Origin of the sequence: Enterococcus sp. E5-162 (assembly GCF_035725965.1) — a bacterium.
In the GTDB taxonomy this organism is placed as follows: domain Bacteria; phylum Bacillota; class Bacilli; order Lactobacillales; family Enterococcaceae; genus Enterococcus_B; species Enterococcus_B lactis.
The window spans coordinates 115,203-172,873 of record NZ_JAPRFV010000003.1; the positions used below are offsets into that span (position 1 = coordinate 115,203).

Below are 57,671 nucleotides of genomic sequence, written 5' to 3' on the forward strand. Positions count from 1 at the left end.
TTATCTTGATGGTATATGCTTTGCTCTCTTGGTTTCCAGGCGGTTATCAATCAGGATTAGGACGGTTTTTAGCTAAGATCTGTGAACCGTATATCAGTTTATTCGATCGTCTGCCTTTAAGGATCGGTCCTTTGGATTTCACGATTTTAGGGGCCATTCTAATCTTGAACTTAGCCGTACAAGGATTAGCACAGATCGTTATATGGATAACTATCCATTTAGTTTATTGATTCAAGCAACAAAATCTTTATTCTCAGAATAGATAGGAGGGGAAAATTTTGGATGGAAATGTATACCAGCACTTTCGGGCAGATGAACGTACATTTATCGACTCAGTAGGTGATTGGATTGAACAAGTTCAAGGACAATATGCGCCATATCTGACTGAATTTCTTGACCCCAGACAATCCTATATTTTAGAAACACTGATTCGGCAAAGCAGTGATTTGCGTTTCATGTTTTATGGTGGATATGAACAGGCAGAAAGAAAAAGATGTTTGATTTTCCCCGATTATTACGAACCTGTAGAGGAAGATTTTGAAACAGCATTGTATGAAATCCATTATCCTAGCAAATTTGCCAGTCTAAGTCATGGGAAAATCCTCGGGACTTTAGTGGGAACAGGTATCAAACGTTCTTACTTTGGCGATATCATCTCAGATGGCGATCGCTGGCAAGTATTTATTGCAAATGAGGTGGATCATTTTGTTGCTGCACAAGTAACAAAGATTGGAAAAGTTGCTGTACGCTTGGAACCAATCAAATACACAGAAATGATTTTGCCGAAAGACAGTTGGACACAAGAAAGAGGAACAGTTAGTTCTATGCGACTGGACAGTGTGATCTCTGAGATTTATAATATTTCCAGACAGCGGTCCAAGCAGCTGATTGAAGCTGGTAAAGTAAAAGTGAATTGGACAGAAAATACAAGACCTGATTTTGTACTTGAACTATTAGATATTATTTCAGTCAGGGGTTACGGCAGAGTCCAGATCCAAGAACTTGAGGGAAAGACGAAAAAAGAAAAGTACAGGGTGTTGTTTGGTGTATTACGTAAATAAAATAAAAAGGTGGTTTACTCATGGCTTTAACTCCATTAGATATCCAAAATAAGACATTCCCAACAAAAATGCGGGGATATAATCAAGACGAAGTAGATGATTTCTTAGATTTAGTTGTTCGTGACTACGAAGAATTGACTCAAAGAAATCGTGAATTAGAAAAAGCAGTCAAACATTCAGAAGAAAAACTTGAGTATTTCAATGAATTGAAAGATGCATTGAACCAATCGATCATCGTAGCTCAAGACACAGCGGATAAAGTAAAAACAAGTGCAAGCAAAGAATCTGAAGTGATCGTTACTTCTGCACAAAACAAAGCAGATGAGTTAGTTGCGAATGCTGAAAAACGTGCACACCAATTAACAACTGATGCAGAAGAAAAAGCAAGAAAGATCTTGACAGATGCAACAGAAAAAGCAAGACAGCTTGCGACAGAAACAGAAGATCTTAAGAAAAAGACACGAGTATTCCATCAACGTATCAGCTTGATGCTTGAATCTCAATTGGAACAAGTGAAAAGTCCAGAATGGGACGAAATTTTACAACCATTCTCTAGCTATGTGACTGACAGCCATGAAGTGATCAAAGAAGTTTTAGCAAAACAGCTTGACAACGAAAATGATACTGATGTAAACTCAGACACAGGAGTCATAGAAGCGCCTATGACGGCATTTGATACACAGGCTATCGATATCTCAATCGTACCTGGTGAACATGAAAACGAGTAGAACAGAAAAGCACTTTGTTATTCTTAAAGCGAGCCGATGAGAGTGGAAGATCGGTAAGACACTGCATCGTGAAAGATCCTCTACTTGAGACTGCTTTTCTGAAACTAGAGTAAGAAGCAGCGGCTGACCTCGTTATTGGTCACAGAGAGTTTGCATTAGATAGATAGATGCAACTAAATTTGGGTGGTACCACGGCATGTTCGTCCCTTGCGGCTGAACATGCCTTTTTGTGTCCGGAAAATAAACGAAGGAGTGAATGGTTGAATGAAAATGAAAGAAACCTTGCAATTAGGAAAAACAAAATTCCCTATGCGTGGTAATTTGCCAAACCGAGAAGGCGAATGGCAAAAAGAATGGGAAGAAAATCAAATCTACCAAAAAAGACAAAAATTGAACGAAGGAAAACCTAGCTTTGTTCTTCATGATGGACCTCCTTATGCCAATGGGAATATCCATTTAGGGCACTCATTGAATAAAATCAGTAAAGACATTATCATTCGTTCAAAATCAATGTCTGGCTATCGCGCACCATATGTTCCAGGCTGGGATACACATGGATTGCCAATCGAACAAGTATTGGCTAATAAAGGCGTGAAACGTAAAGAAATGTCCATGGCAGAATATTTGAAAAAATGTCGTGAATATGCACTTTCCCAAGTAGATAAACAACGAGAAGATTTCAAACGCCTAGGGGTTGCAGGAGATTGGGAACATCCCTATGTCACATTAGACCCTTCGTATGAAGCTGCACAAGTACGCGTATTTGGTAAAATGGCTGAAAAAGGCTATATTTACAAAGGATTGAAACCCATTTACTGGTCTCCGTCAAGTGAGTCTTCTTTAGCGGAAGCTGAAATTGAATATAAAGATGTAAAATCTCCATCTATTTTTGTAGCTTTCAATGTCAAAGACGGCAAAGGCATCCTTGATGAAGATACAGCTTTCGTCATTTGGACGACAACACCATGGACATTGCCAGCAAACCAAGGTATTGCTGTAAATCCCAAATTTACGTATGTACTGGTCGAAGCTGATGGCCGTAAGTTTGTTGTAGCAAAAGATTTGCTAGAAACAGTTCAAACAGAAATCGGTTGGGAAAATGTAACGGTTCTAAAAGAATTTGCTGGCCAAGAAATGGAATATATGACTGCAAGTCATCCATTCTATGACCGTGAATCGCTCGTAATTTTAGGTGACCATGTTACTTTAGACGCTGGTACTGGATTAGTCCATACTGCTCCAGGACACGGGGAAGATGACTATATCGCCGGTAGCAAATATAAACTATCTGTAGTGTCACCTGTAGACTCAAAAGGGTTGTTTACAGAAGAAGCTCCTGGATTTGAAGGAATCTTTTATGATAAAGCAAATCCAATGATTACTGATTTATTAAAGGAAAAAGGAGCTTTGCTGAAACTAGATTTCTTTACCCATAGTTATCCTCACGATTGGCGGACGAAAAAACCTGTGATTTATCGTGCAACACCGCAATGGTTTGCATCTATCAATAAATTCCGTCAGAATATTTTGGATGAAGTAGAAAAAGTAGATTGGGTTATCCCATGGGGAAAAACACGTTTATATAATATGATCCGTGATCGCGGCGACTGGGTCATTTCTCGTCAACGTGCATGGGGAGTGCCGCTTCCAATTTTCTATGCTGAAAATGGTGAAGCAATCATCACGCCAGAAACAATCGAACATGTAGCAAAATTATTCGCTGAACATGGATCAATCATCTGGTTTGAAAAAGAAGCAAAAGAACTTCTTCCTGAAGGATTTACTCACCCAGGTTCTCCTAATGGCGAATTTACAAAAGAAAAAGATATCATGGATGTCTGGTTTGATTCTGGTTCTTCTCATGAAGCTGTTTTACGTCAACGACCAGAATTATCATTCCCAGCAGATATGTACTTAGAAGGATCAGACCAATATCGTGGTTGGTTCAACTCAAGTATCACGACAAGTGTGGCTATCAATGGCGTAGCACCATATAAATCAGTTATTTCGCAAGGATTTGCTTTAGATGGTGAAGGCCGTAAGATGAGTAAATCTTTAGGAAATATCATTGCACCAGAAAAAGTGATCAAACAATTTGGTGCAGATATCCTTCGCTTGTGGGTATCTAGTGTCGATTATGAAGCAGATGTTCGTGTATCGATGGATATCTTAAGTCAAGTGGCAGAGGTATATCGTAAGATCAGAAATACGATGCGTTTCTTATTAGCGAATACAGAAGATTTCGATCCTAAAAAAGATACTGTTTCGTACAATGATTTACGCTCTGTAGACAAATACATGACCGTACGATTGAACCAAGTAATCAAAGAAATCAGAGAAGAAGGATATGACAAATATAATTTCATGCATATTTACCGTACAGTTATGAACTTCTTGACTGTTGATCTATCGTCCTTCTACCTGGATTTTGCTAAAGATGTGGTTTATATCGAAGCAGAAGATGATTATCAACGTCGTTGCATGCAAACTGTTTTCTATCAAACAGCTGTAGCTTTGACGAAACTATTGACGCCTATCATTCCACATACGGCGGAAGAAATCTGGTCATTCCTAAAAGAAGAAGAAGCATACGTTCAGTTAAGTGAGTTTCCTGGCTATGAAGAGTTTGCGAACCAAGAGGAATTGATGGACACTTGGGCTGCTTTCATGGATTTCCGTGACAAGGTCTTAAAAGCATTGGAAGAAGCAAGAAATAGCAAATTGATTGGTAAATCATTGGAAGCAAAACTAACTGTTTATCCAAAACAACAAGTTCGTGAAATGTTAAAAGCTTTGGATGCAGATATTGCACAATTGCTGATCGTTTCCCCAGACTACTTTGAAGTAATGGAAGCAGATGTGCAAGTGCCAGATAATGCTGTGGTATTTGATGATGTTGCTATTACAGTGGAAAAAGCAGACGGAGAAACGTGCGATCGCTGTCGTCAAGTTCGTAAAGATGTAGGAGTAGATGAAAAACTTCCTCATCTATGCGGACGTTGTGCAAAAATCGTTGAAGCATTCTATCCTGAAGCTGTAGCTGAAGGATTCGAAGAAAAGTAAAATGGAAAAGGGGTTGTGACATGTTTTTTGTCACAACCCCTTTTGTTATCAATCGATTAATTTCCCACGTTCGCGATACCAGTTATCTGGTTGCCAGATCCATTCGAATCCATCTTTTTCAAGTAGTTCGAAAGCTGCTTTAGGCCCCATTGATCCGGCTTTGTAGTTTGGAAAGTCCGGTTGTGTTTGGTCCCAAGCTTTACGAATGACATCCACGATATGCCAAGATTGAGCGACTTCTTCCCAATGAGAGAAATTCGTTCCATCACCATTCAACGCATCTAGCAGTAATTTTTCGTAAGCTTCTGGGCTATTTTCAACCATTTCTGCACTATTTCGAAATTCTAATTTGATTGGTTCCGTTTCAAACCCTTGACCTACTTCTTTTCCATTCAGGGATAAAGAAAATCCTTCAGTTGGCTGGATATAGATCGTTAGAACATTCGGTGGGAGTGTCGTATCGTCACATGGTTCATCGACAGATGTTTTGAATACATTAACAGGAACCTGTTTGAATACGATATTGATCCGAGTACCTTTTTCAGTCAAACGTTTGCCTGTACGCACATAGAAGGGAACACCAGACCAACGGAAGTTGTCGATAGTGAATTTTCCTGCGACGAAGGTTTCGGTCTCTGATTGAGCATCCACTTTGTCTTCTTCTCGATAACCTTTGAATTGTACGCCATCTAATTCACCTTGAGCATATTGTCCACGAACGAAGTTTTCTAACACTTCTTCTTCGTTGTAGATGCGGATTGCTTTCAATGCTTTAATCTTTTCTGTACGGATTTCTTTTTCGGAAAATGCTACTGGTGGTTCCATTGCAAGTAATGCTACAACTTGCAGAATATGATTTTGCACCATGTCTTTCAGTGCGCCACTGTGATCGTAGTAGCCCCCGCGATCTTCTACGCCAAGGTTTTCACCAAAAGTGATTTGGATATTATCGATATAACGATTATTCCATTGAGCCTCAAAAATATTATTGGCAAAACGGATAGCTGAAATGTTTTGGATCATTTCTTTCCCTAAATAATGATCGATTCTGAAAATATCTTGCTCTGGGAATACTTCTCTGATTTGCTGATTCAATTCGAAAGCAGACTGGTAATCCGATCCAAACGGTTTTTCTATAATCAAACGATTGAAGCCATTTTTTGTCATAATGTTTTGTGATTTTAAATGAGAAACGATCGTTCCGAAAAATTGAGGTGCCATGGCCAAATAATAGACGCGATTGCCGTTTAACTGATAGTGTCCATCTAATCGGTCAGACAATTCTTTTAATGTTTGATAATGTGTTGAATCATTTACATCATGGGATTGGTAGTAAAAATGACTAGCAAAAGTAGTTGCTTCTTCATCAGAAGGATTCAATGCACGAATCGTTTCTTTGACAACTTCACGATAGTGTTCATCGCTCCAAGGACGGCGAGCGGTCCCAATCACGGCAAAATGCTCGCCTAAATTTCCTTTTCTGTAAAGGCGGAACAAAGACGGGTACAATTTACGTTGGGCTAGGTCACCTGTGCCGCCGAATATCGTAAACAATACATTTTTTTCATTAGACATGTAGATACACTCCTTTATATTTTATCGACAAAAATCGTGCTGGCCGCCTTGAAGCTGACGGGTATTTTCTTTCTATCATTTTGGATAGTGATTGGTCCTTCATAAGCTGCGATGTCAACGATCTCGTACTCTTCGTTGATATTCAGGTCAATTGTGACTAAGTAATCCAACAATTCTTTTTCATCAAGCACTCGTGCAATACGCACTTTTGTACCGACAGGATAGGATTCTAGTGTTTGCCGGCGTTCTTCATGGACGACTTCCTCTTTTTTAGGAATCGATCCTCCATGAGGACAATGTTCAGGATGATTCAAATAGTTTTCTAAATGATCTGCAAGATGTTCCGAAGTCACATGTTCCAATACTTCAGCATCATCGTGGACTTCATTCCAGCTATAGTCTAAATGTTCAACTAAAAAAACTTCCCATAAACGATGTTTGCGAATTAAACTGCTAGCTTTTTGCAGCCCGCTTGCAGTCAATTGTACACCTTGATAAGGGGAATGTTCTACAAGCTCTTCTTTCACAAGTTTAGAAATCATTTCACTGACAGATGCAGCCGAGACATCCAGGCTAGATACGATTTGTTTATTGTTGACTTTCGTTGTATCTCCGCCTAGTTCTAAAATGATTTTCAAATAATCTTCTCGATTTGGTGTCATATTCGATCATCCTTTCATGGTAAAAACCATCATTAGTAAGTGTAACAAAAAAAACGTTAATTGACTATTTTTCTAAATAAAAAACAAAGGATTTTTGGACGTTTTTACAACAAAAAACGAAAGATGAGAAAGAAGACTCATACTTTCGTTTAAATAGATATATATTGGGAGGTGTCTATTTTTCAGATGTCAGCTTATACGAGACATCTGCAGATTCATCATAAAGAGTTTGTTCGGGATAAGAAAAGATAAGATAAAAACCATATTGATCACGTACGACTAAACGCTGTTCATCTATTTCTACTACAGATGTGCCAAGTGACTGACCGTTGATCAAAAACGTGTAATCAGATGTAATCTGTAATTGTTGTTTTTGCTGGCTATCACTGAAGAACCATGTACCTTGATACCTCGAGAGTCTCTCAGATTTTTCCGCTTGTTTTTTCTTTTTCAAGTAAATCCAACTTGAGAGAACGGCAACGAGTGAACCAAGAAAATAGATCATTTTTTTTATCACCAAATCACTCCTTTATGAGAAAATCATCGTATAGAAACATTCTTCCTTCTTTATTTCATTGTACCGAATAAAAACTAAAATTTCTCTAAGACTTTCGACTGGTTTTTTTACTGTTTTTCCACAAATTATGATAGGATACATAGTAGGAAGACAGGTGACAGAATTTGAAGTATCAGCAAGTTGAAACAGCTTTTTTTATTGACCGTCCGAATCGGTTTATTGCACATTGTATGAAAAAAGACGGAGAAATAATTATCGCGCATGTCAAAAATACAGGTAGGGGAAAAGAGGTCCTGATACCAGGCGCTGAAGTGGCTATTGTATTTGCTCCTGGACCTAAACGGAAAACCGACTATGATCTGATTGCTGTAAAAAAGAAGGGTGATTGGTTCAATATCGATAGTCAATTGCCTAATCAGTTGGCAACTGACGGTATTTTAGACGGTACGATCCTTTTACCAGGATTAATTGGTCCATTTACAACATACAAGCGTGAAGTAACTTATCTTCACTCCAAATTTGATATTTATTTGGAGACGGCGGCCGGACAAAAAGCATTTGTTGAAGTCAAAGGTATGACGCTTGAAAATAAAGCAATTGGTGCTTTTCCTGATGCGCCTACCCTCAGAGGATTGAAGCATGTTGGAGAATTAGCGTATGCCGCACAAGATGGTTATGCCGCTTATGTCTTGTTTATTGCTCAATTCGAACATCTTCATTTCGCAACGATCCATGAAGAAATGCAACCAGCACTAGCTGATATGGTTCGACATGCGCAGCAAAGTGGTGTTCAAATCCTCGCCTATAATTGTCAAGTAACGGCAGATGAGGTAACTGTCAAGCAGGCTATCCCGTTTGATGTAGCTATCCCGTTTGAAGATCCTATACAATAGAAAGAAGGTAAAAAAATGATCAACTTAGGTATTATTGGAACAAATTGGATCACTCATCAATTTGTCCAAGCAGCTTTGAGCACAAAAAAATATGAATTGACAGCGGTATATTCTAGACATTTGGAAAAAGCACAGGAATTTGGTTCTCATTATGAAGGGGATATCGAATTTGCAACAGATTTGAAGACTTTTTTCAATATTGCTCATATGGACACTGTTTATATAGCTTCTCCAAATAGTCTTCATTTTAGTCAGGCTAAGCAAGCAATTTTGGCAGGTAAAAATGTGATAGTGGAAAAGCCAGCTTTTTCGACGCCAAAAGAAATGGATGAAATCATCCATTTGGCAAATGAACACAATGTGTATTTTTTTGAAGCAGCAAGAAATATCCATGAATCAGGTTTTAAAAAGATTGCCGATTACTTACCATTAAAAGACGAGATAATCGGTGCAAATTTCAGCTATATGAAATATTCTTCGCGTTATGACCAAGTATTAGATGGAGAAGAACCAAATATCTTCTCGACTCATTTCTCAGGTGGTGCATTGATGGATTTAGGTGTTTACCTTGTGTATGCAACTGTCGCTTGGTTTGGAATGCCAAAAGAAGTCCATTATTTCCCAAGAAAGATTTCTACTGGTGTGGATGGTCTTGGATGGGGAATCTTGCGTTATGATACTTTCGATGTATCGATCCAACCAGGTAAAATCGGTGATTCTTATCTGCCATCAGAGATCTATTTTGACTCAGGAACGCTAGTGATGAATGGCGTCAATGCAATCGAACAAGCAGAGTTTCATGATCGGGTACACGAAGAAATCATTGACTTAGCAGTAACAGCTGCAGAAAATCCAATGGCAGATGAAGCAGAGGATTTTGCCAATGTCATAACTCATCCGAAAGATGCAGCTTGGGGATTATTGTATGAAGAGTGGATCGAGCTGGCTAGAAATGTGAACCAAGTGATTTATGATTTAAGAAAAAATGGTGGCATCAAATTCGATGCAGATAATGAGGAAGATTTTTAATGAACGAATTTGTACAAGTATTTCCCGAAAATTGGCAGAAAAATTATGAGAATAAAGGATTTATTACACCTTCTCTTATTCAACAGGCAGTTTTTCAGCCATTAAGCAATAAACAAAGCATAGTAGCCATCTCTCCAACAGGTTCAGGTAAAACACTGGCTTATCTTTGGCCGTTACTACTAAACGTGGAACCAGGTGAAGCAAGTGCGTTGGTTATCTTTGCATCTTCTCAAGAACTAGCTATTCAAGTAGCAGATGTTGCACGTGAATGGGGAAAAGACAAAGAATTGAAAGTCCAATCTTTGGTGGGCGGAGCAAACGTTAAACGACAAATTGAAGGTTTGAAGAAAAAACCAGAAATCTTGATTGGTACACCAGGAAGAATATTGGAATTGATGAAAGCTAAAAAAATAAAAGCACATCAAGTGAAAACAATGGTATTTGATGAAGCAGACCAGCTATTTGATGCGGGGAACAGCCAAATCATTGATCAGATTCTTCATCAAGCTCCGACAGAATATCAGCTAGCCTTTTTTTCAGCAACAGCAGATCGTTCCCTTGAAAGCATTGAAAAAATCACTGGGAAAACGTTTGAGACGATCGACGTGACAGCAGAAGATGATTCTCGAAAAGGCTTGAGACATTACTTTTTACGAGTGCCAATACGAAAGAAAGATGAATATCTAAGACGTCTCACTCACATAGAAGATTTTCAAGGTCTGATTTTCTTTAATCAACTGACTGAATTAGGTGTGATGGAAGAAAAATTGCTGTATAGAGGGGTACCTGTAGGAAGCCTGGCCTCTGATCAAAACAAGCTGCTCCGAAAAGCGGCGTTGGAACAATTCAAAAAGAAAAAGATCAGCGCACTTTTGACCACAGATGTGGCGGCTAGAGGTTTAGATATTACAGGACTTCCTTATGTCGTGAATGCAGAAGTGCCGTTAAGTGAAGAAGCTTACTTGCATCGTTCTGGAAGAACTGGACGAATGGGCAATGAAGGAACAGTGATCACACTCGTACAAGATAACAATTTAAGAGATTTGAAACGACTTTTACGTCCGACAAACATAACACTTGAAGAGATTTTTCTGCACGGAGGAAAGTTACAAACGGATCAACCAATCAAAGAAGATGTAGCTACCGCAGCGAATAACAAGTATAAGAAATCTTTTCCTGGGAAAGAACAAAATCCAGAGCATAACAAAAACAAATCAAGAAAAAAAGTTAAAAATAAATCAAAAAAAGAGAGAAATAAAGGAGCAAGGCGCAAATAAGCGCCTTTTTATGCTATGATTATGAAAACGGGAACAAAATTGGTTGCCAGAGGAGGGATTATGTGAAAGAACGTCAAGAAGAGATTTTGCATCTATTGACAGAAAACCAACAAGGATTGACAGCAAGTGATGTAGCTGAGCGCTTGAATATTGATCGAAGCAATGCAAGCCGATATTTAAGCGAACTGTATAAGGCTCATCATATTGTAAAAACCGCTGGCCGACCAGTCGTTTACTCCTTGCCAACGGAAAAATCAAAATCTGATGAAGTACATGTCGACTCTTCTACGCAAGTGACTTTTGAAACGCTCGTTGGAGAAAATGATTCTTTAAAAGTCAGTATACAGCAGGCAAAAGCAGCGATTCTTTATCCGCCGCGGGGGCTACATACCATTATTTTTGGAGAAACTGGTACAGGGAAGTCAATGTTTGCGGAATGTATGTATCATTTTGCAATCGAATCTGAAATGCTTTCAGCCGATGCGCCATTTGTTTCTTTCAATTGTGCGGATTATGCTCAAAATCCCCAACTGCTCTTTGGACACATCTTTGGGATCAAAAAAGGGGCTTACACAGGAGCAGCGCAAGATAGTCCTGGTCTAATCGCCAAAGCAGACGGCGGTATATTGTTTTTAGATGAGATCCACCGTTTACCACCGGAAGGGCAGGAAATGCTGTTTACTTTCATCGATAAAGGTATCTATCGTCCACTTGGAGAAAGTGCACAAGTACATGAAGCATCAGTTCAGATTATTGGGGCAACGACTGAATCTTCAGAAAGCTTCTTGACTACCTTCAACCGACGGATCCCTATGGCTATCACCTTGCCAAACCTTGCTTCGCGTTCACTGGATGAGCGTTATGAGATCATCTCTCTTTTCATCAAACAAGAAGCGAACCGTTTAAATCAACGTATCGATATCGAAAAAGAAGCGATTCTTGCCTTTATGCTTTATGATGCGGAAGGGAATATCGGTCAAGTGAAACGAGACTTGAAATTAGTCTGTGCAAAATCTTTTTTACATTACCGAACGCATCATGAGAAAAAACTGATCATTCGAAAAGAAGAACTTTCCCTTCAAGTACAAAAAGGACTACTGAAAATCAAAGAAATACCAGAACGCCTCGACCGATTCATGGACAGTAAGAGCCAGTATTTGACATTTGAACCAGGATTTGCTGATGTCGTCTGGTCACAAGATCCAGAAAGAAACATGCAAGTCTACAACGATATTGAGGAAAAAGTTACTTCTCTTTCTGAAACCGGTGTGGAGAACATCGATTTGGAGACGCTCATTTCAAAAGATGTGGATGCTTATTTTCAGACATATGTCAAAGAATTGACTAAAAGTTCAATCCCAAAAGATCTTTTACCAGATGAGATCTGGCGGCTAACCAATCAATTGTATGATGTAGCTGAAAAACGGTTAGACCGTATTTATAATGAAAAAGCTCGTTTTGCTTTTGCTTTGCATTTGCAAAGTACATTGGATCGTGTGAGAGAAGGACATATGATTGTCCATCCAGATTTGAATAACGTACGAAAAAATTTTAAGAAGGAATTCCAGGTAGCAATCGATCTTTCGACAATCATTGAAGAAGAAGAACAAGTCGAGATTCCTTTTGATGAAATTGGCTTTATCAGTATGTTTCTTTCTATCAACTTAGGAGAAAGTGAGCCTGTTAAAGAAAACAAAGTAGATGTTCTCGTACTGATGCACGGCAGACAGACCGCTTCAAGTATGTTGGAGATGGCGCAAGAACTATTAGGAACAAAAGTAGGAAAAGCTTTTAATATGCCATTGGTTATGGAAGTTCAAACAATGTATGAAGAGGTACTACAATATGTCAAAAATTATCAGGGGCATTTGACGAATGGACTGCTTTTGTTAACAGATATGGGATCATTAAACACCTTCAGTGATTTGATTTATGAAGAGACTGGCATTCGGACGAAAGCAATCACAATGACAAGTACGATGATTGTGATAGAAGCGATACGGATGGCAAGTGTTGGAAGAAGCTTAGAAGACATTTATCAAAATATTCAGCTCTCCTTTGAATCAATCGTACGTGATCAGTTCAAAGCGGAAAAAGCTGAAACTTTACAGCGTAAAAAAGCCGTCATCGTGACATGTTTTACTGGTGAGGGAGTAGCTGCCAAATTGTATCAACGGATTATGCCGGTGATTAATCAAAACAAAGTAGAACTGATCCAGATGCAGTTTTTAGAACGCGAATCATTCAAAAAACACATTGATGCCTTATTGGAAGAATATGAAATCAAAGCAATTGCAGGAACGGTTGACGTTGATTATCAAAATATCCCATTTTTTTCTGCCTATGACGTTTTTGATGATGAAAAATTGAATGTTTTGAAGCGTATAGCTGATGATGAGGTCCCAACAGCTAAAATTGTTGATTCGCTTTCAGGATCATTAAGTGATGTCTTTTCTATTGATGAATTGATCCGCTCATTGCAAAAAACAGTTCAGCAGATCCAGACAGATTTGTCGATTATCGTAGAACCAGGAGTAGATACTGGAATTGTCATCCATTTAGCCTTCATGCTAGACGGATTGATCAAAAAAGAATCGCATCGGCAATTTGAGAAACTATCTATTTTCTCAAAAATTTACCGTTTGGAAATGGATATCGTTCGAGCAAATTTGATGGCACTGGAACGAAAATATCAGGTAAAAATTTCAGAAGATGATATCGCGTTTCTTACACAAATGTTTCTTGAAAACAAAATAAAAAAATAAACACACTAATCATACTGTTTACACACTGAATATCAGTGTGCGCACTATATAAAAGAGCTAAAAAGCATGAAAACGCTATTTTAGCTCTTTTTTTCTTGGCATGCTTCTTGCATTATATAAAAGTGTAAAAAAATAAAAGGAGTGTTAAAAATGGCAAAAAAAACAATTATGTTAGTTTGTTCAGCAGGGATGAGTACGAGTTTATTGGTCACAAAAATGCAAAAAGCAGCAGAAGAAAAAGGAATGGAAGCCGATATTTTTGCTGTCTCTGCCTCAGATGCAGATAATAATTTAGAATCTAAGAATGTCGATGTTTTATTATTAGGTCCTCAAGTACGTTTCATGAAAGCTCAATTCGAACAAAAACTTGCGCCTAAAGGTATTCCGTTAGATGTTATCAATATGCAAGACTATGGCATGATGAATGGAGAAAAAGTACTTGCACAGGCAGAAAATCTAATGAAATAAATCAAGTATGTAGTTGGGGGATAACAACGTGGAAGATCAGCAAAATCTAGAAGCCATCATGGGACTAATCATGTTTGGCGGTAATGCAAAGAGCGACGCAATGGAAGCGATTGCGGCTGCTAAAATCGGTGATTTCGAGTTAGCGGATAGAAAAATCGCTGATGCAGAAGAATCACTTATACAAGCACATCATGCACAAACAGATATGTTGACACAAGAAGCACAAGGAAATCATATGCAAGTGACGTTATTGACTGTTCATAGTCAAGATCATTTAATGACGTCTATTGCGTTTACTGATTTAGCAAAAGAAATCATCGAACTTTATCGTCGCGTATACAGCGAATAAATACAACTTCTTTTTTGAACGGAAGAAGAAAAATTTTTGAACGGATTTTTTATTTTGTTATAAAGAGAACTCTCTTTATATAAAAACTTATAGGAGGAAGTAAAAAATGAACGGACTAACAAGTTGGATGGAGAAATACATCCTGCCAGTTGCCGCAAAAATCGGAGCGCAAAAACATTTAGTTGCTTTGCGTGATGCTTTTATCGGCACACTGCCCGCAACAATGGCGGGATCAGTCGCTGTAATGATCAATGCAATTATTCGAGATTTACCGCAACAGTTTAACAGTACCTACGCTGACAGTTTAGCAGCAGACAAAGGAATCTTTGCCGTATTGAATGTCATCATCGGAATCAATGGTTTTGTCTGGAACGGTACACTAGCAATCGCCGGATTGATCTTTGCCTTTTCTTGGGGGTATAATCTTGCCCGAGCTTATGGAGTAAATGATCTAGCTGGGGGAATCGTTGGTCTAGCTACCTTGATTCAAGGTATTTCCTTTGGTCCAGCATTATCAGCAGCATTAGATGTGAATGTCCCTTCAAATGTCGCAGATGCAATCAATAGTTCTGAGATTGGTGCAACGATTGCAGATGGTACACTGTCAGTTGGATTATGGGGTTGGCTAAAACTAGATCATTTGAATGGAAACGCTTATTTTACAGTTATGATCATGGGAGCAATTTCAGTCATTATTTTTTGTAAATTGATGCTTGCTAACATTACGATCAAAATGCCTGATTCAGTACCACCAGCAGTATCTAAAGCATTTGCAGCCATTTTACCAGCTACGATCGCTTTATATGTCATTGCTATTATCAATTATATCGTAGGTCGTGTAGCTGATGGGCAACTAATCATTGATTTGGTGCAAAAATATATTGCAGAACCATTCCTAGGATTATCTCAAGGGTTGGGAGCAGTATTGATCGTCACAGTGTTTGTTCAAGTATTCTGGTTCTTTGGTATTCATGGGCCAAATGTATTGGCACCAGTGCTAGAGGGAATCTGGGGACAAGCACAACTAATCAATATTGATATTTTCCAAAAAGGTTATAACGGAAAAACTGGTACACCAGCCGTGTTAGATGCAATCGAAGATGGAAAAGCTTATATGTGGGTCCGTGGATCGTTCGATGCTTTTGCATGGTTTGGCGGATCAGGTGGAACGATCGTCTTACTGATAGCTATCTTGATTTTTTCTAAACGAGCGGATTATTTAACAGTAGCTAAATTATCCATTGGACCTGGTATTTTCAATATCAACGAGCCAGTGATGTTTGGTCTGCCGATCGTATTGAATGCCATCATGTTCATCCCATTCTTGATTGCTCCAGTAGTTGCGACAGCTATCGGTTGGTTAGCAACTTACTTTGGACTTGTAGCACCAGTATCGCAACAAGTTACATGGGTAGTACCGCCGTTCTTATTGTCATTCTTAGCAACAGGAGCGGATTGGCGAGCACCAATCATAACATTGGTATGTATGGTCGTGACTTTCTTGATTTGGGCACCGTTTGTCATTTCTGCAAACAAAATGGACCCTGCCGCAGGCGAACAACAATAAGATGAATCTGAGGAGCGGGACGCTTTAAGTTTCGTTCCTCATAATGAATTTTCGAGGAGGAACTGAAAAATGATTTCAATTGCCAGTGCAATGCAACAAGATGCAATCAAAGAATTGTTAGAAGGATACAATGAAGAAGGAATGACATTTACGTTTAAAGAAAAACAAGGAATCAAAATGTTCTTTGAGACAAGTGCAGAAGATCCGGAAGCTGCGGCTAAAAAAGCAAAGGAACTAATCAAAGCACAGCCTTGGGGAACAGTCCTTTATTTTCAGTCAACAGCTGTTTAAGAAAATGGTTCAAAAAGATAGGATGGTTGATATGATAAAAAACGGTTTATTTTTATGTAGTATTGGTTCTTTGATCGTGTTGTATAGTTTGAATCCACATTCGCAAAGGTATGATTTGTATAGTATGGTCACGGGTCTTTTCCTAACAGGATTAGGAATCTACTTCTTCATGAAGGGGAAAAAAAGAGAAGAAGCAAAGGAGAAAAATAACTAATGGAAATCACAAAAAAATTAAATATTCCAGCGTCGTTTTTTTACGATAAAGTTATGGATTCTGTTCTTTTCGATGTACGTAAAGCGACCGGCAAATCAGTGACCAGAAAACAGCTGAAAAATTTGGAGTACGTCAAACAATTCTCGCAAAATAACCGGGCTCGTATAAAAATCGAAGAAGTCATTGAAAACCAGTCTTATAAGTTTCGTACATCGACAACGAAGAATGAATTCGTTGTTCATTATCAAATCAAACCAGTAGACGATTCGACCTGTGAGATTCATTACACAGAAAAAATGGAGTCTTACGGCATGCTTCAAAAGTTGAATGATATGCTTTTAGGAACGATCTTGATGTACTTTAAGCGGAGACGTTTCAAAAAAATGCTAGAGATGATCGAAGCAACGTATTAAACCATTGAAAAAATGGTACTATTTAGTTATTGAAAAATGAAGTAAGCTAGAAGAGATTTTTCAGAGGAAGCAAAGTCTTTCCTGAGATTCCTCACTAGCTTTTTTGTAGGAAGGGGCAGCAAAATGACAAAACAAGTAAGAGAGCTAGGGGGATCTTCGATTGAGGAAATGTTTGCTTTAGCCACATATGCATTTAATGGGGCAGATACACCTGAAAGGAGAGAACGTTTTCGTACACTTGCGGAGAATTCCTGGAATTACGGTTTTTTTGATGAGGAGGATCGGCTAACAAGTCAAGTCATGGCGACTCCTTTCCCAGTGAATTTTTACGGACAAGAGTATTTAATGGCCGGTATTGGCTATGTTGCTTCTTATCCTGAAGCAAGGGGACAAGGCGGAATCAATCAGATCATGGAAAAGATTCTTGAAGATTGCCGTTATCGTAAAGTAAGCTTATCTTATCTGGCGCCCTTCTCCTATCCCTTCTATCGGCGCTATGGCTATGAACAATCGTTTGATAAAATCAGTTATCAACTAAACAGTCGTGACGTGCCTTTTACCAAAAAGAAATCTGGCAAGATGAAGCGTATGAATTTCGAAGATGCAAAAGCTGCTATCAAACGAATTTATGAACAGATGCCTGAAAATCAACGAGCTGGTCTGAAGCGCGAAGACTGGTGGTATACGTATAAATTCAAGCAAAAAGGTAATTACCAGTTTGCTTTGTATTTTGATGATACTGGGGAAGCAATGGGCTATGTCGTTTACCAGCTTGCAGCGTCTTCCTTTATTATTGTGGAATGGGGATTTTTGAATCATGATGCCTTTTGCAGCCTTGTCCGCTTTGTAAGTTCCCATAACGGTGCTTTTGAAACATTTGAATATTCATGTGGCTACGGTGGCAATGATCAAAATTATCTATTAGCAAATCCATTTGCTTCTGTAACGATCACACCTTATATGATGGCGAGGATCGTGGATATTTCTTTGTTTTTGGAAAAATATCCATTTAGAAAGAAACAAGCTGCCTTTGCTCTTCAGATAGAAGAAGATCAGTATGCAAAATGGAATGAAGGAATCGTGGAAGTAACGATTAAAAATGGAAAAAACCATCTCTCAAAAGTAGAACAAACGGCGTTACCGATCGTTCGCGGAAGTATCCAACATATCACACAGCTATTATTAGGATATCGTAAAGTTGAAGAGCTGGTATTCCAAGAGAGGATACAGGTGGCAAAAGAATATGAAGAAATGTTAAGTTCGATCTTGCCACAGCAACAGCCAATCCTTAATGACTATTTTTGATAAAAAACGGGTGATGACAATATTTTTGTCACCACCCGTTTATTTTTCGTTTGACATTTGAAGGAAAATATTAAAGTAAATCCTCTTTTTTCGTAAATTTGAATTTTTTGTTTTCTTTTGTTTTAGGGTTTTCTTTTTTGTGGTCTTGGATTGCTTCTTTCGTGATCTTTTCCCGATTTTTTTTAGATGAATCTAAGCGTTCGGCATATACTTTTTCTTTTGGCTTATCATTCATTGGAAAGAACCTCCCTGTATTATTTCATTCTACTCCTAGTTTATCATCTGTTAAGAGCTAGTGGAAACGTTTTGCCTAACCTACAAGCTGATTTTTTTAGCAGATAAGCTTGCAAGTAAAAAACAAACAAGCTACAATTGATTTATTGAAATTGTTCCTGTAGCTCAGTAGGATAGAGCAATCGCCTCCTAAGCGATAGGTCGCTGGTTCGATTCCAGTCAGGAACGTACAAATAACCCCTGTATCCTTTGCGGTACTGGGGTTTATTTTATATTTGTGCCAAAAATGTGCCAAACTAGTTATCATTTTTATATAAACTATCGAACACAGCATTGATTTTTTCTTTATCCTGATCTTCAAGCTCTCGAACAATATGAAGGTAAGTAGACATTGTGGTTTCTAAACTGCTATGTCCTAAACGTTTCGATACGCTAAGTATATTTACTCCTTGATAAAGTAAAATAGATGCATGTGTATGCCTTAGTCCATGCAAAGTAAATTGCTTTTCAATCCCTAATTCTTTTAATTTTTTGCGCAAATATTTGCTGACGGCGTTTGATGAAACTAATCCATTTTTTAAGTTGAAAAAAACAAAATTATGAGGGTTTTTAACTTCAAAATTCTCGAATAATTCTTTTTGATTGATTTTAAACTTTTTTAAGAGATCAATCGTATGTTTATCAATTGAAATTTTCCGATTTGAAGTCTCGTTTTTTGTTTTTCCCCATTCATTTAATTTATAATTCCATGTTTTATTAATAGTGATGATTTGATCTTCGAAATCGATATCTTCCCATGTTAATCCTAGAAGTTCAGCAAATCGCATTCCAGTAGCACCAGCAACTAACACGAGCATAGGAGAAGAGTACTGTGCAGAAAGGTTTTCTTCTACGAGTTTCATTAAAGATTTAAATTGATCATAATCTAAATATTTATCTTCTTTTGGCTTCGATGAATCTTTTCCTTTGATTACTGCTTTTCTAGTTGGATCAAACGGAATTAATCCTTCTTCTACGGCATCTTTCAACGATGCTCTAATATGGTTATTAAACTTAATAACGGTGGATTTTACATGGTCTTTCGCATACTTATTTAAAAAGCGTTGATATCCAACTCTATCTAAATCAGAAATCAATACCGCTGGCATATATTTCTTTATGTTCATTAACGTATCTTCGTATTTTCTATAAGTGATAGGAGATACTGTTCCTTCTTTATAAAGTTGCATCCAATCCTCAAAGTAATCTGATAATAATAGATTTTTGCGATCCCCTTTAAGGCCTTTGTTCAAGTTATATTCTAATTCGTTGGCGGCATCTTTTGCTTCGCCTTTTGTCTTAAATCCTGATTTTCTTATCTTCGTGTATTTTCCGTCATCTTTTTTGTATGAAATTTCGTATTGCCAACTATTTCCACGTTTGACTAATCTTGCCATAATTGAATCTACTCTCTTTCTCTGATACAATAGGCACTATAAAGAAGCCTACTGTATAGGTTTGTTTTTTCTTAGAACACGCTCGCTTTGGTCGGTGGGGCGTGTTTTATTATTTTTTACTTACTTTACTATTAATCATATCCCATTGAGCATATGATTTTTCTATGTTCGATCCTCTTGAACTAATTTCTCCTGTAAAAGTTACTTTATCGCCTTTTGTAAAGGTATCAGCATTGTTTACGTCCTTAGCAAAAATTACATATGAAACTTTAGGTGTTGTAGAAATATCACTCCAACTTTTATCATCGTACTCTTTGTCTGCTATAATGGCTATTCTAGTAGTCATTGATTCGATAACAGTTCCTTCAAAAGTATATGTTTTACCACTAATATATTTAGTAAAAGCTGTATTTTGCTCAGTAGCTGGAGTAATAGAATAATAACTATCTAAGAAAGCACCCCAGTCATGATTATTTGCCTTTAAAAATTCTTCAAATTGAGTTAGGCTTTTATTGCTGCTGTTAGATGTAGTAGTTTGAGTCTCAGATGATGAGCTTTCCTGTTTGTTATTGTCATTTGCCTCGTTTGATGAGGAAAGTGAGAAACCTACGGCAGTAAAAATAATCCCGATAATAAGGAGAATCATAGGTGTTTTCTTATTTGTTTTTTTGATAAATCTTACAATCAACATGATTAAACCTATAAAAAATAAAACAATACCAGTAAAACCGAATATACCGTCCATTAATAAAACATCCTTTTCTTTTGATAGTTAATATTACAAACCAAGCAGTTCTTTTTTCTTAAAATCAAATTCGTCCTGATTAATAATACCTTCATCCAACAACTCTTTATACTTTTTAATTTCATCCGCACTTGAAATTTGTGTTTCTTTGGAATTATTATCTAAGATAGATTGTTGCTTCTCTATATATTTTTTTAAATTTTCCATTTCATTCCAATATTTTTTTGTAAACATAATGGTGTTTTCATCTTTCGTGGCTGCTAATATTCCTCCACGATTTTCGTTTCCACCCAGCAGAGTAAATTGTATATAACCATTGCTCATACCTGGTTTTTTTAATTGTACTGCTGATATATTTTTAAAGGGAATAGTTTTTTCTCCTTTAATACCTTGATTAACTAAATTTATGAATCCTTTTCTAATAATTGAAATAGAATCATCAGTTACTTTGATCAAGGTCTTTCCTGGAGATTTTATTAAAATCTCTTTTTCCATTTTTTCTTCCTCATTTCTATGATATGATTTTTTTGTAGAAGCTCATATATGAGGAAAGAGTCCGTGTTGCAGCACGGGCTTTTTTCTTTATAATTTTTTTAGAGATTATAGGCAAAATAGTAGGGCATAAAAATATATTATTGAATTCCGTATTTAGAAAATCCTAATTGAACTTCACCGGAAGTCTTTTGCTGTGTTGTACGCAATGCTTCTTCTTCAGACATTCCATTCTGTACTTTCCATGCAACAGGCGACATCCCGTATTTGTTAACAAAATCAGTAAGTGATAAAGTGTCAGCGTCTTGCTGAGCGCGTGTTTGTTGGTCTTCTGGATTTTGTTGAGATGCTGCTTGTTGTTCTTTCTGATCTTGACTGATAATATTGCCAGCATCATCTGTAGTCAATCCATTTTCATAAAGGGCCACACCGAAAGCTTCCCACTCTTTGTTGGACCAATTTGCACGATCAGCTGGAGTTGACTGTAAAGTGCGTTGTTTCATCTGTTCATATGTTTCTTCTTGAGGTGCGGTTTGGATTGTATCCTGACTGGAGCTTATAGCTGTTGGGCTAGGTTCCGCCGTAGCTTGGTTGGAGCTTGTAACTGTTGAACTAGAATCTGTCTTAGATGTAGATTTGCTAGTAGAGGAACTGGTTTCAGTTGCTTCTTTTGTTTTACTTACTTTTGTTTTACTTACTTTTGTTTCTTGGTTAGAAGTGGCATCTGTTGATTCAGCTTTGTTATTATTTGAACAAGCTGAAAGTAGCAGAGCAGTACTTAACAACAACATAACGCTAACTTTTTTCATTTTATAATTCCTCTTTCTCGTTGTAATATGTGTGCTAACACGGGCTTTTTTATATAAGAAAACGATAAGCGCTTTCTGGAAGTCCGTAAAGATTCTTTAATTCATCGATTTTTTTAGGATATTGATCATTATCTTCTTTATAAAGAGAAACAATGAGATTAGCAGCAAAGCAATTAGCTTCGCTTTCAGATTTGCTTCTAGATGTTCTTGTTGATACATAGTAACTGGATAAGCCACGATGAAAAATAGCGTGACCTAATTCGTGAGCGCAAATGTAGAATCTTTCCTCAGAGTCTCGCAGTTCATCATTTAAAAAGATTATCGCACGATCTCTAATTTCTTGAAACTGCCCCTTGGGATTCTCGATAAAAGGAACGTATTGAATTTTAATGCCCATCTTTTCACAAATATAAAAAGGATTAGCGGATTGGTATTTCCGCTTCAACTCCTCGACTAAATTAATCGTATCCATCTCCATAAGCTCACATCTTTTTGCCTTTTTCTTTGTCTTCTTTCACAATATCCCAGAAAGTCGCTATCAGGATATCTTTTACGCGCTGTATTTGTTCGGGTGTCAATGTTTCCCCACCATAAGACATATTAACATTTGAGTCTAGTAGTTTATCAAGTTCAACCACTTCCTCTTTTGTAGCCCATTTGGGAACATTATTATTTCCCAATAAATAATCAGTTGTGACACCAAAATAATCAGCAACTTTCTTTAAGTTCTCAGATTTTGGCGAGGCTTTATCCCATCTTCTTATTTGTCCATTAGAGATGCCCACCTGTCTTTCTACTTCTGCTATAGTCACATGCTTTTCGTCTGCTAATTCTTTAATCTTAGTAACTAAACTCATTATTATCAACCTTTCGAAGCTGAAAAGAAAATAAATAGCTTAAAAGTTATATTTTTGGTTGACAATTAGCTTTTAAGCTAGTATATTTAATTCGTAAGCTAAATTGTTAGCTAAATAAGAGCAACAAAAAACTCTACTAATTTAAAACATTCTCTCGGTCGCCAAACTTAGAAATGTTATTTTAGAGGCTTTTTATATGTTTTATTTAACTATGTATTCATAATAGCTTAAAAGCTAATAGGTGTCAACGATTTAGCTAATTTTTTAGCTTACAAATTATTTTTTAGAAAGGAGCTATTTTTATGTCTGAGAATTTAGACTTAAAAATTCGAGCGGAGATGAGAAAAAGAAGAATGACTTTCAAAGAACTAGCTGCGCTTGTTGGTATTTCAGGAGCTTATTTATCAGATATTCTAAACGGCAATCGTGATGGTAAAAAAGCTCGAGAGCACATAGAAACTGTAAAAAAAATATTAGGTATTAAATAGGAGGAACAGCTGATGCAATATCTAGAAGCAAAAATCCCAATTCCAGAAGGCTATGTAATTATCTCCCAAGTGGATTATGAGGAGTTAAAAAAAGCTGATGATACTGGTAGATGGAATCATGGTCCGTAGCTAGCGCCATGAAAGGCGGTAATGCTTCTTGGAAACAAGAGCAAGGCGATGGATTATTTGAGCCGCAGATTCCGTTATCCAGATTTACGGTAAGAGACTATGAAGATTACAGCGGATATCAGTTTAAGCCGGAAAAATCTTTGATAAATCGTATTAATGGAGAGCTTTGCACATTTAATACCATTCAGATAATTAAGAGGTATCAGCCTAGAATTTACGTGATCGAAAATCCGGCAAGCAGTCGGATATGGGAATATATTGAACGCGTGTTAGGATTTCACATCCCTTTTGATAATCTGACTTACTACAACAATTATGACTATCCAATTAGTAAAGCAACAAAATTTAAAAGTAATATCCAATTGGATTTAAAGAAGCAAAAGATTAGAAATGAAGTGGAATTTGGCAAACTTGATAGAAAAGGCGGAGCATATAATCAGAGATCAAATATTCCATTGAAATTAGTAGCAGCAATATTTGAACAATTAGAGGATCAGTTACAAGTGATGTGAGGGAGGAATCAGAATGAACAACAGACACCGCAGAATAACAAAACTAAGAAAACAGGAACTGAATGTACTAAAGACAAAGTTTGAAAGAGGATATGGAGTTTCAGCAGAAGAAGTATATAAAGTTTTAAGTCAGTGTGTTGCTGATGCGAGTGAGGCTATTCGAAAGTTTGAAATTTCGATACTAGATATTAAATGGGAGGATACAGAATGAAGATTTATGTAGTAAAGTTTGGAAATCGATTTTACAGAAGTGATGAACGTTCTATAGGGGCTAACACATTATCCATTGTAGACATACTCCAAAGTGCAAGATGGTTTGATAATCTCGAAGAAGCTAACCAAGTTTCACGACGACTTGGTGGATTAACGCAAGTATATGAACTGGTCACTGTCGATCATGAGGAGGTAGAAAGATGAAACTAAAAGACGGATTTTACGCTAGTAGTCATGGTATTGGTGGTTTGATGCTAGACATGCCGACAAAGAACCCTAAAACACGTAAGAAACCAAAATTCAAAGTCGGTGACATGGTTCGCTGTGAAGCAGAAGGGTTCATCTATCCATTTCGTGGATATGTAGAGCATGTCTATAATCACTCAGCAATCATTCGTATTGAAAACACGATGGAATGCGACAAGTGGTTAGCGAAAAGTAAAGAGAATTTAGCAGTGGTGAGATTGGTGGATATTGAACTAATCAATGACAAATAAAAAAGCCGGATCGCTCCGACTAATTTAATAAAATAGACAAGTTTATTATATCACATAAAAGGAGCGGTTTGACTTGATGCAATTACTTAAAGAAGTGGATTTCAAACAGACAAGATGCAATGCAAGAGACGTGCTGAAAAACTTTCGGCGTTTGGAGCGGATGGCAGGTCGCTCTTTGATAGATATTAAATCGCCGATCATTACAGATATGCCTAGAACGCCGAAACACGGCAATAAGGCAGAGGATGCATTGATCCAGATGATGGACATAGAAGCTGAAAGAGATGCAATTCTAGCAGCCTTGATGGCTCTTAGTCTAATTAGCCGTCAGATACTCTATTACAGCTTCTGTGATGTAGACAAGCACTCTAACTATGAAATAGGCCAATTAATTCAGGGATACGGAGAGAAGAACGTGGAGAAACTGAAATCCATCGCATTGATTGAATTTGCGGAAGCATACAAAAAAGGCTCATTGATTGAGTATCGCTGATTTTGTAGGGTTTTTGTAGGGATAGTGTAGGGTTTTTGAACGATTTAACGTGATATTATGATAGTGTCGAAAGATTAGAAAACAAATCAAATTGTTTTCTATGGAGAGTTATAGTTAGACTGCTCACAAAAAAATAAAAAACAGAACATCGTTTTCTATTGCTTCAGTCAGCAATGATTCTTCTTTAATGATAGACAGCAACCAACCCAAAAATAAACTAAAAGGAAGTGTAAAAACTCCTGTTAAATTCTCGTTTATCTATCAACGGTTGCTGTCTAGCTAATGTGTAAATGGAATTTATCTTCTGATATCCTAATATTAAGTATCATAGGGCGACTACTGTAACAGACGGATAATATAGCCAAGTATCATTCCAATGAGGCCAGAAATAAGAGAGTTAATGATCGGTTTAGTAATAAGTTCTTTACGCGCTTTCAATATTAATGTATGCTGCTCTTCAGCATTTTCTTTACCTTTCAATGTCAGAGATACATGAGTGGCCGAAACGAGGGATTCTATTTTTTCATCTTCTATTTTTGTGTAATTACCATCATCATCTATTGAACCAACTGTTTGAAATTTAATGGCGCTTTTAGGAGATGATTCTATAAAATTATTCTTTTCCATTTCTTCTAATATAGAATACAACTCATCTCTAGTTAGAGAATGGAATTTTTTTGCTATTTTTTCGATGGACACAGTAATTTCAGGTTGAAGATAAATGTATCTAGTAATTTTTTCAGTATAAAATTTAAAATCTATCATAATTGACCAGTTCCTTTCGTTTATATAGATATCTAAAATTATACGCTAAGTATTTATTTTCACAATATCAATTTGTCGCTGTGGCGGAAAGGGTAGACGCTAAGCATGTGTGCTAGGTCAATGCTTCGGCAACCATGCAAGGTTCGATTCCTTGCCAGCGACTTAAGGAACCTACGGAAACAATTCATCTTATCGGATGCCGATGAATTGGCTGACTAGTCGGGATGCTACTAGCAGTTAGAAGGCATAAAATACTAGCGCAGACGTGCGCCACTCTCAGGTGTAGGTTAGGAGAGAAACATTAGTTGGGGCTATTAGGAATACGATAACCTGCTTGCGACAAAGCTTTGTACTGTCGCGTTGGTCATGAACAGAGACGGTATTCTGTTTCAGTATTCGTTAGCAACCGAGGGATGTGGCAGTGGTGAGGTGCAGGAAGTATCAGACTTGTTTGTGTGTAGGTTGCTATTACATATTAGATCACTCTTTGAGTGGTCTTTTTATTTTGCACAAAGGAGGTAACAACAATGTATAGACCACAATACTTAGAACAGAAGTATGAAGTAATCACTGTGCAAAACGGTAACGGTGAGATAGTACGAAAGTATAGAAGACCAATAAAGAGCGATACATATAAACGAAAGGAAAACAACGAAGTTATTCCATTGTATGGCAAAAGAATAGCTAAGCATTAAATAAGATTGCGAAAGGAGACGGAACATGACCGAGGAATTCTATAGATGGTTATTACAGTTGATAAGAGAAGATCGTTTGGTTAAGTTCTATCAGTCTCCTAAATGGCGCAGGCTTAGAGAGAAAGCGATGAAACGAGATCACTATGAATGCCAAGAGTGTAGAAGACTAGGTAAGTATCATAGAGTAGAGAACGTTCATCATATAAAGGAAGTCAAGGATAGACCTGACTTAGCTTTAGATTTAGATAATCTTATTTGTTTATGTGTTGAACATCATAATGAAGTTCATGGAAGATATCTTACAGCGTTAGATAAACAAGAGAAGAAGATAGAAAGCTTTGCTAACTTCGACGCAAGTGAAAGGTGGTAAGTGCATGATCATCAATGACAATGGCAGAGAGTATGATACAGAAAAGATTGAAGAGTATTCATCTTATACACAAGGATTAATTAAACGTTTGATATACGTTCGCTATGTAGGTATTAGGGATCTGTTATCAGATAACTGTTGTAGTAAATACAAAGTGAATCAAGTGAGAGAATCATTGAATAAAGATAATAAGTGCTGATGCCGGCATTGTATCATACACCATGAAAACTGGTGGTGGTTTCATGATTAGAAATCCACAGGGTAACTTGGTTTTTAGTACGTGGGATAATGGTAATAACAGACCGTTTTTATCTTTTGGTGCGCCAAATTTCAGATACAGTAATGCTAGTTATATAAATGATGGTGACGGTAATTCTTTAGGTATTGATGGTAGTGCAGGTAATTCATGGGAATTTAAAGTAGCTGGCAAGACTATGAAATTTACTAGTGACGGTATGCTAACGTTGCCAGGTTGTTTTTTTGGTTCATGGGAAGATGGGAAAATTGCAAGGTTTGAACAATCAACGGTACAAGTATATAAAGATTTTACTGTTAGAGGTACTAAAAACTCAACCGTACCGACAGAACATTATGGACAACGACTATTGAACGCTTATGAAACTCCAGAATATTATTTCGCTGATTATGGAGAAGCCGTTACAGGTGATGATGGTAAAGTTCGTGTTGATATTGATCCCATGTTTGCTGAGACAGTAAATCTAAGTCGGTATATGACATATGTGACACCTACAGAACTAGTTTTGTGTGCTGTTACTCATGAAGATGTTGACCATTTCATCATTGAAACTAGTAAGCCAAACGTATTGGTTAGATGGAATTTAGTGGCACATCGACTAGGGTATGAAGATGTTAGATTAAAAGAGGATACAGCATATGATAGCACAGTGCTTGACCAAAAACGTTTTTAAAACGAAGACAAGGAGGTATATAAATGGCTAGCAGTTTATATAATTTGGCTTTAGATTTTAGCAAAGAATTAAACTACACCAAAGCTATTATGGCTCGTCAAGGTGATAAAGGAATTACGGTGACTGTTAAACCGTTTTTAAATGGCCTACAGATGGATACGAGTGGCGGAACATTTACTTTAAAAGGAACAACGCCATCTAACCGTTACGTAGATAGTGTAGCTACTAGTGTAACTAGTGAAGAAGTCACGTTTTCTCTTGATGGCACATTTATGAGCGAAGCAGGATATTATAAACACTGCTACGTAGAATATAGAAAAGACAATCAAATTTTAACAACGCAAGATATCATTTTTTTCTCACTAGGAGTGTCTGACATTTCGCAAGGACAAGCTGATGAATACGTTTCGCAATTGGAAGAGTTAATTCGAAAGTATAACGAAACTTTTGATGTTTTTATGGCTGAAATTAAAGGTAGAGTGGATAGCTTAAATAAACAGATTACTGATTTAACTGGTCAAGCTAAAACTCTACAAGACAAGTTAGATGCTCTGAAAGAAGAAATTTCTAAGTTAGGTAACTTGCAAGTGATGTACAGTAACAGCATCGACTTCGGGGACTATGATTATAGTGGGAATCCGAATTTAATGTCCAAACTAAAATCGAGCGATTTTAACGTTGGTTACCATGGGTCACTAACTTTGGATAACGAAAAGTTACATTTTACTTCTGATGGTACAGGGAGCATCGATATGTTTACGCATATCAATACACCTCAGCTTGTTAGTGGGAAAACCTATACTTTGAGTGCGAAAGTTCGATTTGATGAAGGAACTACAGGAGCTATTGATAAATTACGTTTGGTATATCGTACATCACCAGGAGAAAAGATATTATTGGAAGCAAATAGTACAAATATTACAACAGATGATGTAGGGAAAGAAATAACAATCAAAGGTACAGCTAACGTTAATTATCAAATCACAAATTTAGATCGATTTTATATGAGTATTAGCTTTGTTGACAGGGATAAAATAAATGGCGGATTTAAGTTGTACGACATCAAAATCGAAGAAGGCTCAACAGCTACTCCGTACCAGCCAAATTTACTCGATGCGCCATATTATTTGAGTAAGGTGGCTTTGGGTGAGAATATTGCTGACCCAACAGTTAAATTTCCAATCACAACTAGTAGCGAGGCAATCTATGCAAAAAATGCATCAGAGGATTTTGTTTTAGGTGAAACTTATACTGTGACGATAGGAGCGACTAAGCCTGCCTCACAAACTATTCGGGTTTATTTAGCTCAAAAACAATTCGGTGTCTTTAAACCAGTTGAAGGATTGGTTGATACATGGGTTACCACTGTGTCAATAACTCGGCTAGGGGAAAACGCAAAATGGGTATATCTTTCTCAAACGCCAAATACTTCTTTAGGTTCATGTACCATAAAATGGTTGAAGATTGAAAAAGGCAACACCAGAACCCCAAATATTGAGCAATATAAATACCGAGGAATCGGCATGCGAGACTCAAATAATCCAAAAGACTACGTGTGGGATCTAGAACCAAAATATGTAGAAGAAAACTTAGCAACCGAGAGCAAAGTAACAGAAATCATTGGTGAAGCAAATAAATACACAGATAATTCAATAGAAGCTGTGAATATAAATGTTACGAATATTGCAGATGACTTAGCTAAGCAAATTAACGTAAACGAAAATGCGGCTAGAAATTATACGGATACTAAGAAGATAGAAGCAGTCAATGAATCAAAGAAGTATACAGATGAAGTTTTCAGAAAGGAGATAGTGAATTTAACTGTAAAGAATGGAAATCTAGGCACAGCACGATTATATAGACAGGGAAACTGTGTTACGATTTACTTTTTTGATTTAAACGGAAGAAATAGTGGTGGGAATGATTCGGTTATTTTAACTGTTCCAGAAGGCTATCGGACACCAATTAGTTTTGAACAACTGGTTGGGTCGACTGACAGAAGTGCTTTTAACAATGCTCAACTTGGGTTTGGAGCGGATGGTAATATTTATTGGAGGCGTAACACATCATATGCTTCTTCATATACATTCGCAGTGACATATATCATATAAGAAATAGATAACCAGTGTGCTCAAATGAGTGCGCTAGTTATTTCCAGAAAGGAGGCTGTTTGATTGAAAGATGAAGCAATACAAGATGTAGTGGAGCGTTTAGTACGCATTGAAACAAAATTAGATAACTATGAATCATTACGAGAAAAAGCGGATTTTGCAAAAGATCGAGCAGATCAAGCGTATTCTGCGGCACTCAATAATGCAGAAGATATCAAAGAAATGAAAAACAATAATAAGTGGGCTTGGGGCTATATGATTGGGCTAGGCATCACGATTATTGCATATTTCTTAACAAAACTGTGAGGGAGGTGATTCAATGGAAAAAGCAATTAATGAAATTTTAGGAACAGGCATCATTATTAGTCCGATAGTAATTATTTTGGTTGAAGTAATGAAGAAGCCAAATCTTATCCCTTCAAAATGGCTGGCACCATCAGCATGTTTTGTGGGGATTTTGTTTGCAGTCGTTTTGTCTTTGACCTATCCAGATTTAGGATCATGGCAGCAATTGGCTATGTCTGGAATTGTTGCAGGAGCGATTGCAAGTGGTATCTATACGCAAACTAATTTAAAAAAATAGGAGGAGAAATATGAAAAAGAAAATTTTCGTAGGAGCTATCATGGCTCTTTTTTTATTGCCAATTAATGGGTTTGCCTATACGATTAACAATGAATTTAATTTAGGTGTAAATGAAGGTAGCTCTCAAGTAGCGAATAATCAGTATATTTTACTGCATGAAACAGCTAACGAAACAGCAACAGGACGCAATGAAGCACAGTATATGCAACGTTCATGGACTAGTGCTTACACTGCTTACATTGTGGGAGACGGCGGAATTGTTTACCAAGTTGGACAACTTGGTTATGTGCAGTATGGCGCTGGTTCATATGCTAATGCAAATAGTCCTGTGCAGATTGAGTTACAACACACACATGATAAAGAAACTTTTGAAAAGAACTATAAAGTATACGTTGAATTGGCAAGAGATTCAGCAATGAAATATGGTATTCCATTAACATTAGACACTCCTTATAACCAACCAGGAATCAAATCGCATTTATGGGTAACACAAAATATTTGGGGCGATCATACAGATCCTTACGGTTATCTTTCTGAAATGGGTGTAAGTAAAGAAAAATTAGCCTATGATTTAGCTCATGGATTTACCGATGAAAATCCGACAACTTCAGATGATAAACCAGTCATTGATCCAACTAGAGCAGGTGCAGCAAATTCTACGCTGACAGATGGAACAAATTACGCCCACATTGATCAGTTCGGAGAAATCGAAAACGCAAATTTGCATGTAGCTGGATGGCACATTGCTAACTATAAATACGAGTATATTTTCATTATGGACTACAATACTGGGAAAGAATTAGCTCGAGTAAGAGCTGATGGAATTTATAGACCAGATGTAAATCAAGCTTATAATACTTCTGGAAACGTTGGTTATCATGTATCTTTCAATATGCGTAATTTCCCCAATAAGAAAGTCTATGTAATGATGCGTGCAACGAATGATCCAGAAGGGAACACTAAAGGCGGAGCACAAGATTTTCATGACAAACGTTGGTATTTAAATATTCCTAAACGATAAAAAATAGCCCCTCATTAAATTTATTCTCTAATTTAATGAGGGGCATATTATATCTAGATACAGTATATAAAAATGAAATTATACCTCAGATTTCTATATTGTCAATTCTTTTGAAATACTTTTGATTTTTCTGGATAATTGAGTATAATTATTATGTAAAGGTTGAAATAGCAACTTTTTTTAAAGAAAAATACTTTTGAAATACTTTTGAATGCTTTTGAATTAAGATTAGGGGTGTAAAAAATTAAGTTTATTGAATTAAAAGATGAAATCTTTACGACACCAAGAGAAAATTTCCAACTAGAGTTTAAAAAATCGCAAACTAAACTATCTAGTGATGTATGGTCAACTTATAGCGCGTTTGCAAATACTAATGGTGGAATTATAATTTTAGGTATCGAAGAGATAGTATCTAAAAAAGAGTACAAAGTAGTAGGAGTCGACAACCCAGAAAAAGTTATTACTGAATTTTGGAATTGTATTCATGATAAACAAAAAGTTAGTGTTAACTTGCTTACTAATGAAGATGTTCAAACATTCAAGGTATCGGGTAAAACTATTATAGAAATAAATGTACCCAAAGCACCGTATGAAAGAAGACCAGTGTATATAAACAATAACAAAAGTAAAACATATATTAGAACAGACGATGGTGATCGTATTGCAGATGATGCACAATTTAAATACTTAATAGTAGATTCGCAGAATGATATCGATAGTGAGTTATTGCAAAACTATGACATAGACGATTTAAATCTTGGAACAGTGGACGAATATAGAAATTTACTTTATAAAAATACGAATAATTCTAAATATTTAGAACTTAGTCATGAAGAATTGTTAAAGAATATTGGAGTATTAAAAAAAGACAGACAAGATTCTAAGTCGCCATATAGACTAACAGTAGGTGGATTATTATTTTTTGGCAAATATAATTCTATAACTGATAGATTTAAAAAATTTCAATTAGATTATTTTAAAAAACAAAGCTTTTTAGATACTGACTGGCGAGATAGGGTATCAAGTGGGGATATGAATTATCCTGAGATGAATTTGTTTTCGTTCTATAATTTAGTTATTCAAAAATTAGAACTTAGTGTGCCTGATTCCTATAGACAAGAAGAAAATATGACGAGAGGGTCCTATAGAACAGACCTATTACTTGCTTTAAAAGAAGCATTAGTAAATACATTAATGCATGCTTATTATGATTCTGATAAAGTTATAAAAATAATCGATTGTGATGATTACGTAAGTTTCTACAATCCGGGAGAAATGAAAGTTTCTAAAGAGGAATTTATAAATGGAAGTTTTTCGATAACAAGAAATTCGATTATCTCAACGCTATTTAGAAGAGTAGGGATTGCTGAAAAAGGAGGGTCAGGAGGACCTAGAATTTTTGAGGCAGCTACAAAGAACAGCTTGCGTATTCCAGAAGTTGATACTAATTTTGATTCTACTGAAGTTAGGATATGGAAAATAAATATGTTAGAAAGTTTAAGTGGTTTAAACGAAGTAGAATCTAGCATAATTAAATATGCTATGGAAAAACCTACTTTTAAAATTAAAGATATAGTGAATTCTACAAGCTATAAAGATCACACTGTTAGAAAAAACGTAAATAGTTTAGTTGAAAAGGAAATGCTACAAAAGATAGGTAATGGTAAAGCAACCATGTTTGTCTTAAGCTCTTCTGAAGAAACAGGAGTGATGACGTTTAAAAGGTTACTGAAAGAAATAGAAGTTGGTTTTATGAAGAGTAGATAAAAACGTAAAAATAAAACCTCGCTCAATCTTGGGCGAGGTCTTTTTTCATTTTTCTGAAAAATTAAAGTAAATAATAGACTAAAAAATAACCATGTGAGATAATGAACATAGAAAAAAAGCTTCAGATACCCCCTCACCCTAGAGTCTTTCCCCAAAAAGATAAGTATCTGAAGCTTTTTTCTTTTTATAACTTGGAAATAGTAACATAAAATAATATATTTTACAAAGAATAAGTACAATCTAGTTTTTTGCTATTAAATGTGTAATAATTAATGTGCCATCACAATATGAAGAATGAAACCATTATTATCTAGTCTATGTCCATTCTTTTTGTTTGCAGGAGTTGTGATGGTTTCTCGTACCTTTAGCTTAGTTGGTTAGAGCAGACGCCTCATAACCGTCCGGTTGTAGGCTCGAGTCCTACAGGGTACATTAATGTAGCCATTTGAATCGTTCTGTGTTAGAATTTTTTGAAGAGTATTATACAAGCTAAAGCTTTTCTTCATTGCCACTCATTTGAGTGGCTTTTTTATGTATCCTTTTATGGATTAATGAAAGGATGTTTCACATAGTTATACTTCTGTATATTTGAAAAGTTTTACTTTGATTTTTAAATGGAAAGACATTTGGGTTATATTGTGAGATAATAATAAAGAAGAGTTTAAAGCGTTCCCCAAAAACCACTGCCCCATAAGTGTGTTACGCTTTAAACTCTTTTATATTTGAAGCCATTAAAAAGCATACCATATTTTTGAAAAAAAGTGAGAAAAAAGGCTTATAATTGGAGTGGTAGTTAATTAGTGACTTATTTTTGATTTTATAGCACTGATACTATAAAATATAGATATCATCATATTACACAATCTTAATACTAACTTAAAAAATATCTCCTTTCATAAGTATGGTGATAAAATCCGTTCCGGGCTACCTTTTTAGGTAGCCTACTTTAATCTTTGTATCTTTCTGGATCAACGAAAGTATACTTTATATAGTCATAACGCCGATGATCGCTCCGTGCGTCTGGCACGTCAGTCACCACATCAAACAAAAAGTATACATCCTTCTTCATTCTCGTTTTCGCAGCAGGAATTTTAAAGTAGTTCTTATTAGAATAGTAGAGATTGATTAATAAACTGTCTTCAATTGCTAAAAAGAAAACTTCTGAATCCCACACCTTATAAAAATCTTTGACGAATCTATTCGAAGGGTCAAATTTAAACCATAATTGTGTCTCATTAAAAAGCATAACCATTACTCCGATCTATTTTTAAACTTAGTTTCTACCTCTAATATATATCGAGTTTTTATTTTGCTTTCAGAGAATACTGTTTCTTTTTTTGCAGTTACAGGTTGTTTATTTTCGGAAAAAGCTAATATAGCTAAAATTGAAACATCCATCTGGAATTTGTCTTTTTCGTTGCTTTGCTCATAAAAATCTGCATATTCATCACTAATATTTTTTCTAATAAATTCTTCCATCATAAAGATCACCTCGAAAAGAGTATACGAACAAACGTTCTTTTTGTAAAGGTGGAATTTATTATACTAAATAAATAGGTGAACAAGTACTTGTGCCAAATTATGTGCCAAAAAAAATCGAATTTAATAAAACACAAACAAAAAGAAATCCTATTATGATAACATTTCTTATAATAACAAACACAACAGAAGACGTGTAATAGTTAGTCAGGAACGTATAAATAACCCCTGTATCCTTTGTGGTACAGGTTTTTTTATTTTAAAACAACAAAAATTAAATGTTTTATAATTAAAAAAACTTCATTTTTTATTGATATAAGGGTATAATTGTTGTTGAAGGAAGGTGATAAAAAAACATTTTCATTAAAACGGAAAGCAAAAAATAAAAATAAAAATGAAAGAAGGAGAAAAATTAAAAAAATGGATTCTTAGCGCTACATTGATTGTTTTACTTAGGGCTTTCGCAGATGCAAGGGTAATAGAACAAAGTGGTTTTACTGGTAGGTGTGTAGCTTTTCCAATGCTATGGAGCTAGAGCCTTTCTAGTGGGCATAAGTATGTTTAACTTTTTATGCTAATCTGGGCACATAATGTACAGGCGCACTACATAGAGAATCTCGAAAGTGGGATTAGTACTAAGTATAGTTGATACAAACAGCACTTCACAGCTAGAATAATTGGAAAGTCAGAAGTTTTTTGTTCGATTTGAAATACCTAGTTAGTTTGAATAAGTACATAAAGAATCTTCTTATTTAGCACTTAATAAAAAATATAAAAAACATTTAAAAGAGAAATCAAAGGGTTTCTCAATCTTTGATAAAAAAGGAGGAAGTAGAAAATGAAAAAAGCAAAATTGATACTTAGTACAATCGTCTTGACATCTTTATGTAGTGGTTTTTTAGGGACTGGGACGGTGGATGCCAGTGAATATAATAATAAAGTTGTTTCGCTTCGAGCTGCTAGTGATACAACGCTTACTGTGTCACGCATACCTCATAATCCTATTCTATATTTTGAAATTTCAATGGAAAATTATAATCAATCTGACTCAACCCAACGTTGGGTAATGGAGTACAATGCAAATGCCGGTGGTTATTATATCCGGGAGCAGATTCCGGGAAGTGTGAATTTTACACCGCAATATATTTGGGATAGTGGAGGAAGCTTTTTGGACTTCTCGGGTAACAAAGAGAGGGTAGGGACTCTGTGGAAGTTATATTCAGCCGGACAGAATTCGTTGGGAAATATATTTTTTATAGAAAATATGTCAAACGGGAACTATATGAGTTGGACCAGAGGAGGTCATACTGATCGGGCGTTGAGGTCTACTGCATTTGATTGGAATTGGGAGCAAAGATTCATTGTACAAGTTGAAGGAGAAGTTTAAAAGAGAAAAATGGAAGTACACTAATACGTTCAATCTTTTTGACTTATATCTAGAGAGTGGGGCAATAATCAGATTTTTTTCTGACTATTGTCCCACTCTCTTTTTTATATATTTTTCGTTATTTTATTTGTGCTAACAAGATTTTGCTCAAGCCCAATCTCCATTACGGAAAATCGGTACTGTAGAACCGTCTTCGCGGATACCATCGATATCCATCTTGTCAGATCCTACCATGAAATCTACGTGGGTTTGACTTCTATTCAAACCAGCTTCTGCTAATTCTTCATCGGACATTTCTGTACCGCCTTTCACACTGAAGGCATAAGCAGATCCTAAGGCTAAATGGTTCGATGCGTTTTCATCAAATAGTGTATTGAAGAAAATGATACCAGATTGAGAAATAGGTGAAGGGTCAGGAACAAGTGCCACTTCTCCTAGACGACGCGCACCTTCATCGGTATCAAGCAATTTTTCTAAGACATCTTCGCCTTGTTCGGCAGAAAAGTCAACTACTTTTCCATCTTTGAAAGTAAATTTCATACCAGAGATGATCGTACCAGCATAACTCAGTGGTTTTGTACTTGAAATATACCCATCTACACGATGACTGTCAGGAGCGGTGAACACTTCTTCTGTTGGCATATTTGCCATGAATTTTTCCCCTCGAGCATTGTAGCTTCCAGCACCTTCCCAAAGATGGTTTTTAGGCAATCCAATGATGATATCCGTACCAGGAGCAGTGTAGTGCAGGGCAGAAAATTGTTCTTGATTCAATTCTTCTGCTTTTTTTGCTAATTTCTCATCGTGTTTTTTCCATGCTAAAACAGGGTCTTCTTCGTAGACACGAGTTGTTTTAAAAATTTGATCCCATAATGCATCAACTTGTTCTTCTTCTGGCAGATCTGGAAAAACTTTTGTTGCCCATTGTTTACCAGCAGCAGCTACAACAGTCCAACTGACTTTATTTGCCTGAGTTGCCTTGCGCAAATTCATTAGTGCTTTACCGGCAGCTGCTTGATAAGTTGCTACTCGGTGGCTGTCTACACCGGCAAACGCATCAGGATCGGCAGAAACGACACTGATCCTGCTTGCTCCTTTTTCAAGCCATTCATCCGCTTGAACGATTTTAGATTGTGGTACATCCTCAATACGATCTGTTGCTGCATGTAAAAGAAATTCTCTTTGAATCTGATCATCTGTCCACTGAACGATGACTTCAGCAGCTCCTAATTTGTAAGCTTCTTGTGTGATCAAGCGAGCAAGGGGTGCTTGGTCTACACTGATCTGTAAAACGACTGTGTGACCTTTTTCTGTGGCCACGCCAGTTTCTGCAATTAAGCGTGCATATTTTTTTAGAAGTTCATTAAAATTCGATAACATAATAAAAATTCCTCCTCACCATTTTTTCTGGTAACTATTAGCATGATACCATTTAATCATGATTCAAACAATGTAGCTTTAAATAAAAAAAGGAGGTTATTTTTTTCTGGTTGCGTTCCACGTTCTATGACACGACTTGCTATTTTAGCTTGTGAAGAAAATCGAAAACTAATTTTGCATATCAAAAAAAACATGTTACAATGAAATTAATCAATGGTGGAAGCGTTATAAAAAAATTGAGGAGATTAAAAAAATATGGCAAGAAAAAAGACGATTACTAAAGAACAGATTTTGGCAGCTGCTTATGAAGTAGCTGCCACCGAGGGATTTACACGATTTACTGCGAGAAACATTGCGAACAAAATGAATTGTTCCACGCAGCCGATCTATCTTGAGTTCAAAAATATGGATGACTTGAGACAAGCACTTTTTGAGCAAATCTATGATTATTTGCAATACGAAGTGTTTCCAGTTGAGCATACAGGGAATACGATTATCGATCTTGCTTTTAATTATATCCATTTTGCAAGAAGAGAGAAGAAGTTGTATCGTTCACTGTACTTAGAAGAATATGGTGGAGGAAAAGAGATGCAAAATTTCTCTTATACTTACTTTGTGAATACAGTGAAACGGGACCCAGCCTACGCGGATCTTTCAGAAGAACAGATCGAATCCTTGCATAACGGTACATGGATCATAGCTACCCGGATTGCAGCTTTGATGTCTTCAAGCATTATCCATCCAACTGATGAGCAGATTGAAAAAATGATCCAAGACAGCATTGATGCAATCTTGAATCTCAAAGAACCAATCGAAATCGATTGAATATACTCAAGAGTTTCGCCAATCAGTAGATAACAAGAGATGTGTCAACATAAGGAAAATTTCGTTTTTCTTACAGCGTATACATTTTTAACTCCCGAAGAACTCTTCCATGAATACAATAAAAGAGCCGTCTAGATTGATTCAATCTGGACGGCTCTTTTATATCTCAAGCATATTAAAGTTTTGCGACTAATTCTTTAGCGAAAGCTTCTAGATTTTCGATATCTTCTTCCTCAGCATTTAAGTCTACTTTTACATTTTCTGCGCCTTTTGATGCGCCTGTTTTTCCAAAAGCAGCATCGAAGTCATCCACTGATTTACAGAATTCATCGTAAAAAGTATCTCCAGATCCGCAGACGCCGTAGATTTTCCCTGATAGATCCAACTCTTGCAAGTCTTCATAAAAATCTACAATCTCATCAGGAAGATCGCCATCATCGTATGTATAAGTAGCTACGACGCAAATATCTGCCTCCTCGAATTCATCTGCATCTACTTGGGTACATTCGTTGATTTCGACTTCGATATCCATATTTTCAAATGCTTCTGCAACAATATCGGCGATTTCTTCAGTATTTCCTGTCATGCTAGCATATACGATTTTTGCTAAAGCCATGATGTGCCTCCTTGTTTAAAATTATTTAACAATTATGAATTATACCAAAACATCGTTGAAAAGAAAATAAAACCTAGAGACACATGGGAAATGTCATTTGGCTAAATGTATGCCGCTATGTTAAAATGAGAGAGATTTGTAAAAAGGAGACGAAAATATGATTACTTTAAAATCAGCACGTGAAATTGAAATGATGGCAGAATCTGGCGCTTTATTGGCAGATGTACATAAAAATCTGCGTGATTTTATCAAACCAGGCATAACAAGTTGGGATATTGAGGTATTTGTCAGAAACTATATCGAGAGTCATGGAGGAATCGCTGCGCAAATTGGCTTCGAAGGGTATGAATATGCGACTTGTATCAGTATCAATGATGAAATTTGTCATGGATTTCCTCGTAAAAAACCTTTGAAAAGCGGCGATTTGGTAAAAGTCGACATGTGTATCGATTTGAAAGGCGGCATTTCCGATTCTTGTTGGGCTTATGTAGTAGGAGAATCTACACCTGAGATCGACCGATTGATGGAAGTAACGAAGAAAGCATTGTACATCGGTATTGAGCAAGCACAAGTAGGAAATCGGATCGGCGACATCGGTCATGCTATCCAGACATATGTAGAAGGTGAAAATCTAGCGATCGTCCGTGATTTTATTGGTCATGGCGTTGGCCCTACGATCCATGAAGAACCAGCCGTTCCTCATTACGGAGAAGCTGGAAAAGGTTTGCGATTGAAAGAAGGTATGGTCATCACGATCGAGCCTATGGTCAATACCGGAACTTGGAAAATGAAAATGGATCCTAATGGTTGGACTGCTTATACAAGAGACGGCGGACTATCTTGCCAATATGAACATACATTGGCTATTACTAAAGATGGCCCTAGAATCTTGACATCACAAGGAGAAGAAGGTACCTATTGATTCAGCCAATTAATAGGTACGGGAGAGGTACATGAAAGTTTGGAACAAAATAAAACAAAATGAAAATCTGATGCGCTTTATTGAGACGACTCAAAAGCGCATCACTGATTCAGAAATGAGTACGACCTCGGTTGTCGTTGCTTATTATTTACTCTTGTCTTTATTTCCATTGATTATTGCTTTTGGTAATATTTTGCCGTTTCTCCATATCGATCAAGAGACTGTGCTGACCTATTTACGAGAAGTGATTCCTGAGACCGTTTACCAGTTTATTGGTCCTGCAATCAAGGACCTTTTGACACAAAGTTCAGGCGGTTTGCTATCCGTTTCTGCTTTAGCGGCCTTGTGGTCTGCCAGTCAAAGTATTAACGCTTTACAAATTGCGATGAATAAAGCGTATGGCGTAGAAAATAGAAAAAATTTTTTGATCGTTCGCTTCTTCTCGCTGATCGTAATCGTCTTGTTCATGATTGCCATTAGTGGAGTAACTATCGTTCTTGGTTTAGGACAGCTGATTTTAGATGCTATCCAACCGATTGTACAAATACCTGTGAACTTTATTGATCAGTTCCAAACCTTGAAATGGCCAATCACATTGGTGGCTTTATTTGTCATCATGTTCTTGATTTATTTAATTGTCCCTAATGCTCAGTTGAAGTTGAAGACGATTATTCCAGGTACGATCTTCGCTACCGTCGGCTGGATGCTGTTATCACAAGTGTTTAGTATCTATGCCAGATATTTTGCAACGAGGATCAGCGGTTATCAGATCATAGGAAGTTTTATTGTCCTCATGCTTTGGCTTAATTTTGCTGCTACGATCATCATTTTGGGCGGAATCATCAATGCAGTTGTTCAAGAATACGTGACGGGACATCAAATCAAAAAACGTCGAGATCCAAGCCGAAAATGGTTCAATAAATTGAAAGCTAAATTTTCTCATAAAAAAAAGTAGAAACAAGAGTTCTTATTGTAAATTTATATCAGTAATTTATAATAATTATGACTCTTAATTAAAGTAGGTGCCCATATGCTTGTTTCTTTTAGTATGGTTATAAGATTTTTTCTGACAATTTTATTATCACTGATATTAACACCTGTATTTAAAATCATTTCAGTACAAACGGGTATGGTCGACAAACCAAATGAAAGAAGGATAAACAAAGTTCCAATGCCTTCCGCAGGCGGACTGCCCATTTTTATTTCATTTGTTATATCGACTTTATTCTTATTCCGTAAAATCATTCCACAATCGTATATTGTGCCGATCTTGCTCGCTTCTTTGGTGATCATCGTCACAGGAGTACTCGATGATAAATTTGAGTTGACACCTAAACAAAAGAGTGTAGGGATCTTGCTTGCCTCTCTTATTATTTATTTTGTAGCAGATATACGTATTGATTCCTTTACGCTTCCTTTTATTGGCTATGTTCAATTAGGATGGCTTAGTTTCCCTGTAACGATTTTTTGGATCTTCGGTATCACGAACGCAGTCAATCTGATTGACGGTTTAGACGGGTTAGCGGCAGGGATTTCATTGATTGGTTTAATCACGATAGGCATCATTGGGTATTTTTTCCTTCATGCTTCCACAGTGTACATCCCGGTCGTTATTTTCTGTCTTGTAGCAAGTATTATCGGATTTTTCCCGTACAATTTTTATCCGGCAAAGATTTATTTAGGCGATACAGGAGCGTTATTCTTAGGGTTCATGATGGCCGTCCTTTCACTACAAGGGCTGAAGAACGTAACTTTTGTTTCGTCAATTTCTCTACTGATCGTCATGGGCGTTCCGGTAACAGATACGTTTTTTGCTATCATTAGAAGAAAAGCAAACCGTGTTTCTTTTTCTACAGCAGATAAAAAACATCTTCATCACCGACTAATCAGTTTAGGATTTACTCATAAAGGTGCCGTCCTGACGATTTATGCGATGGCTTTGATGTTTTCTTTCACAGCTATGGTCATGAATTATACTGGAAGAATCGGAACGATTGTATTGATTATTGCTATGCTATTTGCTGCAATTTTATTATTTGAATTGATTGGTCTGATTAACGAGAAACATCAGTTTATTTTAAAAACATTGCGATTTTTAGGGAATAAAGAGTATCGTACGCAAGTAAAACAGAAATATTTGAAGAAATGGAACCGTCATATAGATGAATAACAAATTAAACCAGCCAATTCTTATTAGTATTGTAACGGCGAACAGTGATAAGATTTTTCGGACACTAGATAATTTTATTTCCACTGTAAAAGATGAAACAGCGATAAAAATTCGGATTTTTGACAACAACTCCCTTCCGGAATATAAAAGCAGACTAAAAGAATATGTGACATATCCGTATATCGAAATCTATTTTCATGATGAAAATTCCGGATTCGGTTATGGACATAATCACAATCTGCTGAAGAGCGATTGCCACTATGGCATTATTTGTAATCCAGATATTTTAGTGGATGAAGAAACAGTTACAGCATTGGTGTTGTTACTGAAAGAACATCCCGAATGCGCGATGTTAGCACCTAAGATTCTTAATGAAGATGGGACCACTCAGCACCTCATCCGTGAGCGGCTGGCTGTTTTTGATTATGTTTTGCGCTTTGTGCCTTTCAAATGGGTCAAAAAAAGGTTTGATAAACGGCTAGCTGTCTTTGAATGCCGTGGCTTGCCCACTGATGTTGATAGTTATGTGCGAATGATCTCGGGCAGTTTTATGGTAGCTGATATTGATAAATTTAAAGAGATAAGGGGATTTGATGAGCGTTTCTTCATGTACTTTGAAGATAATGACTTGTGCTTGAGTTTTGAAAAAGCAGGTTACAAATTATTGTACACACCCTTTTATGCAGTCGTCCATTTTTATGGAAAGGGTGCACATCGAAATGCAAAACTTTTTCGTGTGTTTTTGACTTCTATGATGAAATTTTTCAATAAGTGGGGGTGGCGTTTTTTCTGATGAAACCAGAAATAGTAGTAGTAGTCGTGCTATATCAGCAACTATTCAGCCAATCTCCAACTTATGAACCATTAAGCAAAGCACTTAGCGAAAAGCATATTCAGCTTGTTATTTACGATAATAGTCCTCAAAGACAGCAAAATGAGCTGTTTGAAAAAGAAAACACCATTTACTATCATGATCCGCAAAACCCTGGATTAGCGGCGGCTTATAATTATGCGTTGTCTCAAGCAAATGAAAGAACACGTTGTATCGTTACATTGGATCAGGATACGAGGCTAGTCGACGACTATTTTGAAATCTTGCGTAAGGTAGCTTTTACAGATGAATGTGTTGCTGCAGTTCCGATGATTTTTTCTGGGGGACGGCAAGTTTCTCCCGTCTATTCAAATCATTATATCAATCGTACAGCACAAGCAGTAGAAGTAGACGGTACGACAGCTGAAAGAATCATGGCAATCAATTCAGGTGTGGCATGGTCTGTCAAATTTCTAAAAAAGATTGGCGGGTTTAATCCTGCTTTTTCTTTAGATTTTTTGGACCATTGGCTGTTTTGGAAAGTGAATCAGTTGGAAAAAATGGTGGAGATACTACCAGTACGACTGGAACATGATCTTTCGGTATTAGACTATGAAAAAGTTTCAAGCAATAGATACCGTTCTATTTTACAAGCAGAAAATCGATTTTATCATGAATATGATCAAAGACATTTATCCAGTCACCGACAACAATTATTGTTAAGAACAGTTAAACAGTTTTTGACCGTCAAAAACCGGCATATCTGGCGGATGACTTTGCGCTCATATGTTAAGAATTGGAAGGTGTGAATTCGTGCGTTCGGTTTGTATAGCTACCTTTAATGGGGGCAGATATTTAAGAGAGCAGTTGGATAGTATTTTATCTCAGCTTTCAGCAGAAGATGAAGTGATTATTTCTGATGATGGATCAGTAGATGATACATGGGATATATTGACTGAATACGCAGAAAAAGATAGACGGATAAAGCTTTTTTCAGGACCTCGTCAAGGGTTAATCGCTAATTTTGGCTATGCGATTCAGCAGACGAAAGGAGAGCTAATCTTTTTGGCAGATCAAGATGATGTTTGGTTAGAGACAAAAGTGAAAAAAATCACTGACTATTTTGAACAGCATCCGGATCAGTTAGTAGTCGTTTCAGATTTGATCATTGTGAACAGTAAGCTGCAAGAGATCCATGCTTCCTATTTTTCATTCCGAAATTCCAAAGAAGGATGGGTCAATAATGTGATACGAAGTCATTATATTGGTGCAGGTATGGCTTTTCGCTCTTCGTTGAAATCCGATATTTTGCCGATTCCCTCAGAAGTGCCTATGCATGACATGTGGATCGGTTTGTTGGGAGGAAGGAAGACTGGGTTTCTGAGAGAACCTTTGACACTGTATCGAAGACATGATTTAAATGCGAGTGAGATTGAAACGCATTCTAAATTACGCCAAAAAATTTCCTGGCGTGTTCATCTGATTACGGCGTTGATCAAACGAAAATGGTTTAAACGTTGATAAAAGATGTTTAAATCCTTAATATTTCCATGACAAATATAACGATTGATGAGATAATAGCAAAGTGAAATTTGAAATCAAAAAGGAGAGCATATATCCATGAAGGGAATCATTCTTGCTGGGGGCAGCGGAACACGTCTGTACCCTTTAACAAAGGCAACATCGAAACAATTGATGCCGATTTATGACAAACCAATGATTTATTATCCAATGTCTACTCTGATGTTGGCGGGAATCAAAGAAATTCTGATTATTTCAACGCCACAAGATACACCACGTTTCAAGGAATTGTTTGGAAACGGAAATGATTTAGGACTGCAGATCGAATATGCAGTACAAGAAAGTCCAGATGGATTGGCACAAGCATTTATCATTGGAGAAGAATTTATTGGAGATGATAGTGTCTGCTTGGTATTAGGAGACAATATTTACTACGGTGGCGGTCTGTCTAAAATGTTGCAACGAGCAGCTTCAAAAGATGCAGGCGCGACAGTATTTGGCTATCATGTCAATGATCCAGAACGCTTTGGTGTAGTAGAATTTGATGAGAATATGCAAGCTTTGTCGATTGAAGAAAAGCCTGCTCAGCCAAAATCAAATTACGCAGTAACTGGCCTTTATTTTTATGACAATGAGGTGATTTCTATTGCTAAAGGAATCAAACCGTCAGAACGTGGAGAATTAGAAATCACAGATGTCAATAAAGCATATTTGGATAAAGGAAAATTATCTGTAGAACTTATGGGACGCGGATTTGCTTGGCTTGATACAGGAACACATGAATCATTGCTTGAAGCATCTACCTTTATCGAAACGATTGAAAAACGTCAGAATTTAAAAGTGGCTTGTTTGGAAGAAATTGCTTACCGTATGGGCTACATTGATAAAGAACAACTGCTAGCCCTTGCACAGCCTTTGAAAAAAAATCAATACGGTCAATATTTATTGAATTTGGCCGCTGAATAAGGAGTTCCTACAGATGAAAGTAACAGATACAAAATTAACAGATGTAAAAATCGTGGAAATGGATGTCTTTGGCGACCATCGCGGTTTTTTTACAGAAAGCTATTCAAAAGCAAAATTTGCAGAACATGGATTAGATTATGACTTTGTTCAAGACAATCATTCGTTATCTGCTGAAGCTGGTGTTCTTCGGGGGCTCCATTTCCAAAAAGGAGAAGCTGCACAGACAAAATTGATTCGTGTGGTTACTGGAGCAGTTTTAGACGTAGTAGTGGACATCCGCAAAGGCAGCCCGACTTATGGTCAATGGGACGGATTTATCTTATCTGAACATAATCATCGTCAGTTGCTTGTACCTAAAGGATATGCACATGGATTCGTTACTTTGACACCAAACGTGAACTTCCTTTACAAGTGTGATAATTACTATAATGCAGAAGCAGATGGAGGCATCGCATTTGATGATCCAGATTTAGCGATTGATTGGCCAATTGATCCATCAAGAGCGATTATGTCGGAAAAAGATCACCGTCATCCGACATTAAAAGAATTTGAAGCAGAAAATCCATTTGTTTACGGAGAAATCTAAGAATTAAGGAGAAATTTTCTTATGAAAAACATCATTGTTACCGGAGGTGCCGGATTCATCGGCTCTAATTTCGTTCATTACGTGGTAAACAATCATCCAGAAGTGCATGTCACTGTTTTGGATAAACTGACTTATGCAGGAAACAAAGAGAACTTGGCTGGACTTCCTAGCGATCGCGTAGAATTAGTCGTAGGAGATGTTGCAGATGCAGAATTAGTGGACCGTCTAGTAAAAGAAGCGGATGCAGTTGTTCATTACGCGGCAGAATCCCATAACGATAATTCATTAAAAGATCCTTTCCCATTTGTACAAACGAATATCATTGGTACGTATACACTTTTAGAAGCTTGCCGCAAGTATGATGTACGCTACCATCACGTATCTACTGACGAGGTTTACGGAGATCTTCCATTACGTGAAGACCTACCGGGACATGGAGAAGGCGAAGGAGAAAAATTCACTGCCGAAACACCATATAATCCTTCAAGCCCATATTCTTCTACAAAAGCTGGTTCAGATCTGTTAGTAAAAGCGTGGGTACGTTCTTTTGGCTTACGTGCAACTATTTCAAATTGTTCAAACAACTATGGTCCTTACCAGCATATTGAAAAATTTATACCTCGCCAAGTAACGAACATTTTAAGCGGTATTCGTCCAAAACTATACGGTGAAGGGAAAAATGTTCGTGACTGGATCCATACAAATGATCATTCTTCAGCAGTGTGGTTGATCTTGACAAAAGGCAGAATTGGCGAAACCTATCTGATCGGTGCGGACGGCGAAGAAGATAATAAGACCGTGATGGAATTGATCTTAGAAATGATGGGTCAACCAAAAGACGCATACGACCATGTAAACGACCGTGCAGGGCACGATTTGCGTTATGCAATCGATTCGACAAAATTGCGAGAAGAGCTAGGTTGGCAGCCTGAGTTTACGAACTTCCGTGATGGGTTGGCTGACACGATCAAATGGTACGAAGAACATGAAGACTGGTGGAAAAAAGAAAAAGAGGCCGTTGAAGCAGCATATGCCAAAAATGGACAATAATACAGAGGAAATTTCACTGTATTAATGGAAAAACACATGTGAGGCAGGCGCTCGCCTGTCTCTTTTTTAAAATAAAAATCAAGGAGCGGATAACCATATGTTTTTATTAACTGGAGGAAATGGACAATTAGGTACAGAATTGCGTCATTTATTAGATGAAAAAAATCTGCCATATGTTTCAACAGATGCAAAAGACTTGGATATCACAGATGCCGAGAAAACAATGGCTTATATTACAGAATTAAAACCGGATGTTATTTTCCATTGCGCAGCTTACACAGCAGTAGATAAAGCAGAAGATGAAGCAAAAGAATTAGATGAGAAAATCAATGTCGATGGCACAAGAAATGTAGCACTTGCAGCAAAAGCTGTGAATGCTCAATTCGTCTATATCAGTACAGACTATGTCTTCGATGGAAAAAACAAAAATGTAGAGTACGAAGTAGATGACCAAACGAATCCACTAAATGAATATGGTCGTACGAAATTATTAGGTGAAAAAGCAGTAGAAGAGATTTTAGAAGACTATTATATCATACGAACTTCTTGGGTTTTCGGGATTTATGGACACAATTTCGTCTTCACGATGCAACGCCTAGCGGAAACCCGCGACAAACTGACTGTAGTAAATGACCAGTTCGGGCGGCCAACTTGGACACGTACTTTGGCAGAATTTATGGTATATGTCATCGAAGAAAAAGCACCATTCGGTATTTATCATTTGTCGAATGAAAATAGCTGTTCTTGGTATGAATTTGCCAAAGAAATATTGAAAGATACAGATGTGGAAGTAGCGCCTGTTACATCGGAAGAATTTCCACAAAAAGCAACGCGTCCGCAGTATTCAGTCATGAGCCTGAAAAAGACAGAAGCGTTAGGATTTGTCATACCAACTTGGCAAGAAGCACTTGCGCAAATGCTGGAAGCTGCCAAAAAAATGAATAAGTAATTTCCTTTTTATCAAATAGAATTTGGAGCATGATATGGAAAAACAAACAAGAAGTGCACGACGAAAAGAAAAACCAAAAGCGAATCAGGCAGATTCGAATTTGGTGCTTGACCTGTTTCTAAAACTCCGATACCTTATTGGCGTTTTAGTCATCGTGGTCATTGTTACTTTTAATTTAAACGGAAGTTCACTTGGTGTTTGGGATAAATATGTGTCGCAAAGAGACGATGGGAAAAAAACTGATGTGATTTTTGGACAGAATCGGGAAGTACGGTCAGATGAATGGCTGGTGCAGACACCTTTTTACCTCTCACAAGCTGAAGAGGACTTTCCGTTGGTGAACGAAGATTATTCACTGAACGGACAAAACATGATCATTGCGTATAATTCTCCTGTAAAGGATATTACGGTTATCGGAAAACCATTCAACTGGGGATTCTTTTTCCTCGGAAGAGATCGAGGCCTTTCCTTTTATTGGGCGATGAAATTAGTCGTCATGGTCTTGCTTGGATTCGAAGTACTGATGATATTAACGAAGAGAAAAAAAGCTCTATCGCTGATCGGTGCATTTGCGCTGACATTTTCTCCCGCAGTCCAGTGGTGGTTCATGCAGCATGTGGGCGATTTGATTTTCTTTACTTTGGGATTGATGACTGCTTTTTATCATTATTTCTACAATCATGATAAAAAATGGCTACGAACGTTGATGATGCTTTTGGTAGTTATTTTCGGTATTGGGTTTATTTTAGTGATTTACCCAGCCCATCAAGTGATGCTAGCGTACTTGCTGATTTTTTATTTTGTTGGCCTGCTTATTTACTACAGCAAGAAAATTTCTTGGGATCTGTTGGATGTAGTGTTGATTGGAGGGGCAGTTTTATTTATTGGCGGAGTCATGGTTCATTTCTGGTTGACGTCAAAAGACGCATTGTTAGCTTCTTTGGATACCTTATATCCAGGAAAACGAGTCAGCACCGGTGGAAAGTGGACGATTGGCGAATTTTTTTCTTTCCTGACAAACTGGAAAATCCCTTTTGAAGACATCAACTATTCGAATAACTCTGAAGTGGCTTTGTTCTATCACTTCTTTCCGACTGTATTCCTAGCCAGTCCATTTGTGTTATTTGGCAAAAAAGATAGTGAACAAAAGTTATTGGGACGTATTTTGATGATTTTTTGTCTGTTTTCTATCTTTTGGATTACCGTTGGATTGCCAAAATGGCTAGCAGAAATTACTCTGCTGTCTTATGTTCCTCCTTTAAGAGCCATCCTTACTTTTAGTTTTGCGGCTTGCCTATTATCAATTTGGTTCATCGCTTATATTTGGAGAGAAGATGTTATTCCTATTTGGTATAAATTCATTTTACTGGCAGTAAACGCATGGTCTTATTTCTATGCAATTACTCATTCGAAGATGGATAATTATTTTTCAGATTTCGAAACCATCGCAGTTGCTGTGTTGGGAACAGTGATTCTAGCTTTTGCATTATTTGGCTGGAGACGCTCGTTTTATCTTGCTTTTACCGCCGTGATCATCGCATCTGGTTTCTTTGTCAATCCAGTCGTAGAAGGTACTGGAGCGATTTTTGAAAAAACACTGGCAAAAGAAATCCGAAAAATCGATCAACAAGATCCTGGCAAAGTCTGGTTGACTGAAGATGAACTGTATAATTTCACCCCAACTTTGGGTGTGAAATCTTTCAATACAGTCCGCTTTTATCCAGATATGGCTGCATGGAAGAAAATCGATCCAAAAGAAGAACATGAGAAGTATTATAATCGGTATGCTCACACAAGAGCTTTTATCGCTAAGGAAGATACAAAGTTCATTTTAGATCGTCCAGATATGTTCTCGGTCACGTTGAATTTTGAAGACGCAGAAAAATTAGGGATCAACTATGTAATCAGTAAGCGACCGTTAACTGATTACAATCAGTTATATGAAGCTCAATTCACACAACTATATGGACCGGACAAAGACGGTTATATGATTTTTAAAGTAGAATATCCGGATTATCCAGATGTACCACAAACACAAACTCAGGAAAATCAGCTAGTCTTACAGTAATGGGCTAGCTGAGAATAACCCTGAAGTATTATTAGAAAGGAGAGTGGAGATAATTCAAGCAATCGTACAAAAATTTGTCAACAAAATGAGTGCTGGTTTCTTGCTTTTGTTGCTGACGCTGGTCTTTTCTGTTTGGACAGCAGGATTAAGCTTCCCAACCACTTTGTTTATATATAACAACAGTTCGCTACTTATCACTTTTAGTGTGGCTATTTTGCTCATTTTAAATGTTTATAAAGCAAAAGGCGTCGATTTTCTTTATCTAGGTGTTGCGCTTGCACTTTTCATTTTCTTTTCTTACTTTCGGGAATTAAGAAATGAGTCTTTATTTGGAGATTTACTGTTTCCTTTGATTATTTTATTTTGTTTAGTAATTAAATGGATTGAGTGGACAAAATGGGATCGCGGTATTTATCTGCTTGTCTTTACGGTCTTCCTCGGAATCACATTATATCGTGTATTTACAGAGATCCAAGTACCAGAAGGACAAAGCATCTGGACTCCAGGCAATTCGCTTTCTGATATTTGGATCAATACGAATACAATCGGAAGTTCTTTGATGACTCTTGCTTTATTGATCAGCGGATTTGCCAGTTCTTTTGAACGGTGGTATGTTCGTATCATCGGTGCGATAGCAGTCGTTGCAGCCTTTTTAGGCATTTGGGTCTGTCAATCAAGAGGCGCATTAGTTGCATTGATTGTTTTTGCGATATTGGATCTTTTCCCTAAATCATTGATGCGTGTCATTCGTGCGCCGTTTATTGCCTATACGGCTACGATTCTTTTGGCTTTACCGATTTCTTATCTAGCCGCTGTTTCCGAAAAAGTCAATTTGTTTACCGGTAGAGAAGATATTTGGCATAAATTCTATCAGACGCTAGGAGAAAAATCTGAGCAAGTTTTACTAGGGATGAAAACATTCATCTTCCAACGAGGAAACCAATTTTTAGGAAACCACAATAGTTATAATTCTATTTTGAATATCTATGGGTTAATAGGGTTTGGAGTTGCTGCTTTACTGCTTATCCTTTTTATTGGTCGCTTAACGTTGAAAGCAGATTTATCCAACGGGCAGATGACTTTTATCTGGGCCTTTTTTGCGGTGATGATGCAGTCATTTATGGAGGATACATTGACTTCATACCCGTGGGTTCCGATTATTTATATCCTGTTGGCTATGGCCGTTCATCGCTATGACGAAACGAAAGTTATGGAAGAATACTATGACATAGAAGAGCCATATGACGACATGAATGCTGGAGATCCAAGTTATGAGGAACAACCAGATAGCGCTCATTCTTCCAGGATCCAACGCTATCATTGATAGGCGCAAAATACGAGAGAGGCTGTGACAACCGTCGCAGCCTTTTTTGGTTTATTGCAATTGTCTAGCATCTTCTGTAAAATAGAAACGTTAGAGAAAATCTTGTATCATAGAAAATTAAGAAATAAATAAGAACGCAGCTCGGTACCAAAAATATGGTAAAATGGCACTTGACTGTAATTCACTGAAATCGCTTGGAGGAACACAAATGTTTAAAGATTTGTATTTATTTATGAAGGACATTTATCAGAACAGAAAATTACTGCTACAGTTTTCGATCAATGACTTCAAATCAAGATATGCAGGATCGTTTTTAGGAATCTTATGGGCGTTTATCAATCCGTTATTTACTGTATTGATTTATTGGCTGGTATTTGGCGTTGGATTGAAAGCACAAATGATCGATGCAAAATACCCATTTATCGTATATTTAGTTACAGGGATGATTCCTTGGTTCTTCTTCTCTGATGCCTTTGCATCAACTACGGTTGTTTTTCGGGAATATACTTATTTAGTAAAGAAAGTCGTATTCAATATTCGTATCTTGCCCACGACGAAAATCCTATCTAATCTGTACACCCATTTATTCTTCATTCTGATTGGCATAGCTGTTGCGCTTATAAATGGTATATATCCTTCAGCCATGTCTTTACAGCTGATTTACTATCTATTTTGCATGTGTGCTTTCTTGACAGGATTGACTTGGCTGACAGCATCCATCCAACCATTTTTACCAGACATCATGCAATTGATTACGATCGTCCTGCAGTTGATTATGTGGACATTGCCGATATTATGGAGCCCGAACCAGTTTGACTCAGGTCTTGTAAGCATATTGAAATTAAATCCGCTGTACTATGTTGTTCAAGGCTATCGTGAGTCGTTTTTAAGTGAAGCTTGGTTCTGGGAGCATGGAACATACACTTTGTATTTCTGGGTGTTCACGTTAGTAATGTTCGTAATCGGCTCTGCAGTGTTCCGTAGATTGAAACCACATTTTTCAGATGTGCTGTAAGGAGAATAGCTATGACAGAATATGCAATTAGACTAAAAGATATCACAAAATCTTATAATATGTACGCAAAACCGTCGGATCGATTTCGTGAAGCTCTTAATCCTTTTAAGAAATCCTATCATGATGTGTTTTATGCGTTGAAAAATGTGAATGTAGAAATAAAAAAAGGTGAGATGATCGGTTTCGTTGGAGAAAACGGATCCGGAAAATCTACGATGTTGAAAATCATTACAGGGGTACTGACACCAACATCCGGTACGATGGAAATCGAAGGGAAAATCTCTGCTTTGCTAGAACTAGGTTCAGGATTCAATCCTGAGTATTCTGGCTATGAAAATATCTATTTAAATGGAATGGTACTAGGCTTTTCAAGAGAAGAAGTCGATGAAATGGTCGATGATATCATTGAATTTGCTGACATCGGAGACCATATTTATCAACCTGTAAAAACTTATTCAAGCGGGATGTTCGTTCGTCTAGCTTTTGCTGTAGCAATCAATGTGAATCCCGATATTTTGATTGTGGATGAAGCATTGGCAGTAGGCGATCTTGAATTTCAACTAAAATGTATGGAAAAATTTACAGAAATCAAGAACTCGGGAAAGACGATTTTATTCGTTTCTCATGATATCAGTTCGATTCGTCGTTTTTGTGATCGTTCCTATTGGTTGAAAAACGGAGAAGTCGTCGAATATGGCGATACGATGGAAGTAACGACGAATTATGAAAACTTTTTAAAGAAAAAATCAGTTAAAACAGTGGATCGGAATAAAAACCAAGTAGAACGGTTCGCCGCTCCAGATATCGTCGACGTGACGAAAGCGGAATTGTTGGATAAAGACAAAAATCCGGTGGATATGCTGGAACAAGGAGAAAAACTATACGTTAAAGTAACTTATGAAGTAAAAGATGATACAATCAAAAATCCGGTTTTAGGAATTGCGCTACGAACAGTCGACAATTTTTATGTATGCGGACTTAATACTCTACTAGATGGTATCAAGATTCCTTGGAAAAAAGGAGAGAATATCTTTTATCTGGAGTATGAAAAGTTAGGTTTGTTAGCTGGTGAATATTATTTTGACGTTGCGGTCTTTGAAGAAAATGCAACGGTTCCTTTGGTATATAAGACAAAGTACATGAACTTGTTTGTCAGCGGTTCTTATATCGGAGAAGGCATCGTGGTCTTAGACCATAAATGGGAAGAAGGGACTCATAGCAATGAAATATGATTTTGAAATGGACCTAGATGAACAAAGCAGTGTGGGAAAAATTGCCGCACAGATCAAACCAGGAAGTAAAGTTTTAGAGTTTGGTCCCGGAAACGGCCGATTAACGAAACATTTAATCGGAGCAAAACAATGTGAAGTGAGCATTGTTGAGTTAGATAAGGAATTGTTCGATTTTGTCAGCGAATTTGCTCAAGATGGATTTTATGGTGATATCGAAAGTTTTGAGTGGGCAAACTATTATGCTGGACAGACATTTGATTACGTCTTGTTTGCGGATGTTTTAGAACATTTGGTAGATCCTGGAAAAACATTGAAGAAAGTCAGAGAATTTTTGAATGAAGAAGGAGAGATCCTGATTACATTCCCTAACTTGGCGCATAATTCTGTCATGATCGATTTGTTCAATAACCAATTGCCGTGGGCTTCTTATGGTCTCCTAGATGAAACCCATAATTCTTTTTATACTCATGATGGCTTCCAAAAAGTTTTTGAAAAAGCGGGATTATTCATTAATATTGAAGATTATTTGTACTTAGCTGTAGGTGATACAGAATTAAAATCAACTTATGAAGAATTGCCGGAAGCTGTACGCTATGATTTCAAAATGCGACCATTTGGTGAAGTCTACCAATACTTTTTCTCATTGATGAAACATCCAGTAGCACAAAGTTCCATTGCAGAGCCACAAAATTCTAATTATGTAAAAGTGTTAGAAGTAACCCAGCAAACGAAACAAGATGAAACAATCCAACAAATACCATTCAATAATTTCACAGGGGAAAATGAGACACTAAGTTTCCCCGTATCAGAAACAACAGAAAGAATGGTGTTTCGCTTCGCGCAACAACCTAGCTTTATCGAATTCAGCGCAGAAGCTGCCGGAGAAAAACTAACATTTATCGATTCGAATGCTGTAGTCAAAACAGTAAATGATTGTTATTTGTTTGATGGGAAAGAATTACCAGAGTTCGTTCTAACGGATATTTCTGGGAAAGAAGTGACTATCCATTGTCACTATCGCTTTATCGGGGAATTGACACCAACAATGAAAGAATTGTTGGAAACGATTCGTCCCATGGCTGAAGTCACAAAGCAGCTTTCTGAGAAAAATGACGAATTAGAAAGAGAAAATCATCATCTTCTTGAGGAAAATACAAGACTAGACCATACGTTAAAAACAACCACAAATCGCTATTGCACATTGTTGAAAAGTGATGAATGGACAATAAAACATAGACTAGGACGACGTAAGAAAGAAACTTCGAAAAAAATCCAAGAAAAAGAACTTTCTATATGTATTGACGAGAAAATCTGGGATGCAGAAACAAAAATATTAAAAATCATCGGATGGGGAATCGCTAATTCGGATCGCCAGCCCTTGTCCTATAAGTTATCAGCTGACCAATCGCCATTTTTCGAAGCAATTCCTGTTTCACGAGAAGAAGTCAATCAAGCAGAACAGCTCGCAAAAGGAACAGAAGCGGGATTTGAGTTACGAATCCTTTGCGAGCAAGAACGTTCATTCTTAGTGGAAGCAGTAGCTCAAAATGGCCAATCATGGATCATTGAAATGTAAATAATGATTAACTTATAAAGATAAGGAGTAAACGAATCGTGCAAAAAAAAGAAATTGCCGTATTTATCGATCAAATCACTCGTGAACGGGCCACTGGCGATTTGCTTATTGTGGGCTGGGCAATTGATGAAGTGACCAAAGAAATCCCTACGATAAAGGTAGAAAAAGAAAATGTGATTGCTGAAGCAACACATGTCGTAAGATTGGATATCAATCATTTATATAATCTTGATGTTAAGACCCAAAGCGGTTTTAAGGTACGTTTATCAGGGAAAATGAGAGGAAAAGCCATCTTAGACTTCCAAACAGCGAGACATCAAAATGGCATAGCTGTGAAATTAAACGGTAAATACCCTTATGATGACGGCATTGAATCTTCATGGGAAAGAAAAAAAAGATTACTGAAAAAAGGGATAAATTATGCAAGGACTCATGGCGTAAAAAAAGCGATCCGTCGGGTCAAATTGGAATTGAAGCCAGGATCGATCGACTATGCAGAGTGGATCAGTCGTCATGAGAAACCAGATTTGAAAGAGCAAAGGAAAGAAGCACAAGGATTTGCGTACCGTCCATTGATTTCCATACTTATGCCTGTCTATAACGTTGAAATCAAATGGCTCGAAAAATGCATTGATTCGGTACTGGATCAAACGTATGATCATTGGGAACTATGTATCAGTGATGATGCTTCTACTGATCCAGCTATCCGAAAGTGTCTGGAATCCTATCAAGCAAAAGATGATAGAATCAAAGTCGTTTTCCGAAAAGAAAATGGACACATCAGTCTGGCAACTAATTCTGCATTGGAAATAGCAGAAGGAGAATTTATAGCACTCTTAGATAATGATGATGAATTACCGCCATTTGCATTATATGAAGTGGCAAAAGTGCTAAACGTACATCCAGAACTGGATGTGATCTACAGTGACGAAGATAAAATCGATGCAGATGGCAATCGCTTTGATCCGCATTTCAAAGCAGACTGGTCGCCTGATACATTGATGGGAAATAATTATATATCTCACTTAGGCGTATATCGAACAAGCATTGTTAAAGAACTTGGCGGTTTCCGTAAAGGCTATGAAGGTTCTCAAGATTATGATTTGGTCCTTCGTGTGACAGAACAAATCCCTGCAGATCATATTTACCACATTGACCGAGTCTTGTATCATTGGCGGACGATCCCAGGATCAACTGCAAGTAATGGCGAAGCCAAAAGTTATATCTATGATTCCGGAGTGAAAGCATTGACAGATGCCCTGTCTAGAAGAAACATCAAAGGAAGCGTACGTCCTGGCAGAATTTCTGGATTTTATGAGATTGCTTATGACGTCTTGCAAGAGGATTTGGTCAGTGTGATCATTCCAACGAAGAATGGCTATGAAGATCTAAAAACTTGTGTGGATTCGATCATCGAAAAAACGTCTTATTCAAATTATGAAATCATTATTGCGGATAATGGAAGTACAGATCCAAAAATGCAAGAATTATTTGCAGAATACAAGCATCAGCTGAAAGACCGCTTTATCGTAGAATTGATTGACATTCCATTCAATTATTCTCGAATTAACAATTTAGCAGCAGAAAAAGCAAACGGCAAATACTTTTTATTCTTGAATAACGATACAGAAGTGATTGAGCCAGATTGGATGACGGTGATGGTTTCTTATGCACAGTTTGATCGAATCGGCTGTGTAGGAGCAAAACTGTTTTATCCAGATGATACAACGCAGCATGCAGGAGTATTATTAGGAATCGGTGGTGTGGCAGGGCATGCATTGAATAACTATGATCGAACACATTGTGGTTATTTCGGCCGATTGGTCATTGACGTCAATTACTTAGCAGTCACTGCAGCTTGTATGATGGTCAAGGCAGCTGACTTCAATGCTGTTAACGGGTTTGATGAAACATTAGAAGTAGCATTCAACGATGTTGACTTGTGCTTGAAAGTTTATGAACTGGGTCGTTACAATGTCTATGCACATCAAGCAGAATTGTACCATTTCGAATCTAAATCAAGAGGTTATGAAGATACTCCAGAAAAACAAAGACGTTTTGTTGGTGAAATCAAAAAAATGCAAGATAAATGGCCAGCATATATTGCGCATGATCCATTTTACAATGATAATTTAACAAAAGAAGGAATCGGCGACTTTTCGTTGAGACCAGATTAAACTATAATAAAAAGCTGTTATGTTGTGATTCGCTCGCACATAACGGCTTTTTATAGTTTTTTGTCAAAAAAAGGCAGAAGGTGCCGACTCAAAAAAATAAGTCGAGGTTGGGACAGAAGTGTTTAACTCCGAGAAATAAGAAGAAATTCACGAAAATTGCTTTTCAAATTTTTGTGAATTTCGGCTTATTTAAGAAGAAGTTGCTTCTGCTCCCACCGTTTATTCGTTTTTAAAGAATGAGACAAAAGTGTTTCTTACTTTTGTCCCACGCTCTTATTCATGCTCAGAGCGCCA

At 37.0% G+C, this 57,671-nt stretch carries 61 protein-coding genes, 2 tRNA genes and 3 pseudogenes (1 of these 66 only partly in view); 51 read left to right on the plus strand and 15 right to left on the minus strand.

Annotation, left to right across the window (positions count from 1 at the left end; translation table 11 throughout):
• The 4 genes from OZZ83_RS04155 to ileS all read left to right on the plus strand — a co-directional run.
• Positions 1-230, plus strand: partial view of a YggT family protein gene (locus tag OZZ83_RS04155; RefSeq protein ID WP_033627191.1) — the 3' portion only. It extends 49 nt beyond the left edge of the window; 230 of the gene's 279 nt are visible here — the last part of the coding sequence; its start codon lies off the left edge, out of view; it ends in the stop codon at positions 228-230.
• 48 nt (positions 231-278) lie between these two features.
• Positions 279-1,061, plus strand: a complete 783-nt coding sequence (locus OZZ83_RS04160) for a YlmH family RNA-binding protein (RefSeq protein WP_002310283.1) — start codon at positions 279-281, stop codon at positions 1,059-1,061.
• A gap of 20 nt (positions 1,062-1,081) precedes the next feature.
• Positions 1,082-1,789: a DivIVA domain-containing protein gene (locus OZZ83_RS04165; RefSeq protein WP_002291846.1), complete on the plus strand. Its 708-nt coding sequence runs from the start codon at positions 1,082-1,084 to the stop codon at positions 1,787-1,789.
• Positions 1,790-2,053: 264 nt separating this feature from the next.
• A complete protein-coding gene (ileS, locus tag OZZ83_RS04170) occupies positions 2,054-4,852 on the plus strand; it encodes an isoleucine--tRNA ligase (RefSeq protein ID WP_278023464.1) in 2,799 nt (932 codons plus the stop codon).
• A gap of 48 nt (positions 4,853-4,900) precedes the next feature.
• Here ileS and zwf read toward each other — a convergent pair whose 3' ends face one another.
• The 3 genes from zwf to OZZ83_RS04185 all read right to left on the minus strand — a co-directional run bounded on the left by zwf (position 4,901) and on the right by OZZ83_RS04185 (position 7,606).
• Positions 4,901-6,427 (minus strand): glucose-6-phosphate dehydrogenase, encoded by a 1,527-nt coding sequence (gene zwf, locus OZZ83_RS04175; protein ID WP_002291842.1) that lies wholly within the window; start codon positions 6,425-6,427, stop codon positions 4,901-4,903.
• A 14-nt stretch (positions 6,428-6,441) separates the two neighbouring features.
• Positions 6,442-7,089: a metal-dependent transcriptional regulator gene (locus tag OZZ83_RS04180; protein ID WP_002286616.1), complete on the minus strand. Its 648-nt coding sequence runs from the start codon at positions 7,087-7,089 to the stop codon at positions 6,442-6,444.
• Positions 7,090-7,264: 175 nt separating this feature from the next.
• A complete protein-coding gene (locus OZZ83_RS04185) occupies positions 7,265-7,606 on the minus strand; it encodes a DUF4828 domain-containing protein (RefSeq protein WP_002291841.1) in 342 nt (113 codons plus the stop codon).
• Positions 7,607-7,770: 164 nt separating this feature from the next.
• Here OZZ83_RS04185 and sfsA point away from each other — a divergent pair, with 164 nt between their 5' ends.
• From sfsA to OZZ83_RS04240, 11 genes are all read left to right on the plus strand, one after another.
• A complete protein-coding gene (sfsA, locus tag OZZ83_RS04190) occupies positions 7,771-8,499 on the plus strand; it encodes a DNA/RNA nuclease SfsA (RefSeq protein WP_073490214.1) in 729 nt (242 codons plus the stop codon).
• Positions 8,500-8,514: 15 nt separating this feature from the next.
• Complete coding sequence (locus OZZ83_RS04195) at positions 8,515-9,528, plus strand: Gfo/Idh/MocA family protein (protein ID WP_065772830.1); 1,014 nt, start codon at positions 8,515-8,517, stop codon at positions 9,526-9,528.
• Positions 9,528-10,805 carry a DEAD/DEAH box helicase gene (locus OZZ83_RS04200; RefSeq protein WP_002291838.1) on the plus strand — a complete coding sequence of 426 codons (1,278 nt, stop codon included), beginning with the start codon at positions 9,528-9,530 and terminating at the stop codon, positions 10,803-10,805. The genes OZZ83_RS04195 and OZZ83_RS04200 overlap by 1 nt, the downstream gene beginning before the upstream one ends.
• Positions 10,806-10,867: 62 nt before the next feature.
• On the plus strand, positions 10,868-13,570 hold the full coding sequence (locus OZZ83_RS04205; RefSeq protein WP_002291837.1) for a sigma 54-interacting transcriptional regulator: 2,703 nt from the start codon (positions 10,868-10,870) through the stop codon (positions 13,568-13,570).
• 150 nt (positions 13,571-13,720) lie between these two features.
• Positions 13,721-14,038, plus strand: coding sequence for a PTS sugar transporter subunit IIB (locus OZZ83_RS04210; RefSeq protein WP_002286606.1), 318 nt, complete (start codon positions 13,721-13,723; stop codon positions 14,036-14,038).
• A gap of 28 nt (positions 14,039-14,066) precedes the next feature.
• Positions 14,067-14,387, plus strand: a complete 321-nt coding sequence (locus OZZ83_RS04215) for a PTS lactose/cellobiose transporter subunit IIA (RefSeq protein WP_002286604.1) — start codon at positions 14,067-14,069, stop codon at positions 14,385-14,387.
• Between the two features lie 106 nt (positions 14,388-14,493).
• Positions 14,494-15,954: a PTS sugar transporter subunit IIC gene (locus tag OZZ83_RS04220; protein ID WP_278023465.1), complete on the plus strand. Its 1,461-nt coding sequence runs from the start codon at positions 14,494-14,496 to the stop codon at positions 15,952-15,954.
• Positions 15,955-16,023: 69 nt separating this feature from the next.
• A complete protein-coding gene (locus tag OZZ83_RS04225) occupies positions 16,024-16,245 on the plus strand; it encodes a hypothetical protein (RefSeq protein ID WP_002292901.1) in 222 nt (73 codons plus the stop codon).
• Between the two features lie 31 nt (positions 16,246-16,276).
• On the plus strand, positions 16,277-16,459 hold the full coding sequence (locus tag OZZ83_RS04230; protein WP_002286596.1) for a DUF3188 domain-containing protein: 183 nt from the start codon (positions 16,277-16,279) through the stop codon (positions 16,457-16,459).
• Positions 16,459-16,872, plus strand: coding sequence for a DUF3284 domain-containing protein (locus OZZ83_RS04235; protein WP_002292900.1), 414 nt, complete (start codon positions 16,459-16,461; stop codon positions 16,870-16,872). Before OZZ83_RS04230 ends, OZZ83_RS04235 begins: the two co-directional genes overlap by 1 nt.
• Positions 16,873-16,995: 123 nt before the next feature.
• On the plus strand, positions 16,996-18,177 hold the full coding sequence (locus OZZ83_RS04240) for a GNAT family N-acetyltransferase (RefSeq protein WP_002292899.1): 1,182 nt from the start codon (positions 16,996-16,998) through the stop codon (positions 18,175-18,177).
• Between the two features lie 70 nt (positions 18,178-18,247).
• Here OZZ83_RS04240 and OZZ83_RS04245 read toward each other — a convergent pair whose 3' ends face one another.
• On the minus strand, positions 18,248-18,412 hold the full coding sequence (locus OZZ83_RS04245; protein WP_002286676.1) for a hypothetical protein: 165 nt from the start codon (positions 18,410-18,412) through the stop codon (positions 18,248-18,250).
• 153 nt (positions 18,413-18,565) lie between these two features.
• Here OZZ83_RS04245 and OZZ83_RS04250 point away from each other — a divergent pair.
• A tRNA-Arg gene (locus OZZ83_RS04250) sits at positions 18,566-18,639 on the plus strand.
• A 68-nt stretch (positions 18,640-18,707) separates the two neighbouring features.
• Here OZZ83_RS04250 and OZZ83_RS04255 read toward each other — a convergent pair.
• The 6 genes from OZZ83_RS04255 to OZZ83_RS04280 all read right to left on the minus strand — a co-directional run bounded on the left by OZZ83_RS04255 (position 18,708) and on the right by OZZ83_RS04280 (position 22,750).
• Positions 18,708-19,847 carry a site-specific integrase gene (locus tag OZZ83_RS04255; protein WP_278023466.1) on the minus strand — a complete coding sequence of 380 codons (1,140 nt, stop codon included), beginning with the start codon at positions 19,845-19,847 and terminating at the stop codon, positions 18,708-18,710.
• 109 nt (positions 19,848-19,956) lie between these two features.
• Entirely contained in the window at positions 19,957-20,592 is a 636-nt protein-coding gene (locus OZZ83_RS04260) for a DUF3221 domain-containing protein (RefSeq protein WP_278023467.1), read from the minus strand.
• 33 nt (positions 20,593-20,625) lie between these two features.
• Complete coding sequence (locus OZZ83_RS04265) at positions 20,626-21,087, minus strand: DUF4429 domain-containing protein (RefSeq protein WP_278023468.1); 462 nt, start codon at positions 21,085-21,087, stop codon at positions 20,626-20,628.
• 137 nt (positions 21,088-21,224) lie between these two features.
• Positions 21,225-21,893 carry a hypothetical protein gene (locus tag OZZ83_RS04270; protein WP_278023469.1) on the minus strand — a complete coding sequence of 223 codons (669 nt, stop codon included), beginning with the start codon at positions 21,891-21,893 and terminating at the stop codon, positions 21,225-21,227.
• Between the two features lie 49 nt (positions 21,894-21,942).
• Positions 21,943-22,371 (minus strand): ImmA/IrrE family metallo-endopeptidase, encoded by a 429-nt coding sequence (locus OZZ83_RS04275; RefSeq protein WP_025479613.1) that lies wholly within the window; start codon positions 22,369-22,371, stop codon positions 21,943-21,945.
• A gap of 4 nt (positions 22,372-22,375) precedes the next feature.
• Positions 22,376-22,750, minus strand: a complete 375-nt coding sequence (locus OZZ83_RS04280) for a helix-turn-helix domain-containing protein (RefSeq protein WP_002315392.1) — start codon at positions 22,748-22,750, stop codon at positions 22,376-22,378.
• Between the two features lie 302 nt (positions 22,751-23,052).
• On the opposite strand from OZZ83_RS04280, the gene OZZ83_RS04285 reads away from it, so the two are divergent.
• From OZZ83_RS04285 to OZZ83_RS04315, 7 genes and pseudogenes are all read left to right on the plus strand, one after another.
• Positions 23,053-23,238, plus strand: coding sequence for a helix-turn-helix domain-containing protein (locus OZZ83_RS04285; protein WP_278023470.1), 186 nt, complete (start codon positions 23,053-23,055; stop codon positions 23,236-23,238).
• Between the two features lie 12 nt (positions 23,239-23,250).
• Positions 23,251-23,352, plus strand: a pseudogene (locus OZZ83_RS04290) (DUF771 domain-containing protein); the annotation flags it as partial.
• The gene (locus OZZ83_RS04295) at positions 23,349-23,879 is read left to right on the plus strand and encodes a DNA methyltransferase (protein ID WP_278023471.1); all 531 of its coding nucleotides are present in this window, start codon (positions 23,349-23,351) and stop codon (positions 23,877-23,879) included. The pseudogene OZZ83_RS04290 and the gene OZZ83_RS04295, both read left to right, overlap by 4 nt.
• Positions 23,880-23,892: 13 nt before the next feature.
• Positions 23,893-24,090: a toxin PIN gene (locus OZZ83_RS04300; RefSeq protein ID WP_278023472.1), complete on the plus strand. Its 198-nt coding sequence runs from the start codon at positions 23,893-23,895 to the stop codon at positions 24,088-24,090.
• Positions 24,087-24,296 carry a hypothetical protein gene (locus OZZ83_RS04305; RefSeq protein WP_278023473.1) on the plus strand — a complete coding sequence of 70 codons (210 nt, stop codon included), beginning with the start codon at positions 24,087-24,089 and terminating at the stop codon, positions 24,294-24,296. Before OZZ83_RS04300 ends, OZZ83_RS04305 begins: the two co-directional genes overlap by 4 nt.
• Complete coding sequence (locus tag OZZ83_RS04310; protein ID WP_002318884.1) at positions 24,293-24,589, plus strand: hypothetical protein; 297 nt, start codon at positions 24,293-24,295, stop codon at positions 24,587-24,589. Before OZZ83_RS04305 ends, OZZ83_RS04310 begins: the two co-directional genes overlap by 4 nt.
• Positions 24,590-24,665: 76 nt before the next feature.
• Positions 24,666-25,082: an ArpU family phage packaging/lysis transcriptional regulator gene (locus OZZ83_RS04315; RefSeq protein WP_278023508.1), complete on the plus strand. Its 417-nt coding sequence runs from the start codon at positions 24,666-24,668 to the stop codon at positions 25,080-25,082.
• 336 nt (positions 25,083-25,418) lie between these two features.
• Here OZZ83_RS04315 and OZZ83_RS04320 read toward each other — a convergent pair whose 3' ends face one another.
• Positions 25,419-25,847 carry a hypothetical protein gene (locus OZZ83_RS04320; protein ID WP_278023474.1) on the minus strand — a complete coding sequence of 143 codons (429 nt, stop codon included), beginning with the start codon at positions 25,845-25,847 and terminating at the stop codon, positions 25,419-25,421.
• Between the two features lie 527 nt (positions 25,848-26,374).
• On the opposite strand from OZZ83_RS04320, the gene OZZ83_RS04325 reads away from it, so the two are divergent.
• The 10 genes and pseudogenes from OZZ83_RS04325 (at position 26,375) to OZZ83_RS04370 (ending at position 33,755) form a co-directional block, all read left to right on the plus strand.
• Entirely contained in the window at positions 26,375-26,542 is a 168-nt protein-coding gene (locus OZZ83_RS04325) for a hypothetical protein (protein ID WP_005876810.1), read from the plus strand.
• Positions 26,543-26,567: 25 nt separating this feature from the next.
• Positions 26,568-26,912 carry an HNH endonuclease gene (locus tag OZZ83_RS04330; RefSeq protein WP_002305386.1) on the plus strand — a complete coding sequence of 115 codons (345 nt, stop codon included), beginning with the start codon at positions 26,568-26,570 and terminating at the stop codon, positions 26,910-26,912.
• Between the two features lie 4 nt (positions 26,913-26,916).
• Positions 26,917-27,102, plus strand: a pseudogene (locus tag OZZ83_RS04335) (hypothetical protein); the annotation flags it as partial.
• Positions 27,101-27,841: pseudogene (locus OZZ83_RS04340) on the plus strand (phage tail spike protein); the annotation flags it as partial. The pseudogenes OZZ83_RS04335 and OZZ83_RS04340, both read left to right, overlap by 2 nt.
• Positions 27,842-27,864: 23 nt before the next feature.
• Positions 27,865-29,952 (plus strand): hypothetical protein, encoded by a 2,088-nt coding sequence (locus tag OZZ83_RS04345; protein WP_278023475.1) that lies wholly within the window; start codon positions 27,865-27,867, stop codon positions 29,950-29,952.
• Between the two features lie 63 nt (positions 29,953-30,015).
• A complete protein-coding gene (locus tag OZZ83_RS04350) occupies positions 30,016-30,258 on the plus strand; it encodes a hemolysin XhlA family protein (RefSeq protein WP_002342098.1) in 243 nt (80 codons plus the stop codon).
• Positions 30,259-30,271: 13 nt separating this feature from the next.
• Positions 30,272-30,535: a holin gene (locus OZZ83_RS04355; RefSeq protein WP_111994845.1), complete on the plus strand. Its 264-nt coding sequence runs from the start codon at positions 30,272-30,274 to the stop codon at positions 30,533-30,535.
• Between the two features lie 10 nt (positions 30,536-30,545).
• Positions 30,546-31,556, plus strand: coding sequence for a peptidoglycan recognition protein family protein (locus tag OZZ83_RS04360; RefSeq protein WP_278023476.1), 1,011 nt, complete (start codon positions 30,546-30,548; stop codon positions 31,554-31,556).
• A 270-nt stretch (positions 31,557-31,826) separates the two neighbouring features.
• Complete coding sequence (locus OZZ83_RS04365; RefSeq protein ID WP_325066015.1) at positions 31,827-33,323, plus strand: RNA-binding domain-containing protein; 1,497 nt, start codon at positions 31,827-31,829, stop codon at positions 33,321-33,323.
• A gap of 358 nt (positions 33,324-33,681) precedes the next feature.
• Positions 33,682-33,755, plus strand: a tRNA-Ile gene (locus tag OZZ83_RS04370).
• Between the two features lie 514 nt (positions 33,756-34,269).
• On the opposite strand, the gene OZZ83_RS04375 is transcribed toward OZZ83_RS04370, so the two are convergent.
• Positions 34,270-34,569: a DUF5960 family protein gene (locus OZZ83_RS04375; protein ID WP_002342980.1), complete on the minus strand. Its 300-nt coding sequence runs from the start codon at positions 34,567-34,569 to the stop codon at positions 34,270-34,272.
• 5 nt (positions 34,570-34,574) lie between these two features.
• Positions 34,575-34,805: a hypothetical protein gene (locus tag OZZ83_RS04380; protein ID WP_278023477.1), complete on the minus strand. Its 231-nt coding sequence runs from the start codon at positions 34,803-34,805 to the stop codon at positions 34,575-34,577.
• Positions 34,806-35,640: 835 nt separating this feature from the next.
• Here OZZ83_RS04380 and OZZ83_RS04385 point away from each other — a divergent pair.
• On the plus strand, positions 35,641-36,189 hold the full coding sequence (locus tag OZZ83_RS04385; RefSeq protein WP_002344058.1) for a hypothetical protein: 549 nt from the start codon (positions 35,641-35,643) through the stop codon (positions 36,187-36,189).
• A 147-nt stretch (positions 36,190-36,336) separates the two neighbouring features.
• Here OZZ83_RS04385 and OZZ83_RS04390 read toward each other — a convergent pair whose 3' ends face one another.
• Entirely contained in the window at positions 36,337-37,569 is a 1,233-nt protein-coding gene (locus OZZ83_RS04390; protein ID WP_278023478.1) for an aminopeptidase, read from the minus strand.
• 255 nt (positions 37,570-37,824) lie between these two features.
• Between OZZ83_RS04390 and OZZ83_RS04395 the strand changes: the two genes are divergently transcribed.
• Entirely contained in the window at positions 37,825-38,394 is a 570-nt protein-coding gene (locus OZZ83_RS04395; RefSeq protein WP_278023479.1) for a TetR/AcrR family transcriptional regulator, read from the plus strand.
• A 175-nt stretch (positions 38,395-38,569) separates the two neighbouring features.
• Here OZZ83_RS04395 and OZZ83_RS04400 read toward each other — a convergent pair whose 3' ends face one another.
• Positions 38,570-39,010 (minus strand): flavodoxin, encoded by a 441-nt coding sequence (locus OZZ83_RS04400; RefSeq protein WP_002292892.1) that lies wholly within the window; start codon positions 39,008-39,010, stop codon positions 38,570-38,572.
• A gap of 157 nt (positions 39,011-39,167) precedes the next feature.
• On the opposite strand from OZZ83_RS04400, the gene map reads away from it, so the two are divergent.
• The 16 genes from map (at position 39,168) to OZZ83_RS04480 (ending at position 57,377) form a co-directional block, all read left to right on the plus strand.
• The gene (gene map / locus OZZ83_RS04405) at positions 39,168-39,932 is read left to right on the plus strand and encodes a type I methionyl aminopeptidase (RefSeq protein ID WP_002292891.1); all 765 of its coding nucleotides are present in this window, start codon (positions 39,168-39,170) and stop codon (positions 39,930-39,932) included.
• A gap of 31 nt (positions 39,933-39,963) precedes the next feature.
• Positions 39,964-40,887, plus strand: coding sequence for a YihY/virulence factor BrkB family protein (locus OZZ83_RS04410; RefSeq protein ID WP_002292890.1), 924 nt, complete (start codon positions 39,964-39,966; stop codon positions 40,885-40,887).
• Positions 40,888-40,962: 75 nt separating this feature from the next.
• Positions 40,963-42,102 (plus strand): MraY family glycosyltransferase, encoded by a 1,140-nt coding sequence (locus OZZ83_RS04415; protein ID WP_002292888.1) that lies wholly within the window; start codon positions 40,963-40,965, stop codon positions 42,100-42,102.
• Positions 42,095-42,895, plus strand: coding sequence for a glycosyltransferase (locus tag OZZ83_RS04420; RefSeq protein WP_002292887.1), 801 nt, complete (start codon positions 42,095-42,097; stop codon positions 42,893-42,895). The genes OZZ83_RS04415 and OZZ83_RS04420 overlap by 8 nt, the downstream gene beginning before the upstream one ends.
• Positions 42,895-43,722 carry a glycosyltransferase gene (locus OZZ83_RS04425; RefSeq protein ID WP_002310294.1) on the plus strand — a complete coding sequence of 276 codons (828 nt, stop codon included), beginning with the start codon at positions 42,895-42,897 and terminating at the stop codon, positions 43,720-43,722. The genes OZZ83_RS04420 and OZZ83_RS04425 overlap by 1 nt, the downstream gene beginning before the upstream one ends.
• A gap of 4 nt (positions 43,723-43,726) precedes the next feature.
• Positions 43,727-44,434 carry a glycosyltransferase family 2 protein gene (locus OZZ83_RS04430; protein WP_002292885.1) on the plus strand — a complete coding sequence of 236 codons (708 nt, stop codon included), beginning with the start codon at positions 43,727-43,729 and terminating at the stop codon, positions 44,432-44,434.
• Positions 44,435-44,533: 99 nt separating this feature from the next.
• Positions 44,534-45,400 (plus strand): glucose-1-phosphate thymidylyltransferase RfbA, encoded by an 867-nt coding sequence (gene rfbA, locus OZZ83_RS04435; RefSeq protein WP_002292884.1) that lies wholly within the window; start codon positions 44,534-44,536, stop codon positions 45,398-45,400.
• Positions 45,401-45,413: 13 nt separating this feature from the next.
• A complete protein-coding gene (rfbC, locus tag OZZ83_RS04440) occupies positions 45,414-45,986 on the plus strand; it encodes a dTDP-4-dehydrorhamnose 3,5-epimerase (protein ID WP_002292883.1) in 573 nt (190 codons plus the stop codon).
• A gap of 21 nt (positions 45,987-46,007) precedes the next feature.
• Complete coding sequence (gene rfbB / locus OZZ83_RS04445) at positions 46,008-47,036, plus strand: dTDP-glucose 4,6-dehydratase (protein ID WP_002292882.1); 1,029 nt, start codon at positions 46,008-46,010, stop codon at positions 47,034-47,036.
• A 97-nt stretch (positions 47,037-47,133) separates the two neighbouring features.
• On the plus strand, positions 47,134-47,985 hold the full coding sequence (rfbD, locus tag OZZ83_RS04450; protein ID WP_002314207.1) for a dTDP-4-dehydrorhamnose reductase: 852 nt from the start codon (positions 47,134-47,136) through the stop codon (positions 47,983-47,985).
• Positions 47,986-48,019: 34 nt separating this feature from the next.
• Positions 48,020-50,053 carry a DUF7657 domain-containing protein gene (locus OZZ83_RS04455; RefSeq protein ID WP_002320026.1) on the plus strand — a complete coding sequence of 678 codons (2,034 nt, stop codon included), beginning with the start codon at positions 48,020-48,022 and terminating at the stop codon, positions 50,051-50,053.
• A 43-nt stretch (positions 50,054-50,096) separates the two neighbouring features.
• A complete protein-coding gene (locus OZZ83_RS04460) occupies positions 50,097-51,377 on the plus strand; it encodes an EpaQ family protein (RefSeq protein ID WP_002314206.1) in 1,281 nt (426 codons plus the stop codon).
• 208 nt (positions 51,378-51,585) lie between these two features.
• Positions 51,586-52,392, plus strand: a complete 807-nt coding sequence (locus OZZ83_RS04465) for an ABC transporter permease (RefSeq protein WP_002289081.1) — start codon at positions 51,586-51,588, stop codon at positions 52,390-52,392.
• A gap of 11 nt (positions 52,393-52,403) precedes the next feature.
• A complete protein-coding gene (locus OZZ83_RS04470; RefSeq protein ID WP_002289079.1) occupies positions 52,404-53,624 on the plus strand; it encodes an ABC transporter ATP-binding protein in 1,221 nt (406 codons plus the stop codon).
• Positions 53,614-55,200 (plus strand): class I SAM-dependent methyltransferase, encoded by a 1,587-nt coding sequence (locus OZZ83_RS04475; RefSeq protein WP_278023480.1) that lies wholly within the window; start codon positions 53,614-53,616, stop codon positions 55,198-55,200. Before OZZ83_RS04470 ends, OZZ83_RS04475 begins: the two co-directional genes overlap by 11 nt.
• 38 nt (positions 55,201-55,238) lie before the next feature.
• Positions 55,239-57,377, plus strand: coding sequence for a glycosyltransferase family 2 protein (locus tag OZZ83_RS04480; protein ID WP_278023481.1), 2,139 nt, complete (start codon positions 55,239-55,241; stop codon positions 57,375-57,377).
• Positions 57,378-57,671: the final 294 nt, after the last annotated feature.

Excerpts from the sequence above, each read along its gene's own strand:
- OZZ83_RS04475 (WP_278023480.1), top strand. The coding sequence starts at position 53,614 with ATGAAATATGATTTTGAAATGGACCTAGATGAACAAAGCAGTGTGGGA.
- OZZ83_RS04210 (WP_002286606.1), top strand. The coding sequence starts at position 13,721 with ATGGCAAAAAAAACAATTATGTTAGTTTGTTCAGCAGGGATGAGTACG.
- OZZ83_RS04280 (WP_002315392.1), bottom strand. The coding sequence starts at position 22,750 with ATGAGTTTAGTTACTAAGATTAAAGAATTAGCAGACGAAAAGCATGTG.
- OZZ83_RS04385 (WP_002344058.1), top strand. The coding sequence starts at position 35,641 with ATGAAAAAAGCAAAATTGATACTTAGTACAATCGTCTTGACATCTTTA.
- OZZ83_RS04425 (WP_002310294.1), top strand. The coding sequence starts at position 42,895 with ATGAAACCAGAAATAGTAGTAGTAGTCGTGCTATATCAGCAACTATTC.
- rfbD (WP_002314207.1), top strand. The coding sequence starts at position 47,134 with ATGTTTTTATTAACTGGAGGAAATGGACAATTAGGTACAGAATTGCGT.
- OZZ83_RS04380 (WP_278023477.1), bottom strand. The coding sequence starts at position 34,805 with ATGATGGAAGAATTTATTAGAAAAAATATTAGTGATGAATATGCAGAT.
- OZZ83_RS04180 (WP_002286616.1), bottom strand. The coding sequence starts at position 7,089 with ATGACACCAAATCGAGAAGATTATTTGAAAATCATTTTAGAACTAGGC.
- OZZ83_RS04285 (WP_278023470.1), top strand. The coding sequence starts at position 23,053 with ATGTCTGAGAATTTAGACTTAAAAATTCGAGCGGAGATGAGAAAAAGA.
- OZZ83_RS04325 (WP_005876810.1), top strand. The coding sequence starts at position 26,375 with ATGTATAGACCACAATACTTAGAACAGAAGTATGAAGTAATCACTGTG.
- OZZ83_RS04465 (WP_002289081.1), top strand. The coding sequence starts at position 51,586 with ATGTTTAAAGATTTGTATTTATTTATGAAGGACATTTATCAGAACAGA.
- ileS (WP_278023464.1), top strand. The coding sequence starts at position 2,054 with ATGAAAATGAAAGAAACCTTGCAATTAGGAAAAACAAAATTCCCTATG.
- OZZ83_RS04415 (WP_002292888.1), top strand. The coding sequence starts at position 40,963 with ATGCTTGTTTCTTTTAGTATGGTTATAAGATTTTTTCTGACAATTTTA.
- OZZ83_RS04395 (WP_278023479.1), top strand. The coding sequence starts at position 37,825 with ATGGCAAGAAAAAAGACGATTACTAAAGAACAGATTTTGGCAGCTGCT.
- OZZ83_RS04235 (WP_002292900.1), top strand. The coding sequence starts at position 16,459 with ATGGAAATCACAAAAAAATTAAATATTCCAGCGTCGTTTTTTTACGAT.
- OZZ83_RS04400 (WP_002292892.1), bottom strand. The coding sequence starts at position 39,010 with ATGGCTTTAGCAAAAATCGTATATGCTAGCATGACAGGAAATACTGAA.
- OZZ83_RS04355 (WP_111994845.1), top strand. The coding sequence starts at position 30,272 with ATGGAAAAAGCAATTAATGAAATTTTAGGAACAGGCATCATTATTAGT.
- OZZ83_RS04270 (WP_278023469.1), bottom strand. The coding sequence starts at position 21,893 with ATGAAAAAAGTTAGCGTTATGTTGTTGTTAAGTACTGCTCTGCTACTT.
- OZZ83_RS04320 (WP_278023474.1), bottom strand. The coding sequence starts at position 25,847 with ATGATAGATTTTAAATTTTATACTGAAAAAATTACTAGATACATTTAT.
- rfbC (WP_002292883.1), top strand. The coding sequence starts at position 45,414 with ATGAAAGTAACAGATACAAAATTAACAGATGTAAAAATCGTGGAAATG.
- OZZ83_RS04300 (WP_278023472.1), top strand. The coding sequence starts at position 23,893 with ATGAACAACAGACACCGCAGAATAACAAAACTAAGAAAACAGGAACTG.
- OZZ83_RS04420 (WP_002292887.1), top strand. The coding sequence starts at position 42,095 with ATGAATAACAAATTAAACCAGCCAATTCTTATTAGTATTGTAACGGCG.
- OZZ83_RS04410 (WP_002292890.1), top strand. The coding sequence starts at position 39,964 with ATGAAAGTTTGGAACAAAATAAAACAAAATGAAAATCTGATGCGCTTT.
- OZZ83_RS04165 (WP_002291846.1), top strand. The coding sequence starts at position 1,082 with ATGGCTTTAACTCCATTAGATATCCAAAATAAGACATTCCCAACAAAA.
- OZZ83_RS04455 (WP_002320026.1), top strand. The coding sequence starts at position 48,020 with ATGGAAAAACAAACAAGAAGTGCACGACGAAAAGAAAAACCAAAAGCG.
- OZZ83_RS04345 (WP_278023475.1), top strand. The coding sequence starts at position 27,865 with ATGGCTAGCAGTTTATATAATTTGGCTTTAGATTTTAGCAAAGAATTA.
- OZZ83_RS04245 (WP_002286676.1), bottom strand. The coding sequence starts at position 18,412 with ATGAATGATAAGCCAAAAGAAAAAGTATATGCCGAACGCTTAGATTCA.
- OZZ83_RS04255 (WP_278023466.1), bottom strand. The coding sequence starts at position 19,847 with ATGGCAAGATTAGTCAAACGTGGAAATAGTTGGCAATACGAAATTTCA.
- rfbA (WP_002292884.1), top strand. The coding sequence starts at position 44,534 with ATGAAGGGAATCATTCTTGCTGGGGGCAGCGGAACACGTCTGTACCCT.
- OZZ83_RS04305 (WP_278023473.1), top strand. The coding sequence starts at position 24,087 with ATGAAGATTTATGTAGTAAAGTTTGGAAATCGATTTTACAGAAGTGAT.
- OZZ83_RS04390 (WP_278023478.1), bottom strand. The coding sequence starts at position 37,569 with ATGTTATCGAATTTTAATGAACTTCTAAAAAAATATGCACGCTTAATT.
- map (WP_002292891.1), top strand. The coding sequence starts at position 39,168 with ATGATTACTTTAAAATCAGCACGTGAAATTGAAATGATGGCAGAATCT.
- OZZ83_RS04265 (WP_278023468.1), bottom strand. The coding sequence starts at position 21,087 with ATGGAAAAAGAGATTTTAATAAAATCTCCAGGAAAGACCTTGATCAAA.
- OZZ83_RS04295 (WP_278023471.1), top strand. The coding sequence starts at position 23,349 with ATGGAATCATGGTCCGTAGCTAGCGCCATGAAAGGCGGTAATGCTTCT.
- zwf (WP_002291842.1), bottom strand. The coding sequence starts at position 6,427 with ATGTCTAATGAAAAAAATGTATTGTTTACGATATTCGGCGGCACAGGT.
- OZZ83_RS04240 (WP_002292899.1), top strand. The coding sequence starts at position 16,996 with ATGACAAAACAAGTAAGAGAGCTAGGGGGATCTTCGATTGAGGAAATG.
- OZZ83_RS04225 (WP_002292901.1), top strand. The coding sequence starts at position 16,024 with ATGATTTCAATTGCCAGTGCAATGCAACAAGATGCAATCAAAGAATTG.
- OZZ83_RS04330 (WP_002305386.1), top strand. The coding sequence starts at position 26,568 with ATGACCGAGGAATTCTATAGATGGTTATTACAGTTGATAAGAGAAGAT.
- OZZ83_RS04200 (WP_002291838.1), top strand. The coding sequence starts at position 9,528 with ATGAACGAATTTGTACAAGTATTTCCCGAAAATTGGCAGAAAAATTAT.
- OZZ83_RS04315 (WP_278023508.1), top strand. The coding sequence starts at position 24,666 with ATGCAATTACTTAAAGAAGTGGATTTCAAACAGACAAGATGCAATGCA.
- OZZ83_RS04230 (WP_002286596.1), top strand. The coding sequence starts at position 16,277 with ATGATAAAAAACGGTTTATTTTTATGTAGTATTGGTTCTTTGATCGTG.
- OZZ83_RS04360 (WP_278023476.1), top strand. The coding sequence starts at position 30,546 with ATGAAAAAGAAAATTTTCGTAGGAGCTATCATGGCTCTTTTTTTATTG.
- OZZ83_RS04220 (WP_278023465.1), top strand. The coding sequence starts at position 14,494 with ATGAACGGACTAACAAGTTGGATGGAGAAATACATCCTGCCAGTTGCC.
- OZZ83_RS04310 (WP_002318884.1), top strand. The coding sequence starts at position 24,293 with ATGAAACTAAAAGACGGATTTTACGCTAGTAGTCATGGTATTGGTGGT.
- OZZ83_RS04275 (WP_025479613.1), bottom strand. The coding sequence starts at position 22,371 with ATGGAGATGGATACGATTAATTTAGTCGAGGAGTTGAAGCGGAAATAC.
- rfbB (WP_002292882.1), top strand. The coding sequence starts at position 46,008 with ATGAAAAACATCATTGTTACCGGAGGTGCCGGATTCATCGGCTCTAAT.
- OZZ83_RS04470 (WP_002289079.1), top strand. The coding sequence starts at position 52,404 with ATGACAGAATATGCAATTAGACTAAAAGATATCACAAAATCTTATAAT.
- OZZ83_RS04375 (WP_002342980.1), bottom strand. The coding sequence starts at position 34,569 with ATGCTTTTTAATGAGACACAATTATGGTTTAAATTTGACCCTTCGAAT.
- OZZ83_RS04195 (WP_065772830.1), top strand. The coding sequence starts at position 8,515 with ATGATCAACTTAGGTATTATTGGAACAAATTGGATCACTCATCAATTT.
- OZZ83_RS04260 (WP_278023467.1), bottom strand. The coding sequence starts at position 20,592 with ATGGACGGTATATTCGGTTTTACTGGTATTGTTTTATTTTTTATAGGT.